We start from the raw sequence: 46,063 nt of genomic DNA on the forward strand, positions 1-46,063 counted from the left end.
AGTTTCCAGAGCGGACAATGACCAGCACCACCTTGCCAGCCGGCGATCTGACGGGCCCGGCGCCAGCGTCCGCGGCGACCTCGCCGGACTTCACTCCGCGCTACTGGCTGTTCTCGCTGCCGGCCGTGCTGATCATCGCCGGGGTGATCGTCTTCCCCTGGCTGTTCACGCTCTACATGTCCGTGCAGGACTGGAAGATCGGCGGCGGGCAGGAATTCGTCGGCCTGCGCAACTTCGCCGAGCTGATCGGCGATGCGCGCTTCCTCGAATCGATGTGGCACACGCTCTACTTCACCGTTCTCGCGGTGGTGCTGCCCATCGTCTTCGGCACCGCCGCGGCGCTGGTCTTCCATCGCGAATTCCCGCTGCGCGGCCTGCTGCGCACCATCTTCGTCATGCCGATGATGGCGACGCCCGTGGCGGTGGCGCTGGTCTGGACCATGATGTTCCACCCCCAGCTCGGCGTGCTGAACTACCTGCTCTCGCTCGTCGGCATCGCGCCGCAGGCCTGGGTCTATTCGCCCGGGACCGTGATCCCGACCCTGGTGCTGGTCGAGGTCTGGCACTGGACGCCGCTGGTCATGCTGATCGTGCTCGGCGGCCTCGCCGGCCTGCCGCGCGAGCCTTACGAATCCGCGCTGATCGACGGCGCCAACGACTGGCACATGTTCCGCCACATCACGCTGCCGCTGGTCTGGCCGTTCATCATGGTGGCGATCGTCATCCGCACCATCGACGCGCTGAAGGCCTTCGACACCATCTTCGTCATCACCCAGGGCGGGCCGGGCACGGCGTCCGAGACGCTGAACATCTTCCTCTATCTGCAGGCCTTCCAGTTCTACAAGATCGGCTACGCCTCCGCCGTCGTGATGATCTTCTTCGCGATCATCATCGCGCTCTCGCTGTTGCTGCTCTACGCGCGCCAGAAGTCGAAGTGGAACGCGTGATGAAGCGCCTCGCCAAGAAACTCGGCTTCTACGCCTCCGTCTTCGTGCTGGTCTCGCCGGCGGTGCTGGTCTTCCTCTGGATGATCTCGCTCTCCTTCAAGACCGAGCTCGACAACACCGCCTATCCGCCGGTTTTCATCCCGAACCCGCCGACGGTCGCCAACTATCTCGACGTCTTCGAGAAGAACGACTTCCTGCTCTATCTCTGGAACTCGATCCTGGTGACGGGCGGCGCGGTGCTGGTCGGGCTCGCGGTCGGCGTGCCGGCCGGCTACGGCATCGCCCGCGGCAAGGCGCATAAGTTCGCGATCCTGATCCTGGTCGCGCGGATGACGCCGGCACTGTCCTATCTGATCCCGCTCTTCCTGCTCTTCCAGATGACCGGGCTGGTCGGCACGGTCACGGGCCTGGTGATCATCCACCTGGTCATCACCATCCCGATCATCGTCTGGATCATGATCGGCTATTTCGAGAACGTGCCGATCGAGCTGGAGGACGCGGCGCGCATCGACGGTGCCACCACCTGGCAGGCCTTCCGCCATGTCGCGCTGCCACTGGCACGGCCGGGCATCGTGGTCGGCGGCATCCTCGCCTTCATCTTCTCCTGGAACAACTTCATCTTTTCGGTGGTGCTCGGCGGCAAGGCGAGCCGCACCCTGCCCTCGGCCGTCTACAACTCGCTGACCTTCGAGCAGATCTCCTGGGGGCCGCTGGCCGCCGCCGCCCTGCTCGTCACCCTGCCCGTGCTGCTGCTGACCGTGCTCGCCCAGCGCGAGATCGTCGCCGGCCTCTCCGCGGGAGGGCTGAAGGACGGCTGACCCGCCGCTGACGGCCACCGTCGTGGCCATCTCCGCCCTCACCTGACATGTCAGACTGACATCAATCGGAAAGACTCTCGCCCATGGCTCTCGATTCCCAGCGTTTCGGCCTCTCCTGCGCGATCACCACCCCGATGGGCCGCGACGGCGCCGTCGACCTGCGCCGCCTGGTCGACCATGCCCGCCACGTCCTGGCGAATGGCTGCGACAGCATCACCCTGTTCGGCACCACCGGCGAAGGCGCCTCGCTCGGCGCGACCGAGCGCAACGCCATGCTGGGCGCGGTCGCCGGCGCCGGCCTCGACCCGTCGCGGCAGCTGCATGTCGGCATCGCCGCTTCCTCGCTGGAGGAGGCGGTGGCGCAGGCGCGCGCCGCCGCCGAGATCGGCGCCAAGGGGCTGCTGCTCGCCCCGCCCTTCTACTTCAAGGGCCTGTCGGAGGAAGGGCTCTATGCCTGGTTCTCGCGCTTCTTCGAGACGCTCGGCACCGCGGCGCGCCACACCATCCTCTACCACATCCCCTCGGTGACGGCGGTCGAGCTCTCGGTCGCGCTGGTCGGCCGGCTGAAGCAGGCCTTCCCCGGCATCGTCGCCGGCGTGAAGGATTCCTCCTGCCACTACCCGACCACCGAGGCCTTCCTGAAGGCGCATGGCGAGCTCGCCATCCTGGTCGGCGACGAGCGCCTTCTGGCGCGCGCCGTCCGCGCCGGGGCGCAGGGCTCGATCTGCGGCGTGGCCAATCTGGTGCCGCAGCTGCTGCGCCCGCTGGTCTACCAGGGCAGCGAGGACGGGACCGTCACCGCCCTGGTCGACGAGATCTGCCGCTATCCGGTGGTGCCGGCGGTGAAGGCGCTCGCGGGGCACATCCATGGCGACGACGGCTTCGGCCCGATGCGCGCCCCGCTGGTTGCGCTCGACGCCGAGCAGCGTAAGACCCTCTTCGCCGCCTTCGACCGGATCGTCCGGGCGAAGGCCGCCTGAGGAGAGTGGCATGAGCCAGCCGGACCAGGAACGCGAGGGAGAGCCGCTGAAGCTCCGGGAGCGGGCCTATGCCAGCTTCACCGAGCGGCTGCTCGCCCGCGAGATCCGGCCCGGCCAGTTCGTCACCCAGCGCGAGCTGGTGGCGATGACCGGGCTGCCGCTCGGCGCCATCCGCGAGCTGATCCCGCGGCTGGAAGCCGAGGGGCTGATCAAGACCGTGCCGCAGCGCGGTATGCAGGTCGCCCATGTCGACCTCAACCTGATCCGCAACGCCTTCCAGTTCCGGCTCTTCCTCGAGACGCAGGCGACGGCGCTCTACGCCCGCAACGCCGGCGACGCCGAGATCGCCGGCCAGCGCGCCCGCCATGAGGCGATCGTGCGCCGTGCCGAGGCCGGCGAGGAGGGCGAGACGCTGATCGAGGACGCCGAGGAGGTCGACCGCCTGCTGCACGAGTCGATCATCGACCATCTCGACAACGAGATCGTCAGCCAGGCCTTCCGCGTCACCTGGCTGAAGATCCGCCTGATCCGGCAATACGAGACCCGCATCCACAACAGCATCGTCGTGCCGGTGATGCGCGACCACCTCAAGATCATCGCGGCGATAGAGACCCGCGACGGCGAGCGCGCCGCCGCCGCCATGGCCGAGCATATCGGCAACGCCCGCAACCGCGCCATGACCTATTGAGCGCGGGCCGGCATAACGGCCGGTTATAGCGAGGCCGAGATTTGGTATGCGGGCTTTGGTCCGGGGCGCGGCTAGCATGCCGGCATCCGTTCCAGCCAGACCGAATTTGGGCCCGATCATGAGCGATTTCGACCTCGTCCTCCGCGGCAACATCGTGCTCGCCGAGCGCATCATCGAGGACGGCCACATCGCCGTCGCCGGCGGCAAGGTCGCGCATGTCGGCTCCGGCACACCGCCCTCGGCGCGCGAGACCCAGGACCTGCGCGGCCACTGGATCATGCCCGGCGCCATCGACGGTCAGGTCCATTCCGGCAGCCAGCAGGGCCAGGAGGGCATCGGCATGTGCTCGCGCGCCGCGGCCGCCGGCGGCGTCACCGTGATGGTCGACATGCCCTATGACGAGCCGGTGCCGGTCACCGATGCACGGCTCTTCGCCGAGAAGGTCGCGGTCGTAGAACGCAACGCGCATGTCGACGTCGCCCTCTACGCCACCATCGCGGTCGAGGACGGGCTGCCGGCGATCCCCGGCCTGATCGCGGCCGGCGCCTGCGCCTTCAAGTTCTCGACCTTCGAAGCCAACCCGACCCGGTTTCCGCGCATCGGCGACGACACGCTCTACGACGCCTTCCGCCTGATCCGTCCGAGCGGCCTGCTCTGCGGCGTCCACAACCAGGACCAGGAGATGACCCGGCGCAACATCGCCCGGCTGATCGAGGCCGGCGACACCGGCCCGGACGCCTTCATGCGCGCCCATACCCCGCTGATCGAGAACCTCGCCACCGCCCGCATCTACGAGCTCGGCGCCGAGACGGGCGCGCGCGCCCATGCCGTCCACGTCTCGACGGCGCGCGGCTTCGAGATCTGCGAGATGTACAAGCGGGCCGGGCACAGCGTCACGCTGGAGAGCTGCGTGCAGTACTTCATGCTCAACGCCGAGGAGCACCTGCCCCGCTTCGGCGCCCGCATCAAGCACTACCCGCCGATCCGCCCCAAGGCCGAGACCGAGCTGCTCTGGGCCCATCTCGCCGCCGGCCATTGCGACTTCATCTCCTCCGACCACGTCTCCTGGGGGTTGGAGAAGAAAGGCGACCCGATGATCTTCAAGAACAGCTCCGGCGGCCCGGGCATCGAGACCCTGCTGCCCGCGCTGTGGACGGGCTGCGAGGAACATGGCATCTCGCCGACCATGGTGGTGAAGCAGCTCTGCGAGGGACCGGCGAAAGCCTTCCTGCTGGCCGACAAGGGCCGGCTGGCGCCGGGCAGCGACGCCGACATCGTCGTGCTGGAGCCGGGCCGTTTCGTCCACGATCCTTCGCGCAGCCTCTCGGCCGTGCGCTGGAGCGCCTTCGAGGGCCGCACCTTCAACGTCCGCGTCGCCGCCACCTATGTCCGCGGCCAGCTCGCCTGGGACGGCCGCCAGATCTGCAACAGCGCCGGCGACGGCCGTTTCCTGCGCCCATCCGCCTGAGGTTCCATGCCGATCGACCAGGACCGCCTCTGGGGCCGTCTCGAAGCCCTGTCCCGCATCACCGATCCCGACCGTCCCTGGACGCGCCGCTCCTTCACGCCGCGCTTCCTGGAAGGGCGCGACTGGCTGGCCGCGCAGTTCCGTGCGGTCGGGCTCGCGGTCTCGATCGATGCCGGCGGCAACCTGATCGGCCGGCGCGAGGGCAGCGAGCAGGGGCTGAAGCCGATCCTGGTCGGCTCCCATTCCGACACCGTGCCCTCCGGCGGGCGCTATGACGGCATGCTCGGCCTGCTCGCGGCGCTCGAGGTCGCGCAGGCGCTCGAGGAGGACGGGGTGCGCCTGCGCCATCCGCTCGAGATCGTCGACTTCCTCGCCGAGGAGCCGAGCGAGTTCGTCAACCTTTCCTGTATCGGCAGCCGGGCGATGAGCGGCGCGCTGACCGCCGAGCAGCTCGCCTTCCGCCGCGCCGACGGCACGAGCCTGCACGACGCCATCGCCTATGTCGGCGGCCGCCCCGACGCGATCGCCGCCGAGGCGCGGGCCCCCGGCAGCATCGCGGCTTATGTCGAGGTCCATATCGAGCAGGGCCGCGTGCTGGAAAAGAACGCGATCCCGCTCGGCATCGTCACCGACATCGTCGGCATCCGCCGCGAGCGCATCACGGTCTCCGGCCGCGCCGACCATTCGGGCGCGACGCCGATGCCGCTGCGCCGCGACGCGCTGGTCGGCGCCGCGCGCCTGATCGAGACCGCCTATCGCCAGGCGCTGGCCATGGCCGAGCTGCCGCGCCCGCTGGTCGCGACCTTCGGCAAGATCGAGGTCAGCCCCAATGCGGCGAATGCGGTGCCGGGCGAGGCGGTGCTGACGCTCGAGGTCCGCTCCGGCGACGAGGCGGCCGTGCGCGCCTTCGGCGAGACGCTGATGCGCAGCGTCGCGCCCGAGCTCGAAAGCCTCGGCGTCACCGCGACGGCCGAGCCGATCAGCCATGTCGCGCCGACCGCCTGCGCCGATGCGGTGCGCACAGCCATCGCCGACACGGCCCGCGCGCTCGGCCTCGCCACGCGCGACCTGCCGAGCGGCGCCGGCCATGACGGCGTCTTCGTCTCGCGCCTCGGCCCGGTCGGCATGATCTTCACGCCCTGCCGCGACGGCCGCAGCCATGCGCCCGAGGAGGATATGGAGCCCGGCCAGGCCCATGACGGCGCCCGGGCGCTCGGCGGCGCGGTGCGCATGCTCGACGAGCGGCTGGACTGACAGCCGCGGGCGGCGCAGGCGCCGCCCGCATGATCACTCGGGCCGGCCGGTCACGACGCCCGGCCACAAAGAGGCGACGGCGGGACAGCCAAAGCCCCGCCGTCCGTTCCCCGCTTTGCCCGGCGGAAATCGCGCGCCTAGGCCAGCGGCGCGCCGTAGCGCTCGACGCGATAGGGCTCGTGCGACAGGCCGATACAGAAGCTCGCCACCGCCTGCTGCAACCGCTCCGCCAGCTGCTTCATCGGCGCGTTGGCGGCTTCGAGGCGGGCGCGGGCGGCCTCCGCCTGGCTGGCGAGGCGCGCCATGTCGAGCGTCAGCAGCCGGCCGTCGCGCACGACGAAGCGCCCGCCGATCATCACGTCGCGCACGGCCGTGCCGTCCTCGACATGGACGATCTGGTTGACCGTGCGGTTGTGCGGCACCCAGTTGATATGGCCGAGATCGACGAAGACCAGGTCGGCCTTGTAGCCGGTGGCGATGCGCCCGATGCGGCCCTCGAAGCCGAGCGCCCGCGCCCCGCCCTCGGTCGCGGCGTGCAGCGCCTCGGGCGTGGTCAGCCAGCTGCCGACATCCGGCCCGCGCACCTTCGAGACGAAGGAGGCGAGCTTGGTCGCCTCGTACATGTTCTGGTTGTCGCCGCTGTTGGAGCCATCGGTGCCGATCGCGACGTTGACGCCCGCGTCCAGCATGGCGCGGACATCGGCCAGCCCGCTGCCGAGGCGCATATTGCTGGCGGGGTTGTGGGCGACGGAAGCGCCATGGCCGCCGAGGATGCGCATGTCCTCCCCGTCGAGCCAGACGCCGTGGGCGACGGTGAAGTCGGGACCGAGCAGGCCGAGTTCGTCGAGATGCGCCGTCAGGGTGCGGCCGTAGCGCTTGATTCCGGTCAGGGCCTGGACCTTCGATTCCGAGACATGGCTGTGCAGGCCGAGCCCGTGGCGGCGGGCGCAGTCGCGGCAGGCGCCGAGGAAGGCGTCGGAGCAATGATGCGGAATGGTCGGCGCCAGCGCGACCTTCAGCCGCTCGCCGTCGATGCGCGCGGTGCGGACGAAATCCTCGAAGCCCTGCAGCGTCTGCGCATAGGGCTGCAGGCGGAAGCGGTCGACCTCGGCGCGCAGCGGCTCAGGCAGCGAGTCGTAGAGGCCCGGGATCGCCTCGTAGAGCGTGCGGTCGGCGACCATCGGCGCGATGGTCGCGCGCATGCCGACATCCTGATAGGCGCGGGCGATCGCGCCCATGCCCTCCACCGTCGGCGCCGGCACCTCGAAGAACAGGTCGTAGCAGGCGGTAGTGCCCTTCAGCACCATCTCGGCGCCGTTCAGCGCCGCCGAGAGATACTTGTCCTCGAAGCTGCGGTTGCCGCTGATCCACGGCCCCGCCGCCAGCAGCAGCTCGAGCGACCAGCGGTCGCCCATCGCCTTGGCGAGCGCGCCATGGGCGTGGGTATGGGCGTTGACCAGCCCGGCATGCACCAGCTTGCCGGCGGCCGCGACGATCTCGGCCCCCTCCGGCGCGCTCATGCCGCGCGGGCCGATCTCGCGGATCGTGTCGCCTTCCAGCAGCAGGTCGACCGCCTCGGCCTGGGTGCGGCCGGGCAGCAGCACCAGCGCGTCGCGGATCAGGGTGTAGCTCGGGCTCGCCATCTCGTGCTCCTCGTGCGCGGTCAGCGCCGTTCCTCGGCCGCGGCCCAGGGGAAGAAGATCCGCTCCGCCACCACGATCAGCTGGAAGAGCACGATGCCGAGCAGGGCCAGGATCAGCATGGCGCCGAAGGCCACCGGCACCTTGAAGAAGGCGGTCGCGGAGGTGATCAGGTAGCCCAGCCCGCGCTCGGCCGCGACGAACTCGCCGACCACGGCGCCGACCACCGAGAGCGCGATCGCCGATTTCAGCCCCGAGAACACGAAGGGGATCGAGAAGGGCAGCCGCACCTTGAACAGCTCCTGCAGCTTGCTCGCCCGGCAGGAGCGCGCCAGCTCGACCAGCTCCGGCGGCACCGCCAGCAGGCCGGTCGTCATCGCGATCACCAGCGGGAAGAAGGCGACGAGGAAGGTGACGATCACCCGCGGCATCTCGTTGGGGCCGAGCATCACCACCAGGATCGGTGCGATCGCCACCTTCGGCACCGACTGCGTCAGCACCAGCAGCGGATAGATCGCATCCGCCGCCAGCCGTGAGGAGGAGATCAGCACCGCCAGCGGAAAGCTGACCGCGATCGAGAGCAGGAAGCCGAAGAGCACGGTGCGCAGCGTCGCCATCATGTGCTCGCCGAGCTGCGCGGCGCCCATCGCCGCCGTGTCCTCGACGATGCGCGAGGGCGAGGGCAGCAGGTATTCGGGGATCGCGAAGATCCGCACGCTTGCCTCCCACACCCCCATCAGCACCACGAGCGCCACCAGCGGGATCAGGAATTCGCGGCTCGCGCTGAGCCAGCCGGGAAGCCTAGTGCTCGACATCGAAACGCGCTCCCTGCTCGCCGAAGATCAGGTCGCGGATGCGGCCCGTGCAGCGGTGGAATTCCGGATGGCCCGAGAGGGAGAAGTCGCGCGGACGCGGCAGGTCGACATCGATGATCTCGGCGATCCGCCCGGGCCGCGGCGACATCACCACGACGCGGTCGGCCAGGATCACCGCCTCGGGAATCGAGTGGGTGACGAAGAGGATGGTCTTGGGCGTGCTCGACCAGATCTTCAGCAATTCGATCGTCATGATCTCGCGCGTCAGCGCGTCGAGCGCGCCGAAGGGCTCGTCCATCAGCAGGATGTCGGGATCGTGCACCAGCGCCCGGCAGATCGCGGCGCGCTGCTGCATGCCGCCGGAGAGCTGGCGCGGGCGATGCTCGGCGAAGTCGGCGATGCCGGCGACCGCGAGCAGCTCCTTCGCCCGGCGCCTCGCCGTCTCGTCGGCCCGGCCCATGATGGTGGAGGGGAACATCACGTTTTCCATGATGGTCGCCCAGGGCAGGAGCGTCGGCGCCTGGAAGACGATGCCGGTGTCCTGGCGCGGCGCGGTCACCCGCTCGCCGCGGATCGCGATGCTGCCCTCGGTCGGCGGCACCAGCCCCGAGACCAGCCGCAGCAGCGTGGACTTGCCGCAGCCGGAGGGGCCGACCAGCGTGACGATCTCGCGATCCTTCACCGTCAGGTCGACGCCCTGGAGCGCCCTCACCCCGCCCGTGCCGCCGACGGCGCCGAAGACCTGGCCGGCCTGTCTGATCTCGATCATGCGCAGGCCTCCGCTGCCGTCGCCATGGGCAGGGCCGTCACTGGCCGGCCGGGAGGAAGGACATGTCCACCGCGGTCTGCGGATCGACCTTGGGATCGAGCCCCTGCGCCTGCGCCACGACCTCATAGGTCTTGGCGAGGCGCTCGGCGGTGATCCCGCCCGTGCCGGCCTGCTTGGCGTGGTCGGTGAAGATGAAGCCGAGCGTCGCCTTGAGGCTGCCGAGGCAATCGTCGAGATCGACCTGCTGGTTGGCCTTCACATGCGCCTCGCACGTCGCCTGCGGATTGTCGCGTGCCGCCTCCCAGGCCTCGCGCGTCGCCTTCATGAAGCCGCGCAGCATCTCGGGCCGCTTGGCGATCGTGCCCTCGGTGGTGTGGAAGGCGAGCGAGTAGATCGCGAAGCCGGCCTCGACGAAGGGCAGATAGGCCAGTTCCTTGCCGGCCTTCTGCGCCTGCTTGTTCTGGTAGTAGAAATTCGTGGAGTAGGACGGGATCGCATCGACCTTGCCGGCGATCAGCAGCGGCCCCATGGCCGAGCCGTCGACCGTCACCCATTCGATCTTGTTCGGGTCGGTCTTGGCCGCGGCGGCGACGGCCGGAAAATAGAGCCTGTGGCTGTTGCCGGGCGTGATGCCGATCTTCTTGCCTTCGAGCCCGGAGAAGTTGGTGATGCCGGAATCCTTGCGCACGAACAGCGAATGCGGCGAGTGGGCATAGACCGCGCCGATCATCTTCAGCGGCACAGAGCTGCGCTGGCGGGCGGTGAACAGCGCGGAGATGTCGGCCATGCCGATATCGGCGGCGCCGCCCGCGACCTTGCTCAGCGTATCGCCCGAGCCGTTGCCGCGGCTGATGCGCAGCGTGATGCCGTTGCGCTGGTAGATGCCCGAGGCGATGCCGGCGTAATAGGGCGCGTAATCGCCGGTCGGGATCCAGTCCAGCATCAGGTGGACATTCTCGGCGGCCCGGGCCGCACCGGTCGCGGCGCCGAGCGCCATCGCGGCTCCGACCGCGGCCGTCATCACGGTCGACGTGAACTTCAACATGGCGATCATCCTTTTCCGGTTCCCCTTGCCCTTCAGAAGGAACGGTGGAGCCGATCAAATCAAATACCAATTTTTCGCGAAAGCATAAGGGCGTGTTATGCCTTCATGCCCGCGCGCTCCCGATCGACGGCTCACCCGGCCTCGCCATCCTCGGGAAAGGCCTTCAGCAGCGACTGCAGGTCGGCCACGAAGCGGCGGGCGATGCGCGACAGCGGCTCGACCCGCGACGAGAGCAGATGCGGGCGCGTCGCGGTCTTCGGCACCAGCGGGCGCGAGCGGATGTTCGGCCAGGCATCGTCCATCAGCACGAAATCGTCGACCACCGCCACGCCGCCCCCGGCCTGGACCAGGCAGCAGGCATTGGGCGTGAAGCGCACCTGCGCATTGAAGCGGATCGGCTGCGGCGCGCCGCCCAGCGCCCGCCCGACCACCACGCCATAGGGGGTCTGCGAGCCGTAGCCGATGATCGGATAGGGCACGAGGTCGACCGGCTTCACCACGCGCTTGGCCTCGAGCGGATGCCCGGCCGGGAAGATCACCCGCAGGCGCCCCTCGGCGATCTGCACCGCCTTGACCGTCGGATCGTCCACCGCCATCGACGTCACCGCGAGATCGGCGCGATGGCTGGCGATGCGGGCGATCAGCTCCGACAGGGTCAGGATCTCGAACTCGACCCGCACCTCGGGATGGGCATGGCGGAAGCGCGCCACCGCCTTGGGCACCAGCATGTGGCCAACACTCGGGCTCGCCACCAGCCGGATCGAGCCCGCCCCGCCGCGGCGCAATTCGTCGGCGAGTTCGTTCACCCGCGTCACGCCCTGATGCACCTGCTCGACCTCGGCGAAGAGCATGCGCGCCTCCGGCGTCGGCTGGACCCTGCCCTTTACCCGCTCGAACAGGGTCAGCCCGAGCCGGTCCTCGGTATAGGAGAGCAGCCGGCTGATCGCGGGCTGGGAGACCGAGAGCAGGCGCGCCGCGCCGCTGATCGAGCCTGTCGCCATCACGGCGCGAAACATCTCGATCTGCCGCAGATTCATCGCCATCGCTCATAACCCTCCCTTATGGCTGGCGCGGAAATTAGCATATGCTTGTTGTGGAAGCACTCGCTTAGATTGGCGCCGGGCCGCGAGGCCACGCTTTGCCAGGGAGTCTTCATCCATGCCGCGCCTTCTCACCGTCGCTGCAGCGCAGCTCGGCCCGATCCAGAAGGCCGAAGACCGTCCCGCCGTGGTGGCCCGGATGATCGCGCTGATGCGCGCCGCCAAGGCGCGCGGCGCGGATTTCATCGTCTATCCGGAGCTGGCGCTGACCACCTTCTTCCCGCGCTGGTATTACGAGGACCGCGCCGAGGCCGAGCGCTGGTTCGAGCGGCGCATGCCCGGCCCGCAGACGCAGCCGCTCTTCGATACGGCGCGCGAGCTCGGCATGGCCATGAGCTTCGGTTATGCCGAGCTGACCCCGGAAGGCCGGCGCTTCAACACCTCGATCCTGGTCGACCGCAGCGGCGCCATCGTCGGCAAGTACCGCAAGGTCCATCTGCCGGGCCATGCCGAGCATGACCCGACCCGGGCGCACCAGCATCTCGAGAAGCGCTATTTCGAGCCGGGCGATCTCGGCTTCCCGGTCTGGGAGTTCGAGGGCGGGCTCGTGGGCATGGCGATCTGCAACGACCGGCGCTGGCCCGAGACCTATCGCGTCATGGGCCTGCAGGGCGTCGAGATGGTCGTGCTCGGCTACAACACGCCGACCGCCAACGGCCATTCCCGCGCCGAGACGCTGGAGGACCGGATGTTCCACAACCGGCTCTCGGTGCAGGCCGGCGCCTATCAGAACTCGACCTGGGTCGTCGCCGTCGCCAAGGCGGGCATCGAGGACGGCCATCATCTCTTCGGCGGCACGCTGATCGCCGGGCCGGACGGCAAGATCGTCGGCGAGCTCGATCACGAGGAGGACGGCCTGCTCGTCCACGCCTGCGATCTCGACGCCACCCGCTTCGGCAAGGAGACGATGTTCAACTTCGCCGCCCATCGCCGTGTCGAGCATTACGGCCTGATCACGCAGCGCGCCGGGGTCGGCGCGCCACTCGGTCGCCGCTGAGCGGTCTCCTCCGCGACGGCGCTCCTGGGCCCGGCCTCCGCGCGAGGCCGGGCCTTTTTCGTCGGCGGCTCACTCCCAGCTGAGCGCGCCGCCGTTCTGGTATTCGATCACCCTGGTCTCGAAGAAGTTCTTCTCCTTCTTCAGGTCCATCGCTTCGCTCATCCACGGGAACGGGTTCTCGGTCTCGGCGAAAACGGGAGAAAGCCCGAGCTGGGCGCAGCGGCGGTTGGCGATGAAATGCATGTACTGCTCGCACAGCGCCGCGTTCAGGCCCAAAAAGCCCCTCGGCATGGTGTCGCGACCGTAAGCCGCCTCGAGTTCGGCCGCTTCCTTGAGCATGCCGCGCACTTCGTCCTGGAAGACCTTTGTCCAGAGATGCGGGTTCTCGATCTTGATCTGGTTGATCACGTCGATGCCGAAGTTCAGGTGGATCGACTCGTCGCGCAGGATGTACTGGTACTGCTCGGCGATGCCGACCATCTTGTTGCGCCGGCCGAGCGAGAGGATCTGCGCGAAGCCGGTGTAGAACCACATCCCCTCGAAGATGACGTAGAAGGTGATCAGGTCGCGCAGCAGCGCCTGGTCGTTTTCCGGCGTGCCCGTCCTGAAGTCCGGATCCTCGATGTTCTGGGTATGCTTCAGCGCCCAGGCCGCCTTGTCGGTGATCGAGGGCACCTCGCGATACATGTTGAACAGCTCGCCCTCGTCGAGGCCGAGGCTCTCGACGATGTACTGGAAGGTGTGCGTGTGGATCGCCTCCTCGAAGGCCTGGCGCAGCAGGTACTGCCGGCATTCCGGGTTGGTGAGGTGGCGATAGATCGCCAGCACGATGTTGTTGGCGACGAGGCTCTCAGAGGCCGCGAAGAAGCCGAGATTGCGCTTGAGCATGCGCCGCTCGTCCTCGGACAGCCCGTCTTTCGATTTCCACAGCGCGATGTCGGCCTGCATCGAGACCTCGGTCGGCATCCAGTGGTTGTTGCAGCCGGAGAGGTATTTCTCCCAGGCCCATTTGTACTTGAGCGGCAGGAGCTGGTTCACGTCGGCACGGCAATTGATCATCCGCTTCTCGTCGACGCTGACGCGGCCGCCGTGGCGGTCGATCTCGCCGAGCCCGGTGGGGGCGGTAGAGGCGTTGACGAGGACGGGATTGGCGGCGGGCGCCGGCTTGGTGTCGGACCAGTCGAGCATGGCGGTGTTCCGTTCTGAAGCTAAAAGCTTGAAGGTGAGGCGCGGGGAACCCCTCTCCTGGAAGGAGAGGGGCAGGGGTGAGGTGTTCGGACCGGAAACGTCAGCTTGAATCCGACCGCGCCGTCGGGGTCCGCGCCGCTGGTCCAGGGGCCTACCCCTCACCCTGCCCTCTCCCTCCGGGAGAGGGTTCCCCGCGGACGCGTTGTCGGACGTCGCAAGAAACGGCGACCAGTGAATTACTGACACGCCTCGCAGCTCGGATCGTCGAGCGAGCAGGCGCTGGGCGCGGCCATGCCGTTCTCCAGCGGGATATCGACGATGATCGGCGCCGCAACCCTGGCCGCCGCCGGCATCGTGGCCGCGACCGCGTTGAGCTTGCCGTCCGTGCCCTTCAGCGTCGATTTCTCGACATGCGTCGCCGAGAGCGCGCGCAGGTAATAGGTCGTCTTGAGGCCGAGCCGCCAGGCGAGCCGATAGGCCTCGTCGAGCTTCTTGCCCGAGGGCTGCGCCATGTAGAGGTTCAGCGACTGCCCCTGGTCGATCCATTTCTGGCGGCGCGCCGCGGCGCGGAGCAGCCATTCGGTCGGGATCTCGAAGGATGTCGCGTAGAGCGCCTTGAGGTCGGCCGGCACGCGATCGATCTGGCTGACTTTGCCGTCATAGTATTTCAGATCCGAGACCATGACCTCGTCCCACAGCCCGCGCGCCTTGAGGTCGTGGACCAGCCCGGCATTCACCACCGTGAAGTCGCCCGACATGTTCGCCTTGACGTAGAGCTGGCTGTAGCTCGGCTCGATCGACTGCGAGACGCCGACGATGTTGGAGATCGTCGCGGTCGGCGCGATCGCCATCGTGTTGGAGTTGCGCATGCCGATGGTCTTCACCCGCTCGCGCAGGGCCTCCCAGTCGAGCGTCGCCGAGCGATCCAGCTCGACATCGCCGTCGCGGGCCTCCGCCAGAATGTCGAGCGAGTCGATCGGCAGGATGCCCTTCGACCAGAGCGAGCCCTCGAACGAGGCGTAGCGCCCGCGTTCGGCGGCGAGATCGACCGAGGCCGAGATCGCGTGGAAGCTCACCGCCTCCATGGACGTGTCGGCGAAGGCCACTGCCTCTTCGGATGCCGTCGGCAAGCGCAGGGTCTGGAGTGCGTCCTGGAAGCCCATGATGCCGAGGCCGACCGGGCGATGGCGCAGGTTCGAGCGGCGCGCCTCGGGGATGGTGTAGAAGTTGATGTCGACGACATTGTCGAGCATCCGCATCGCGGTCGTCACGGTGCGCGCCAGCCGGGCCTGATCGAGCCCTTCCGCCGTCACATGCGCCGCGAGATTGACCGAGCCGAGATTGCAGACCGCGACCTCGTCGGCCGAGGTATTCAGCGTGATCTCGGTGCAGAGATTCGAGGAATGCACCACCCCGGCATGCTGCTGCGGCGAGCGCAGATTGCAGGCGTCCTTGAAGGTGATCCAGGGATGGCCGGTCTCGAACAGCATGGTCAGCATCTTGCGCCAGAGATCGACCGCCTTGATGCGCTTGAACACCTTGACCTGGCCGGCGGCGGCCTTCGCCTCATAGGTCTCGTAGGCCGCCTTGAACGGCTTGCCGTAGAGGTCGTGCAGCTCCGGCACCTCGTCGGGCGAGAACAGCGTCCAGTCGGCGCCGGCCTCCACCCGCTGCATGAACAGGTCGGGGATCCAGTTCGCCGTGTTCATGTCGTGGGTGCGGCGGCGCTCGTCGCCGGTGTTCTTCCTGAGGTCGAGGAACTCCTCGATGTCGACATGCCAGGTTTCGAGATAGGCGCAGACCGCGCCCTTCCTCTTGCCGCCCTGGTTGACCGCGATCGCCGTGTCGTTGGCGACCTTCAGGAACGGCACCACGCCCTGGCTCTCGCCATTGGTGCCCTTGATATGGGCGCCGAGGCCCCTGACCGGCGTCCAGTCATTGCCGAGCCCGCCGGAATACTTCGCCAGCAGCGCATTGTCCTTCACCGCCTTGAATATGCCGTCGAGATCGTCGGCGACGGTGGTCAGGAAGCAGGAGGAAAGCTGCGGGCGCAGCGTGCCGGAATTGAACAGCGTCGGCGTCGAGGCCATGAAATCGAAGGAGGACAGCAGATCGTAGAATTCGATCGCCCGCGCCTCGCGGTCGATCTCGCGCAGCGCCAGCCCCATGGCGACGCGCATGAAGAAGGCCTGCGGCAGCTCGAAGCGATTGCCCCGGACATGCAGGAAATAGCGGTCGTAGAGCGTCTGGAAGCCGAGATAGTCGAACTGGAGATCGCGCTCCGGCTTCAGCGCCGCCGCGATGCGGGCGAGGTCGAAGCGGCCGAGCTCGGGATCGATCAGCTCGTTGGCGATACCGACCTTGAGATAGCCGGCGAAGTAATCGCCATAGCGCCCGGCCATCTCGCCCTGCGTCGCCTGCTCGGGCCGGCCGTGCACGAAGCTCAGCGCCTCGCGCCGCAGCTTGTCGAGCAGCAGCCGCGCCGAGACCTTCGCATAGTTCGGCTCAGCTTCGATCAGCGTCCGCGCCGCGAGGATCGGCGCCAGCGCCAGTTCGTCGAGCGAGATGCCGTCATAGAGGTTGCGGCGCGCCTCGCTCAGCACCGGCTCGGCCGATACCCCGTCCAGCCCGGCGCAGGCCTCGCGCACCACCTTGTCGAGGCGCGCGACGTCGAGCGGCACCAGCGTGCCGTCCGCGAGCGTCATGCGCAGCGTCGGGGCGGCCTGCGCCGCCGGCTTCGCCTCGGCCTGTGCCCTGGCGCGCTCCTGCGCCCGCTCCTCGCGATAGAGCACATAGGCGCGGGCGACCTTGTGATGCCCGCCGCGCATCAGCGCCAGCTCGACCTGGTCCTGCACGTCCTCGATATGGAAGGTGCGGCCCTCGGCGGCCCGGCGGGTCAGGCCGGAGACCACCTGCTCGGTCAGCTCGGCGACGACGTCGTGGATGCGCCGCGAGGCGGCAGCGTTGGACCCCTCGACCGCGAGGAATGCCTTGGTCAGCGCCAGCGTGATCTTGGCCGGGTCGAAGGGCGTCACCCCGCCGCTGCGGCGGATGACCTGGTAGCCGGGCTCGCGCACACCCTGTGCGGCAAGCGGCACCGGGGCGGTGGCGGGCGGCGAAGCGGCGGGCCGCTCGGCGTCGAGAGAAAGAGACATCGGCAATCAACCCCAAGATTGAGGGTCGGAAAGGCCGAGCGGAGGCATGGAGAGGGCGCATGTCGGCCCATCGAGGCCCGCGACCTGCCAGCGCACCACCGGGACACCCCGCCCGAGGACGTAAACTCAGGTCGCTGGCAGGTCTCCTGGCTCGCGGGTCGTCGCGTCGGGCCCCGTCTTCCCAAGGCCTCGCGGCCTCAGTGACATGATAGTGGCTCGACACTCGCCGCTGACAGTTGCGGGGGCAGCGCCGGCTTCGCACCGGCTTCCCTCTTAGCTCCCGATCTTGCGATTCGAGAGACCATCGACACCTATATCTAGTATCTCCATCCCCTTCCCTGTCAATCGCTCGCTGCGCGGCGGCGGGAGGCTGTGGACGGTTCGCGAGCCGCTGCCGGGCAGGCGCCGCTCGCGCAATCGCAGCGTGGTCCATTTACCATCAGGCGACGATGGCCGGGCCCGTTAACATATGGGTTGCACCGCTCGGCTAGGGTGACGCAAGGTCTGGCGGGCTCGAAAGCAAACCCTGAGATGTGTGGATTTGGCGGCTATGTCGGCGCTGCCCGTGACGGGGCGGCGCTCCTCGAACGGATGGCGGCGGCGATCGCCCATCGCGGCCCGGACGAGCGCGGCGTCTTCACCGGCGAGGGCGTCGGCCTCGGCCATGTGCGCCTGTCGATCGTCGGGCTCGGCGACGGCCAGCAGCCCATGTCCGACGAGAGCGGCGCGCTGACCATCGCCTTCAACGGCGAGATCTTCAATTACGTCGAGCTGCGCGAGCAGCTGAAGGCCAAGGGGCGGCGCTTCCGCACGGCGAGCGACACCGAGGTCATCCTGCATCTCTACGACGAGATGGGCGACGCCTGCCTGTCGCAGCTCAATGGCGACTTCGCCTTCGCGCTCTGGGATGCGCGTCGCCGGCGCATGCTGATCGCCCGCGACCGCATGGGCGTGCGCCCGCTGTTCTACACGCGCCAGGGCGGGACGCTCTACTTCGCCTCCGAGGTCAAGGCGCTGCTGCAGGTGCCGGGCGTCGTCGCCCGCATCGACCCGGTCGCGCTCGACCAGATCTTCACCCTCTGGGCGCCGATCGCGCCGCGCACCGCCTTCGTGGACATCTTCGAGCTGGAGCCGGCCAGCCTGATGATCGTCGAGAATGGCGAGGTCTCGACCCGGCCCTATTGGAGCCTGGACTATCCGGACGCCGGCGCCCCCTCGCGCTGGACCAGCGAGGCCGAGGCGGCCGAGGCGCTGCGCGAACTCCTCACCGACGCCACGCGGCTGCGCATGCGCGCCGACGTGCCGGTCGGCGCCTATCTCTCCGGCGGGCTCGATTCCTCGATCACCTCGGCGCTGGCCGCCCGGATGGTGCCGGGCAATCTGCGCACCTTCTCGGTGACCTTCGACAGCGCCGAGCACGACGAGAGCGCCTTCCAGCTGGAGATGGCCCGCGCGCTCGGCACCCGCCACGCCACCGTCGCCTGCGGGCCGGGCACCATCGCCTCGGTCTTCCCCGAGGTGATCCGCCATACCGAGCGGCCGATTCTGCGCACCGCCCCCGCCCCGCTCTACGCGCTGGCCGGGCTGGTGCGCGAGCAGGGCCTCAAGGTCGTGCTCACCGGCGAGGGGGCAGACGAGGTATTCGCCGGCTACGACATCTTCAAGGAGTCGCGGGTGCGCCGCTTCTGCGCGCGCCAGCCGGGCTCGCGCATCCGCCCGCATCTCTTCCGCAAGCTCTACCCCTATCTGCCGGGGCTGCAGCAGCAATCGGCCGACTATCTCGCCTCCTTCTTCGGCGCGAGCGGCCATGCGCTCGACGATCCGCTCTATTCGCACCGGCCGCGGCTCGACGGCACGGCGGCGACCAAGCTGTTCTTCTCCGGCGACCTGCGCGCCACGCTCGGCGGCTACGATGCCGCCGCCGAGATGGCCTCGCGCCTGCCCGAGGCCTTCCCGCGCTGGCATCCGCTGCACCAGGCGCAATATCTCGAGGCGCGCTTCCTGCTGCCGGGCTACATCCTCTCCAGCCAGGGCGACCGCATGGCGATGGCCCATGGCATCGAGGGCCGCTTCCCCTTCCTCGACCATCGCCTGGTCGAGTTCGCCGCGAGCCTGCCGCCGGAGATGAAGCTCAAGGGGCTGGTCGAGAAGCACATCCTGCGCGAGGCCACCGCCGACCTCTTGCCGGAGACGATCGCCCGGCGCACCAAGCAGCCCTATCGCGCGCCCGACAGCGCCTCCTTCGTCGCGCCCGAGGCCGCCTATCTGCGCGCCGCCATGGGCGAGGCCGAGATTTCGGCCGGCGGCCTGTTCAACCCGAAGACGGTGGGCAAGCTCACCGAGAAATGCCTCCGCCAGCCGGCGACCGGGTTCCGCGACAACGCGGCCTTCGTCGGCATCCTGTCGACACAGCTCTGGCTGCGCGCCTTCGGCGGGTCAGCCCGCGGGCTCGCGCAGGCCGCCTGACCCTCACGAGGAGAGAACACCCCATGTCCGACGCCATCCGAGACGCCGTGAAGGCCTTCGTCGTCGAGAACTTCCTGTTCGGCGACGCCGACCACCCGCTCGCCGACACCGATTCCCTGATCGAGAACGGCATCATCGATTCCACCGGCGTGCTCGAGCTCGTCGCCTTCATCGAGGACCGCTACGGCATCACCGTCGCGGATGCGGACATCGTGCCGGCCAATCTGGATTCGCTGGCCCGCATCACCGCCTTCGTCGCCTCCAAATCTCCCTCGCCGACCGCGGCCTGAGCGGACAAGGCGGAGCGGCAGCCCATGCGCGTCGAGCAGTTCCTGATCCGTAGCGCCGCGGCGCATCCCGCCAAGACCGCGCTCGTGGCGGGCGAGAAGCGGCTGAGCTATGCCGAGCTGGACGCGCTGTCCTCGCGCCTGGCCGCCAGCCTCGCCGCCGGCGGCGTGCGCCGCGACGACCGTGTCCTGGTCTTCATGGACAATTGCTGGGAGGCGGCGGTCTCGATCTTCGCCGCGCTCAAGGCCGGCGCGACCTTCAGCCCGGTCAACGCCTCCACCAAGGCCGACAAGCTCGCCTATATGATCGAGGACTGCACGCCGGCGGCGATCCTGACGCAGGCGCGCCTGCTAGGCGTCGTCAACCAGGCGCGCGCCGTGCTGGGCGAGGGCCGGCCCCTCTTCGTCGCCTCGACCTCCGGCCCGAAGGGGCCGGGCCCGCAGGCCGTCGCCTTCGAGGACTGCCTCGCGGCCGAGCCGGCCCCGGTCGCCCATGGCGGCATCGACGTCGACCTGGCGATGCTGATCTACACCTCGGGCTCCACCGGCCGCCCCAAGGGCGTGATGATGACCCACCGCAACATCGACGCGGCGGCCGAATCGATCACCACCTATCTGCGCAACACGCCGGACGACATCATCCTCAACGTGCTGCCGCTGGCCTTCGACTACGGGCTCTACCAGTTCCTGATGGCGATGCGCCTCGGCGCCACGCTGGTGCTGGAGAAGTCCTTCGCCTTCCCGCAGGCGATCTTCGAGCGCATCCGCGCCGAGAAGGTCACCGGCTTCCCGCTGGTGCCGACCATGGCGGCGCTGATCCTGCAGATGCGCGAGCTGGAGCCGGGTTTCCTGCCGAGCGTGCGCTATCTCTCCAACACCGCCGCCGCCCTGCCGCCGCCGCATATCGCCCGGCTGCGCGAGCTCTTCCCCGGCGCCCTGCTCTTCTCGATGTACGGGCTGACCGAGTGCAAGCGCTGCACCTATCTGCCGCCGGAGGAGCTCGACCGCCGGCCCGGCTCGGTCGGCATCGCCATTCCCAACACCGAGGCGATGGTGGTCGACGACGAGGGCGAGCAGGTGCCGCCCGGCGTCGCCGGCGAGCTGGTGATCCGCGGCCCGCATGTCATGCAGGGCTATTGGCGCAACGAGGCCGCCACCACCCAGATGCTGCGCACCGGCAAGCATCCCTGGGAGAAGCGCCTGCACACCGGCGACCTGTTCCGCACCGACGAGGAGGGCTTCCTCTATTTCGTCGGCCGCAAGGACGACATCATCAAGACGCGCGGCGAAAAGGTCGCGCCCAAGGAGGTCGAGGCCGTGCTGCACGCCCATCCCGGCATCGCCGAGGCGGTCGTTACCGGCGTGCCCGATCCCGTTCTCGGCCACGCCATCGCCGCCGTGGTGGTGCTCGCCGACCAAAGCCTGAGCGAGCGCGACGTCATCCGCCACTGCGCCGCCCTTCTCGAGGATTTCATGGTGCCGAAGATCGTGGAGTTCCGCAGCGAACTGCCCAAGACCGACACCGGGAAGGTCAGCCGCCGGCTGGCCGGCGAAACGCTGGGAGCCAGACAGTGACCGATCAAGCCGCCTTCTCCGCCGCGACGCTGGCGATCGACCTCGCCGCCGAGACCGACCGCATCGTCGCCGGCCTGCGCGGGCAGCTGCGCGGCATGCGCAAGCGCGGGCTGGTGCTCGGTCTCTCCGGCGGCATCGATTCCAGCGTCTGCGTCGCGCTCGCGGTCAAGGCGGTCGGGCCCAAGAACGTCTTCTGCCTGTTCATGCCGGAGAACGATTCCGACCCGGAGAGCCTGCGCCTCGGCCGCCTGGTCGCCGAGACCTTCGGCGTCGACGCCGTGGTCGAGGATATCGGGCCGAGCCTGCAGGCCATGGGCTGCTATGAGCGGCGCGACGGCTTCATCCGCCAGCTCGTGCCGGAATACGGGCCGGGTTGGGCCTCGAAGATCGTGATTGCCAACTCGGTCGCGACCGAGGGCTACAACATCTCCTATCTCGTGGTGCAGGACCCGGCCGGGGTGCAGCAGAAGCTGCGCATGCCGCCGGCGGTCTATCTCGGCATCGTCGCCGCCACCAATATGAAGCAGCGCACCCGCAAGCAGCTCGAATACTACCATGCCGACCGGCTGAACTTCGCCGTGCTCGGCACGCCGAACCGGCTCGAATACGATCAGGGCTTCTTCGTCAAGAACGGCGACGGCGCCGCCGACGTCAAGCCGATCGCCCATCTCTACAAGACGCAGGTCTACGCGCTCGCCGCCCATCTCGGCGTGCCGGCGGAGATCTGCCGCCGCCCGCCGACCACCGACACCTACTCGCTGGCGCAGACGCAGGAGGAGTTCTACTTCTCCCTTCCCTATGACCGCATGGATCTGTGCCTCTACGGGCTGAACCACGGCCTCTCCGCCGCCGAGACCGGCGCGGCCGCCGGGCTCACCCCGGTCGAGGTCGAGCGCGTCTGGACCGACATCGCCGCCAAGCGCAGCGCCACGCGCTATCTGCATCTCGGCCCGCAGCTGGTCGCCGAGGTGCCGGAGCTGAAGGGCTGACGGCAACGCGCCGGGCGGATCGTCCGGCACCTTCCGCCTGTTTCAGTCGAAGCGGCCGCCGACCAGCCGGCTCCACTGCTCGCCGGCGAGCCCGTTGACGAAGGCCGCGCCCTCGCGGAAGGCGGCAAGGATCTCGGGGTCGCGGGCGTGCACCACGCTCGAGGCGACATGGGTGAAGGCGATGCGCCGGCCGAGCATCGCCGCCAGCAGCGCCGGCTGCGTGCGCCCGCGCAGGCCCGCCGCCCCGCGCTCCGTCGCGTCGCGGATCAGCGCGTCGAGCACCGCCTCCGCCTGCCCCGGCCGCGCCAGCACCTGCAGCACGCGCGCGATCGCGCCCGGCCGGTGATGGTAGAGAAAGGCGCCGACGGCCGCGCCGCGCGCGGTCTCCACCGCGGCGAAGATCGGTTCGCCGAATTCGGGCTTGTGCGCCGCCTCGGCCAGGACATGGTCGCGCTGCGCCGCGTCCCAGGCCGGCCTGATCGCGAAATGCTGCGTCAGCGGCGCGATCAGCGCGGCGAAACCGGCCGCATCGAGTGGCCGCACCACCAGCCCGCCCTTGAGCTCGCCGCCATCGGCGACGCCGGACCAGCGCAGTTCGCCGGGCTGCATGCGCCGGCGGGCGACACGATCGACGCCGCGCGCCAGCGGCGCCAGCAGCCGCGCCGCGCCGAGGCGGCTCGCCGCCACGTCGAGCAGGAAGGAGGCCGGGCGGATCAGCCGGCCCCAGTCGAGGCTGTAATCGGGCAGCGCGACGCCGCGCAGCTTGGTCCACATCTGCGCCGAGACCTCGCTCGCCGTCTCGCTGAACGAGAGATCCTGCGGGCCGGCGAGGAAGCTCTTGAGCAGGCGCGGCGCCGCCATCGCGTCCTCGGCGCGCGGGTCGACCATCAGCGAGCCGCAGATCGCCGCGACCAGCCGGCGCTCGCCGAAGACCATCGGCAGGGCATTGACGCCGATGAAGCCGGTGACGGTCCCGGCCGCCCCGACATGCACCAACGGCGCGACCCGCGGATCGCAGCCCGGCGCCGTCAGGTAGTGGCGGTCGAGATAGGCGGCGAGTTCGGCGGGCGGCGGCTTGGCGGGGTCGCGGAAGACGCGCTGGAACAGCGCCGCCACCGCCGGGATATCGGCCGCGGCAAGCGGGCGGACCTCGCTCATGCTGCGGATCCGGCGCCGGTCTCGTCGCTGCGGCGGCGCACGATGGCGACGCGCGGCGCGCCCTCGGCATCCTTGGCGAAGTCGGGCGCCTCATAGGCCTTGGTGCGCGCGATCAGCGCCGCCGCCTGGCGCTCCTGGCCGTGGCCGAACTCGAAAAGCAGCCAGCCGCCGGGCTTGAGGAAGCCGACCGCGTCGCGGATGACGCGCTGATGGATCGAGAGCCCGTAGGGGCCGCCGTCGAAGGCCTCGCGCGGCTCGCTCTCCAAGAGATGCGCGCTCTCGCTCTCCAGCCGGCCGGTCGAGATATAGGGCGGATTGCAGACGATCACGTCGACCTTGCCGGCGAGATCGTCGCCGGCCAGCGCCTCGAACAGGTCGCCCTGGCGGACGGTGACGCGCTGCGACAGGCCGAGCCGCTCGGCATTGCGCCGCGCCAGCGCCACCGTGCTGTCGGTCAGGTCGGCGGCGAAGAGGCGCGCATCGGCGATCGCGGCGGCAAGCCCGAGCGCGAGATTGCCCGAGCCGCAGCACATGTCGACCACCAGCGCCCCGCCCTCTCGCTCGCGCAGGATGGCGGCGGCGTTGCGGCCGAGCAGCTCGGTCTCCTCGCGCGGCACCAGCACGTCCGGCGCCAGTTCGAGCGTCACCCCCATGAAGCGGTGCAGGCGGGGCTCGCCGCCCGTTCCGGGCGCGGTCGTGGTCTGTGACACGGGTGCGGACCTTCCTCGCTGGTTGGCCGGCGGCCATGGGCGCATCTCTAGCCGATTTGGGTAAACGGACGCTGAAACCCTTACGTCACCTGCGTTAACCCCCCAATCACGTCTGTCTGATACCCAACGTCAGCCCGGTGTCCGGGCACGGCCGGCTCATTCGGGAGCCGGCTTCAGGTCGAGGAAGGACCGGATGGGTTCGCAGCACGCGACAGGATCGGGCGGCCGCAGGGCGCTCCTGCCGATGCTGCTATCCTATGCCGCGTCGGGCGGCAGCCTGATCGTCTCCTCCGCCGCGCAGCTCATCACCTTCGCCATCCTCGCCCGCTTCCTCGGCGTCCATGAATTCGCGCTCTTCGTCGCGATCACCGCCGTCGCCAATATCGCGGTGCATCTGTGCGGGCTCGGCGCCATGGAGTGCCTGGTGCGCCGCGTCGCGCGCGAACCGGCGCTCTACCCGGCGATGCTCGGCCACAACCTGATCCTGACCGCGATCAGCGGCGTGCTGCTGGTGCTGGCCGGCGCCGCGATCCTGCCGCTCTTCTTCAGCCTCTCGCCCGACCCGGCGACCAATGTCGCGCTGATCACGCTGATGCTGGTGACCAATGTCGTGCTGGTCCGGCTGATCGTGCTCGCCGAGCAGATCCAGATCGCCCATACCGACTTCGCCTCGGCGAACGCCGTCGTCGTCGGTTTCGCGCTGGCGCGCACCGCCGCAGCGGCGCTGGCCTGCCTGGTCTTCGGCGTCGGCACGCTCGCCGCCTGGGCGGTCTGGCAGTTCGCCTGCCATGTGCTGGTGGCGCTGGCCTGCTGGCGCCTCGTCGCGAGGCGCGGCCCGCCCGCCTGGCGCATCCTGCGCGAGGAGCTGCCGCTCGGCCTTTACTTCAGCGTGCCCTTCATCCTGCGCGCCGTCCGCCAGAACGCCGACCTGCTGGTGCTGAGCCTGATCGCGACGGCCGAGACGGTGTCGAGCTACAGCGTCGCCCGCCGCATCCTGGAAAGCAGCTATCTCTCGGTCGAGGCGATGAACCGCCTCGTCTACCCCGTCTCGGCCCGCGCCACCGCCGCCGGCCTGCAGGACGCCCTGCCGCGCATCCGCAAGCTGCTCATGGCCGCGGTCGGGATCAGCACGGCCGCCGCCATCGCGGTCTATGTGCTGGCGCCGGTGCTGCCGCATCTCTTCGGCCAGGCCTATGTCTCGCTGGTCTCCTACACCCGCATTCTGTGCTGGGTGGTGATCCCGCTCGCCAGCTGGGCGGTGGCCGTCGAGGCGCTCGGCGCCTCCGGCCACCAGGCCTCGCGCGCGATGGTCATGGGGCTCGGCAGCCTGATCGGAGCCGGCGTCGCCGCGCTCGCCACCTGGTACGCTCCGCCCACGGGCACCTTCGTGTCCTTCTACCTGATCGAGATCGCCATGGTCGTGGCGGCCTGGAGCGTCCTGCTGCGCATCGTCGAGCGCGACCGGGCGCGCGCGGCCGCGCTGGCGGAAGGACAGCCCCATGGCGGCTAGCGCGCAGAGGACTCCCCCTCAGGCACCCGTCTCAGCCCGCGCCCGCGGTAGCGCCCGCCCGATGACGCGCGCCGACATTCCGGCCGTCTCCGGCCTGTTCGCACGGATCTTCCGCGGCCGCAGCGACGGTGCCACGGCCGAGCTCGAGGACTATCTCGACAAGGTCTTCTTCGGCAGTCCGCTCTATACGCCCGAGACCGGCAGCGTCGTCTACGAATCCGCCGAGGGCGAGGTCGCCAGCACCATCCTGGTCGTGCCCATGGCCTTCCGCGCCGGCGAGCGCGAGCTGGTCGCCCGGCTGCTCTGCGCCTTCATGGCCGACGGCAAGGACAGCGCCGCCGGCGCCGCCCGGCTCGCCCGCCAGATGCGCGCCGCGCGGCAGGACATGTGCTTCTCCGACAATTCCTCGCCGGTCAGCGCCTCGCACTGGGTCGCCGGCGGCGGCGCGATCCTGCCGATCCAGAGCCTGCAATGGCGCCGCAGCTTCCGCCCCGCGGCGGCGGCCGCGATCGGCTGCGGCCGCGTGCTGCGCTGCCTGCGCTCGCGCCCCGTGCTGGCGCTCGCCCGGCCGGTCGACGCGCTGCTGCGCCGCTGGCGCCGCTCCCTGACCCCGGTCGCGCCCCAGGGCTGCCGGGTCGAGCCGGCGACGCCGGACGCCTTCCTCGCCTGTGCCGGGCCGATGACCGAGCGCTTCCATGTCCGGCCGGTCTGGTCGAAGCCGGAATTCGACTGGCTGCTCTCGGTGGCGCGGCTCAACCGCCGTCTCGGCGAGCTGCATATCCGCACCGTGCACGGGCCGGACGCGCGCGTCATCGGCGCCTATCTCTATTTCGGCCGACGCGGCCGCGAGGCCACCGTGCTCAACCTGGTCTGCGAGGCCGGGCGCGAGCAGGAGGTCAGCGGCGCGATGTTCTCCGCCCTCGACGCGGAAGGCTATGCCGCCGCCGTCGGCATGGCCCAGCCCTTCCTGATGACCGCCCTGTTCCGGCAGCGCTGGATGACCTATCGTCACGAGGGCCATTTCTGCATGGTGACGCGCCATGCCGAGATCGGCGCGGCGGTGGCGCGCGACGACATCTATATCGGCGGGCTGGCCTCGGAGAGCTGGAGCCGCCTGCTCAACGATTTCTGAGCCGCGACCGCCCGCCCGGAGAGCCGGATTGACTGTTTCGATCATCATCAAGACCCTGAACGAGGAAAAGCGCATCGCGGCGACGATCGAGAGCGCGCTGGCGGCGGCGCGCCCGCTCGGCGGCGAGGTGGTGATCGCCGACAGCGGCTCCTCGGACGCCACAGTCGAGATCGCCCGGCGCTATCCGGTGGTGATCGCCCAGATCGTGGCGCCGGCGAAGCCGAGCTGCGGCATCGGCCCCCAGCTCGGCTACCAGCATTCGCGCTTCGACTATCTCTGCCTGCTCGACGGCGACATGCTGCTCGACGAGGGCTTCCTGCCGGACGCCATCGCGTGCCTCGCGGCCGATCCGCGCCTCGGCGGCGTCACCGGCCATGTCCAGGAGATGCAGACCGCCAATCTCGAATATGCCCGCCGGGTCCAGCGCAACGCGCCGGAGAACCGCGTCGGGGCGATCGACCGGATGAATGGCGGCGGGCTCTACCGGCGCGCGGCCGTCGAGGCCGTCGGCTACCTGACCGACCGCAACCTGCATGGCTATGAGGAGTTCGACCTCGGCGCCCGGCTGCGCGCCGCCGGCTGGGGGCTGCACCGACTCGACCGCCGCTTCGTCCAGCATTTCGGCCATACGCTGAACTCCTACCGGCTGCTGGTCCGGCGCTGGCGCAACAAGTACCTGCACGGCATCGGCGAATTGCTGCGCGCCTCGCTCGGCAAGCCGCATTTTGGCATGCTGCTGCGCGAATTGCCGGAGCTCAGGCTCTGGGGCGTGATCTATCTCTGGTGGGCGCTCTGCCTCGTCCTGCTCATCGCCATGCCGAACAAGCTCGCGGCGCTGGCGCTGGTACTCGGCTCCGTCGTCGCCGCGGTCGCGCTGATGAGCTGGCGCAAGGGCGGGCTCGGCATGGGGCTCTACACCGTCGTCGCCTGGTTCTTCCACGCCGCCGCTTTGCCGGCCGGCTTCGTCCGCGGCCGGCTGAAGCCCGAGGCGCCGATCGAGAGCCGCGTGATCCGGGGCAGCGAATGAGGCCGGCCGCGCGGCTCCTGCTCGCCGCCGCGGCCCTGCTCGCCACGACGGGGATGGCCCGGGCCCAGGCCGAGACCTGGCTCCCCGTGCGCGAAACCGCGCTGGAGCTGCGCCCCGGCAGCCCGCTCGACGTCTCCGGCATCCTGCCCAATCTGCGCATCACCCCGGAGCGGCGCCTCGTCGCCAATGCCGAGGGCCGGCTGGCGCGGGCCGACCGGCCGGCCGAGCCTCTGCGCCTCGCCTGCGCCTCGCTGGCCTGGAGCCCGGCTTCCGGCGGCTTCCCGGCGCGGGCCGAGGCCGAGCGCTATGCCCGCCAGCTCGCCATGCACGGCTACAACCTGGCGCGGCTTCACTTCGTCGACGCCAGCCTGATGTTCGGCCGGCAGACGGATTTCGACTTCGATCCCGAGACGCTCGACCGCATCCACTATCTGCTAGCGGCGCTGAAGCGCCACGGCATCTACTGGATGATCGACGGGCTCTCCTCCTGGCGCGGCGCCTCTGGCGGCCATGACGACCGCTGGGACCCGAGCAGCAATTTCAAGCTCGCCCTGCATCTCGACGAACAGGTCTTCGCGCATTGGCGCCGCTTCGTCGAAGCCTTCTTCAAGACGGTCAACCCGCATACCGGCATCGCCCCGATCGACGACGAGGCGCTGGCGCTGGTCATCCTGGTCAACGAGAACGGCATCGAGTTCGACGGCGTGGTGCGCGACCGGCGCGGCCGCCCGCCCTACGACCCGATGCTGGCCGCCCCGTTCAACGCCTGGCTGGCCAAGCGCTACGAGAGCAGCGCCGCGCTGGCCAGGGCCTGGGGCCGGCTCGGCTGGAGCGAGAGCCTGGAGCGCGGCAGCATCGCCCTGCCGAGCGACCGCTATGCCGACAGCCCGCGCATGCGCGATCTCCAGGCCTTCTTCACCGAGGTCGAGACCGCCTCGGCCGCGCGCATGAGCGCCGCCCTGCGCCAGCTCGGCTACAAGGGCCTGATCTCGACCTACAACAACTGGCCGACGATCCAGACCGGCCTCAGCCGCCGCGGCCTTCAGGCGGTGACGATGAACACCTATCACGACTGGGCCAGCGGCTACGCGCCCGGCAGCCGGCTGGAGCAGACCAGCGCCGTCGCCGACGCCGCGAACGCCATGCGCCTCGCCGCCGCCTCCCGCTGGCTCGGGCGGCCCTTCCTCGTCAGCGAATACGACCATCTGTTCTGGAACCGCTATCGCTACGAGGCCGGCGCGGTCTTCCCCGCCTATGCCGCGCTGCAGGGCTGGGACGCGCTCTGCCGCCACGCCCACGGGCCGATCGTGCTGCGCTATGGCGAGCCCTTCGCCCACAAGCGCGCCATGCTGCCCTATGCCATCGCGCTCGATCCCGTCGCGCGCGCCGGCGAGACGCTCTCGACCTTCCTGTTCCGCCGCGGCGACGTCGCGACCGCCGGGCTGACCCTGCCCTTCGCCGTGCGCGGCGAGGCCGATCTCGGCCCCGACATGCAGGCGCGCGAGCCCGAGGCGCTGACACGCTTCGCCCTGCTCGGCCGCATCGGCCTCGCCGAGGCGGAGACGGTCGACAAGGGGGAACCTGCGACGATCGCCGTGACGCAGCCGCGCGAGGCGGTGAAGCCGCTCGCCTTGCTCGAACGCCTGCGCGCCAGCGGCGCATTGCCGAAGGACAATGCCACCGACCCCGCCGCCGGGATCTACCAGAGCTCAACCGGCGAGATCACCCTGGACGAGCGCCGCCGCAGCCTCGCCGTGGTGACGAAGGCCAGCGAGGCGCTGGCCTTCGCCGCGCGCGACCTGCCGGCCCGGCTCGGCCGGCTGGAGATCACCAAGGCCGAGGGCGACGGACTGCTGGCGCTGGTCTCGCTCGACCAGGCGCCCTCCATCGCCGAGGGGCGGCGCTTCCTGCTGATCTACGCCACCGACGCCCGCAACACCGGCATGGTCTTTCGCGACCGCGAGCAGAAGGTCATCGAGGATTTCGGCCGCCTGCCCGTGCTGATCCGCAAGGGCGAGGTCGCGCTCAGGCTGGACCGCAGCGCCCCGCGCTGGACGCTCTCGCCGGTCGGGCTCGACGGCGTGGTCAGGCCGGCCGTCGCCTCGGGCGCCGGCGAGGTCGCCTTCCGCCTCTCCAACGACACGCCCGGCGGGCCGACCACCTATTTCCTGCTGGAGCTGGAGGCCGCCGCGCGGCGCTGAGCCGCGGCATGGCCTGCCGCCATTGTCTCAGCCGTCCTGCGGGGCGATAAGGCGGCTCACCTTCGCCATCGCCCGACCGGACGGATCCTTGCACCTCGACACCACGACCCTGCGCCGCATCGCCGTGTTTCTCGGCTGGAGCGCGCTCGCCGTGATCCTGTTCGCGACGCTGTCGCCGCTGGGTCTGCGCCCGCGCGTCCCGTCGGTCGGCGTCGGGGTCGAGCGCTTCGGCGCCTTCGCGCTGCTCACCGCGACGCTCGGCTTCGCCTATCCGCGCTGGCGCTGGCGGCTGCTCGCCTGCGTCGTGGTGCTCGCCATCGGGCTGGAATGGCTGCAGACGCTGGAAGCGACCCGCCATGGCCGGCCGCTCGATGCGCTGGAGAAGATCGCCGGAGCGGTCGCCGGCACGCTCGCGGCGCTGTTCGTCGATCGCCTGCTCGCACGCAGGCAGGACCCGCCGGCCTAGCGTCCGAGCAGCGCGCCGTAGAGCTCGTGGGTCTTCTGGGCGATGCCGGACCAGCTGTAGGTCGCGGCGATGCGGGCCGCCAGCGCCTTCGACTCCGCCTCGGGCAGCGGCGCCGCCAGCCTTTCGCCCATCTTGCGCGCCAGCGTCTCGATGTCGCCGAGCGGGACATAATCCTCCTCCGCCAGGTGCAGCTCGCGATTGGGCACGATGTCGCTCGCCAGCACCGGCAGGCCGAAGCCCATCGCCTCGAGCAGCGCGATCGGCATGCCCTCATGGCTGGAGGGCAGCACGAACAGCGCCGCATTGGCGAAGAGCGAGGCGAGGCGCGCATCGCGCTGGAAGCCGGTCAGCACCACGCCCGGAACCGAGGTCGCCAGCTCGACCACCTCGCGCGAATAGGCCGTCTCGAACTCGGCCCCGCCGGCGAGCACCAGCTGGTAGCCCGGCGCCGTCTTCGCGAAGGCGCGGATCAGGTCGAGCTGGCGCTTCTCCGGCACGAAGCGGGCGGCGAGCAGAGCGTAGCGCTTCGGCTGGATGCCGAATTCGGCCAGGATGGCGTCGCCCGAGCCGTCATGGCTCACCGCGACGCCGTTGGGGATGAAGGCGACCGGGCGGCCATAGCGGCCGGCCATGGTGCGCGCCACCTCGTTCGAGATCGCGATGCGGCCATGGGAGAGGCGCATCCCCAGGCGCTCGCCGAGCTTCAGCATGCGCCGTGCCAGACCGCCCCATTTCTCGCGGTCGTAATCATAGCCGTGATGGGTGACGACGACGCGCAGGCCGAGCAGCCTGGCCAGCGGCACCATCAGCGCCGGGCCGACCGCGTGGATGTGCACGATGTCGGGCCGCGTCACCCCGGCGCGCAGCACGCCGAGGCAGGTGTGGACGAGCGCTTCCAGAGCCATGCGGCGCGGCGCCCAGAGCGGGCTGACCTTGACGCCCTTCCAGGTGATCGGCCCCGCATGCGGCAGATAGCGGCTGCGGCCGACGACCTCGACCTCCCAGCCGCGCTGGGCCAGCTCGACGCCGAGCAGCTCGACATGCTTCTCGACGCCGCCCTGGACGCCGGGAATACCGCGCAGGCCGAGGAACATGACGCGCCGGCGCCGCGCGGTGCCGTCCACGACGGCCCCCGCCAGCCCTGCTCCGGCCTCGGTCGATGATCCGGTCACCTGCGCGCAGCCCCCGTTCGGTCCCGCGCCCTGTCGCGGTCACCGTGGGAGCGGCCGAGGCGCTCCGGCGCGGCGATCGCCGGCGGCATGCCGGGACGCATTATGACGCTAGGGCATCCAGGCCGCGCGGGGAAGCGCCCCGGGCGGGCCGGCACAGCCTTCCCGCGGTTAACCTTGACCGGACCCGCCGGCCTCATGCGCCCACCGCGGCGTAGAGCGCCAGGGTGCGCGCGCGATAGGCGGCCGAGGAGAATTCGCGCGCCACCCAGTCGCGCCCGGCCCGGCCCATGCGCAGCCGCTCGCCCGGCGTCAGCGCGGCCAGCGTCGCGAGGCTGTCGGCCAGGCCGCGCACGTCGCCCGGCGGCGCCAGCAGGCCGGTCTCGCCCGGCAGCACCATCTCGGGGATGCCGCCGATCTCCGCGCCGATCACCGGCCGGCCGAGCGCATAGGCCTCCAGCACGCTGATCGGCGCGTTCTCGTACCATTCGGACGGCAGCACCAACGCCTGCGCCCCGCCGATCAGCGCGTGCAGCGCCTCGCCGGAGAGATGGCCGGCGAAGGTGACGTCGGCGCCGCTGCCGGCCGCCTGCGCGCGCAATTCCGCCTCCTCCGGCCCGGTCCCGGCGATCACGAGGCGCGTGCCGGCCAGCGCGCAGGCGGCGATCAGGGTGGAGAGCCCCTTCTCCGGCGCCAGCCGCCCGGCGAAGGCGACATAGTCGCCCTCCTCGCGCCCGGGCCGGTAATGCTCCACGTCGACGAAGTTCGGGATGTAGGTGGCGCGCTCACGCGGCCAGCCCCAGTCGACCAGCTTGTCGAGATAGAACCGGCTCGGCACCACCAGCATGGCGAGAGTGTCGCGATAGAGCCCGAGCAGGCGGTGGACGATGGTTTCGACCAGCACGACGCCGCTCAGCGTCACCGAATCCTTGATGCAGCGATGGCGCAGCACATTGTAGACACGGCCGCCGCGGCAATCCTCGCAGGGGCGCCCGTCGCGCAGCATCTTGTAGGCCGGGCAGGCGAGCTTGAGGTCGTGCGCGGTCATCACCACCGGGATGCCGGCCTGCTTCAGCGTCGGGAAGATCGCCGGCGAGAGATGGTGGTAGACATTGTGGGCATGGGCGACCGAGGGCTTCGCCCGCTCGATCAGCCGGCCGATATTGCGCTGCGCCTCGCGCGAATAGATCACGCTCGCCGCCTGCTCGACCCGGCGCAGCAGCCCGGCCTTGCGGCCGTATTCGATCTCCGAGACGAAATACTCCGACCAGGGCGAGGGCAGGTTGCTCTCGTGCTGCATGGCGAAGGGCACCACGTCCCAGCCGATGCCGGCGAACATCGCCATATGGTCGAGGAACACCGCCTCGGCCCCGCCGCGACGGTAATAGTAGTTGTTGATCGCCAGCAGCCGCTTGCCGGCCCCCTCCCCACTCTGCGTCATCACCAGCCGAGCCTGTCGATCGCCGCATCGACCGTCAGCACCGTGCAGCCGCGCGCCAGCGCATGCCCGACCAGGAGATCGAGCGTCTCCGGCGTGCAGCCATAGGGCGTCGGGCTGGACGAGACGTCGTGACTGAAGAAGACCAGCCAGCCCGGCTCCTCGGCCACCGCGTCGATCTGCCGGGTCAGCAGCCGCGCCTCGGCCTCCGGCTGGCGGATCTCGTAGCCCTTGAGCATCAGCGGATCGACCGCGCCGCGGTTGATGCCCTCGCCGCCGGCCCGGCAGCTGCGGTAGCGCCGCCGGAACTCGGCCCGCGCCGGCGGCCAGCCGGAGTTGTAGGGGAAGGCGAAATTGCGCGGCGGCCTCGCGACGCCGGCCTCGGCCAGGAAGGCGGCGTTGCGGTCGAGATCGGCGGCGAGCTCGCGGCCGGGAATGTCGCGCAGCCGGCGATGCGAGAAGGTGTGGCAGCCGACCTCGTGGCCGCGCGCGTCGAGCGCCCGGCAGCCCTCGGCCGAGATCAGCCGGCGCGCCGGCTCGACCGTGCCGGCGATCCCGCCGGCGATGTAGAAGGTGCCGCGCACGCCATGGCGCTCCAGCACCGCCGCGCCCTGGTCGAGGGCGCTGTCGGGCACGTCGTCGAAGGTGAAGGAGACCAGCGGGGTGTCGGTCGCAACGACCCGGCGCGGTCCGCCGAAGCGCACGATGGCCCGGTTGAGCGCACGGTCGATCAGGCCGCCCGGCCGGGCGAGCGCGTCAGGCAGGCTGGGCATGGGCGAAACTCCCGGTCGCTGCGGGGCGTGACGTCTCCGCCAGCGCCGCCGATCCCTGCAGCCTGAAGCCGTAGAGCGACACCACCAGCAGGAACCAGAGCACGTTCCCGCCCTCGAAGAACAGGCTCTCCAGCCCGGCATTGAAGATCGCGTAGAGCCAGATGCGGGTGTAGAGCCGCGTCAGCGGCGAATGCTCCACCGCAGGAGCCATGCGCGAAATGTCGCGCAGCGGCAGCACCAGCACCCACAGCACCGTCATCGCCAGCCCCGGCAGCCCGGTCATCAGCGCGATGTCGAGATAGGAGTTGTGGCCGTTGGCCGCCGCCACCGCCCAGGTCTCGACGCTGCCGCCGCTATGGACCAGCTCGGAGGTCTGCCAGAACGCCTTGACGCCATAGCCGGTGAGCGGCCGCTCGGCGAACTGGCCGAAGGCGAAGCGCCAGATGTCGGCGCGGTTGGTGAAGGTCGCGTCGATGCCCAGCCCGGCGATGAACTCGCCGAGAGGCCGGAACGCGGCGGAGCCCACCGCCAGCAGATTGAACGCACCGACCCCGCCGATCACGATCGGGATGCGCAGGAAGCGGATGCGTTCGAAAACGAAGGCCAGCAGGATGATCGCGGGCAGCATCGCCGTCGAGGTCTTGCCGCCGGTGTGCATCAGGAAGAAGAAGGCGCCGGCGACGATCACCGCCCCAGCGAGCCGCGACCAGACGCTCCAGACGAACAGGCCGAAGAAGGCCGCGATCACCATCGCGGCCGCGGCGCTGTTCTTGTGCGGGAAATGCCCGCGCCACAGCCCGGCATTCATCGGCTCGCGCAGTTCGGAGGCCTGGTGGATCGCCAGCGTCGGCTTGAACACCACGCCGTAATAGCTGAGCCCGAGCACGATCAGCGTGCCGATGCCGAGCATGCGGGCGAACTGGCGCTCGGATGAGGGCAGCAGCAGGTAGATGCTGGCATTGATGGTGACGATCACCGCCAGCACCGTCGCCTTGATGCCGAGCATCGGATGCGCGCCGAGCAGCGAGACCAGGATGAACCAGGTGAAGAGCGGCGCCAGCAGCAGCCGCGGCTGCAGGATGACGTGCCGCAGCGGGTGCATCAGCCCATAGGCCAGCGTGCCGGCGAACAGCATCAGCGAGACGATCTGGTTGAGGCGGTTGGAGTTTCCGGCGCTCGGATCGAGGATCGCCTCGCCGGTCAGGTCGACGAAGGGGGTGAGCGATACCCAGAAGAACAGGAAGGTCGCCATGAAGAGGACCGCGCCGAAGCGCGCCCTCAGCGCCTCGCCCGGATCGCCTCTCGTCGCGCCGCCCCTGTCCATGGCGCGCCCGGCCTCAGGCCGACGCCGGACGCGGATCGCGCAGATGGCGCCAGGCGCCGCGCATCAGCGCCAGCCCGATGCCGAGGCACAGGCCGAGCACGGCGGCGATGCCGAGCAGGATCACGGTGCGCGGTGGCCAGCTCTTGGCCTTGGGCGGCAGCGGCCGCGAGATCACCCGCACATTGGTGGTGTCGATCTGCTGGCGCTCGCCGATCTGCTGGGTGCGGGCGAGATGGGTCTCGTAGAGCGTCGCCTTGGCGCGGGCGTCGCGCTGCAGGTCGCGCAGCTGCACCTGCTCCTCATTATCGGTGAAGACCTTGCTGCGCTCGGCCGCGGCCTTCGCCCGCAGCATGGAGAGCGAGGAGCGGTCGCGCTCGAGGTCGCCCTTGGCGATGTCGAGGATGCGGCGCGCCTCGCGCTGCAAGGAGGATTCGACCACCTGCTGCTCGGAGAGCGCGGTCAGCAATTGCGGATGCCGGCTGCCGAAGGTGGCGCGGATCGAGCCGATCTGCTGCTGCAGCGTGTTGTACTGGGCCCGCAGCGTGTTCATCGTCGGCGAGTCGAAGACGGTGGCGCTGGCGGCGCGGCGCTGCGCGATCGCCGCGCTCATCTGGGCATGGCGCGCCTCGCTCTCGATCAGGCGCTGCTGCGCGGCCAGGACCTGCGTGTCGATCTCGCCCGAGAGCCGGGCGCTGACCGGCTCGCCATTGGCGATCTGCAATCCCTTGGAACGCCGATAATCCTCGACCTTCTGCTCGGCCTCGGTGACGTTGCGGCGCAACTCGTCGAGGCGGTTGTTGAGGTTGCGTACCACGCGCCCGGCGCTTTCCGCCGCCGACTGGAACAGCTCCTCCTCGAAGGCGTCGACGATGGCGTTGGAGATGGTCACGGCCTTTTCGGGGTCCTGCGCCCAGAAGCGCATCACCACGACGAAGGAGCGCTCCTCGCGCCGCGCCTCGACGCGCTCCGACAATTCGCGCATCACCGCGAGCTTGGTGTCGCCGCCGCCGCTGCGCGCGCCCGAGAACAGCGCGGTGAGGGGCGCGAACAGGCCGGGCTTCACGAACTCGCTGTCATGGGTCAGGTCGAGCTTGTCGATGACGCGCGACAGCACGTTGCGCGAGGTCAGCACGCGCAGCTTGCTCTCGACCTCGAGCAACTGGGCGTCGCGCTGCGGATTGGTGGTGAAGACGTCGTCGCGCACGACGTTGAGGTTGGACGGGTCGATCAGGATGTCGGTGAACACGGTGTAGCGCGGCGGCGTCACCATCGCGTAGAGCAGCGCCGCGATCAGGCAGGCCGCGACCGCGGCGATGATCCAGCCCAGCCCGGCGCGCAGCCAGCCCAGGATCTCGGCGAGGCCGACATCGGCGAGCTGGCCGATCCGCGAGAGCGGGCCGCCGTCGCCGCGCGGGACCGCGCCGCGCGCATCGGCCGTCGCAGCCCCGCCCAGCGCCCCTGCGGCGGGCCGCGGCGTCTGGCGTGGCTCCGACTCCTTCGGCGCGTACATGCCCGTCTTGCCCTTACACAACACTTCAAAACGGCAGGGATCCAAGCGGTCCCTTATAGCCGCAAAGGGATAGGTCCGTCGCTTCAACATTGCGTTAATCGGCTGAAACGCCTCGCTAATCAGGCTTAACCGAGCGTTGCGCCGCCGGGCCTGCGAGGCTGCGATCCGCTGCAAACCGCGCTTTTACCTGCCCTTTGGTCATGGCGGGGTCGCCAGTGCCGAGTCTGGCCTGCGCCGCGACGAGCCGGCATAAAGACCGCAGGAGGAGACCATCCATGCGCATCGTCGACGTCCGCGAGATCACCCAGCCGATCGCCTCGCCGATCCGCAACGCCTATATCGACTTCTCCAAGATGACGACGAGCCTGGTCGCCGTGGTCACCGACCTGGTCCGCGACGGCCGCCGGGTCGTCGGCTACGGCTTCAACTCCAACGGCCGCTACGGCCAGGGCGGGCTGATCCGCGAGCGCTTCGCCCCGCGCCTTCTGGACGCGGACTGGCGCGAGCTGCTCGACGAGGCCGGCGACAATCTCGACCCCGACTGCTGCTGGGCGGCGATGATGCGCAACGAGAAGCCCGGCGGCCACGGCGAGCGCTCCGTCGCCGTCGGCACGCTCGACATGGCGATCTGGGACGCCACCGCCAAGATCGCCGGCAAGCCGCTGTTCCGCCTGCTGGCCGAGCGCCATGGCCGCGAGGCGAACCCGCGCGTTTTCGTCTACGCCGCCGGCGGCTACTACTATCCCGGCAAGGACGACGCCCAGCTGCGCGCCGAGATGCGCAGCTATCTCGACCGCGGCTATCGCGTGGTGAAGATGAAGATCGGCGGCGCCTCCCTCGCCGAGGACCGCCGCCGCATCGAGGCCGTGCTCGCCGAGATCGGCGGCGAGGCCAGGCTGGCGGTCGATGCCAATGGCCGCTTCGACCTCGAGACCGCGATCGCCTACGCCAAGGCGCTGCGCGACTATCCGCTGTTCTGGTACGAGGAGGCGGGCGATCCGCTCGACTATGCGCTGCAGGCGGCGCTCGCCGAATTCTATCCCGGCCCGATGGCCACCGGCGAGAACCTGTTCGGCCACCAGGACGCCCGCAACCTGCTGCGCTATGGCGGCATGCGGCCGGACCGCGACTGGCTGCAATTCGACTGCGCCCTTTCCTACGGGCTGTGCGAGTACCAGCGCACGCTGGCGGCGCTGACGGTGGCCGGCTGGGGCTGGGACCGCTGCATCCCGCATGGCGGCCACCAGATGTCGCTCAACATCGCCGCCGGCCTGGGCCTGGGCGGGAACGAGAGCTATCCCGACCTGTTCCAGCCCTATGGCGGCTTCCCCGACGGCATCCGCGTCGAGGACAGCCACATCGTCATGCCCGAGCTGCCGGGCATCGGCTTCGAGGGCAAGGGCGACCTGATCCGGGTGATGCGCGAACTGGCCGACTAGGCCGGCGGCGGCCGCGGCCTCATCCCAAGGTCGCGCAAGGGCGGCGCTGGCGTTCCTTTCGCGGCGGTGCAACATTGGTTTTGCACCGGCTCGAAACTGGCCTCAGGGGAACGCCATGACCGCGATCGGCCCGATGGGGGAGACGCCCGCCCAGCGCGACAAGCCCTGGATCTTCCGCACCTATGCCGGCCATTCCGACGCGGCCGAATCCAACCGCCTGTACCGGACCAACCTCGCCAAGGGCCAGACCGGCCTCTCGGTCGCCTTCGACCTGCCGACGCAGACCGGCTACGACCCCGACCATGTGCTGTCGCGCGGCGAGGTCGGCAAGGTCGGCGTGCCGGTGACCCATCTCGGCGACATGCGCACCCTGTTCGACGGCATCCCGCTCGCGCAGATGAACACCTCGATGACGATCAACGCGACCGCCGCCTGGCTCTTGTCGCTCTACATCGCCGCAGCCGAGGAACAGGGCGCCGACCGCGCCGTGCTGCAGGGCACCACCCAGAACGACCTGGTGAAGGAATATCTCTCGCGCGGCACCTATGTCTTCCCGCCGCGCCCCTCGATGCGGCTGACCACCGACATCGTGGTCTTCGCGGCCAGCGCGCTGCCGAAATGGAACCCGACCAACGTCTGCTCCTACCATCTCCAGGAGGCCGGCGCCTCGCCGGTGCAGGAACTCTCCTTCGCACTCGCCACCGCGATCGCCCTGCTCGACTCGATCAGGGCGAGGCCCGAGGTCGCGCCCGAGGCCTTCGGCGCCGTGGTCGGGCGCATCTCCTTCTTCGTCAACGCCGGCATGCGCTTCGTCACCGAGCTGTGCAAGATGCGCGCCTTCGTCGAGCTCTGGGACGAGATCACCCGCGACCGCTACGGCGTCACCGACGAGCAGCACCGCCGCTTCCGCTACGGCGTGCAGGTCAACTCGCTCGGGCTGACCGAGCCGCAGGCCGAGAACAACGTCTACCGCATCCTCATCGAGATGCTGGCGGTGACGCTCTCCAAGAAGGCCCGCGCGCGTGCCGTGCAGTTGCCGGCCTGGAACGAGGCGCTCGGCCTGCCGCGGCCCTTCGACCAGCAATGGTCGCTGCGCATGCAGCAGGTCCTGGCCTATGAGACCGACCTGCTCGAGTTCGGCGACATCTTCGATGGCTCGCGCGAGATCGACGCCCGCGTCGGCGCGCTGAAGGCCGCGGCGCTGGAGGAGCTCGCCCGCATCGACGCGATGGGCGGCGCGCTCGCCGCCGTCGAGAGCGGCTACATGAAGCAGGCGCTGGTCGAGAACGGCGCCCGCCGCATCGAGGCGATCGAGCGTGGCGAGCAGGTGGTGGTCGGCGTCAACCGCTTCACCACCAGCGAGCCCTCCCCGCTGTCGGCCGGCGACGGCGCCGTGGTCACCGTGCCGGATTCCGTCGAGATCGAGGCGATCGGCCGGCTGAAAGCCTGGCGGGCCGCGCGCGACGGCAAGGTGGTCGAGGCCGCCCTGGCCGAGCTGGCCAGCGCCGCGAAAGAGGACCGCAACGTCATGCCGGCCTCGATCGCCTGCGCCAAGGCCGGCGTCACTACCGGCGAATGGGCGCAGACCTTGCGCGAAATCTTCGGCGAGTACCGCGCCCCGACCGGCGTCGACACCACCAGACTCGGCGACGATAGCGGGCTCGCCACCGTCAAGGCGGCCGTGGCGAAGGCGACCCAGCGCCTCGGCCGGCCGCCGCGCTTCCTGGTCGGCAAGCCGGGGCTCGACGGCCATTCCAACGGCGCCGAGCAGATCGCGGTGCGCGCCCGCGACGCCGGCATGCAGGTCAGCTATGGCGGCATCCGCCAGACGCCGGAGGAGATCGTGGCGCAGGCCCGCGAGAGCGAGGCCGACATCGTCGGGCTCTCGATCCTCTCCGGCTCGCATCTGCCCCTGGTGCGCGACGTCACGGCCAGGCTGCGCGTCGCCGGCATGGACGTGCCCGTGGTGGTCGGCGGCATCATCCCGCCCGAGGACGAGAACGCCCTGCGCAATATGGGGGTGGCGGCGGTCTACACGCCGAAGGACTTCGCGCTGGACGGCATCATCGCCGACGTCGCCGGCCTCGCCGCCCGCAAGGGCTGAGACCGGCGGGAGCCCTGAGGCTGAGAGCGGCAGGCGCCGCTAGACCAGCCCCTGCGACTTCAGCGTCTGGTACGCCTTGAGGATTTCCTGCAGCGCGCCCTCGCGCGAGCGGTCGCCGCCATTCGCGTCGGGATGGAGCCGCTTCACCAGCTCCTTGTAGCGCGCCTTGATCGCGTCGCGCTCGGCGGTCTCGTCGAGGTCGAGGGTCTCCAGCGCCTTGCGCGCCAGCACGCCCAGCCGCGGCTCCGGCGTCGGCGCCTTGCCGCCGCGCCGGTCGAAGAAGCCGAACCCGTCCTCGACCTCCGCGCCGGCCTCGCCGCCGGCGACGCGGCCGCGCTGGCCCATGCGCGCCGCCTTCGAGTTGACGCCGAGCTTCCAGGTCGGCCGGTGGCCGGTCTCCTCCTGCTTCTGATAGGCGGCCAGCGCCTCGTCGGTCATCCCGGCGAAGTAGTTGTAGGTCGCGTTGTAGGCCTTCACATGCTCCAGGCAGAACATGAAGAAGCGGCCCTCCTTGCCGCGGCCCATGGGCGCGCGAAATTCGCCGGCGCGGGTGCAGCCGGGATGGTCGCAGCGGCGTGCATCGGGCTCCGGCGCCTCGGGGGCATCCCCGGCGCCGATCCTGATGCGGTCGAAGAGAGGCGAATTGAAGTTCATGCTGGACGGGTTATGAGACCGGAACGGGGAACCGACAAGTGCGCCGCAGCATCACAGCGGCGCGTGAAAAGGGCATCAACATGGCGACGATGGCGGAACGGATCACCACCAAGCTGGAAGCGGCGCTGGCGCCGGCCCGGCTCGCGGTCGTCGACGACTCCCACAAGCATCACGGCCATGGCGGCTGGCGCGAGGGCGGCGAGACCCATTTCAGCGTCGATATCGTGTCCGAGGCCTTCGCCGGCAAGAGCCGGCTGGCGCGTCACCGCCTGGTGAACGACGCCCTCGCCGAGGAACTGGCCGAGCGCGTGCACGCCTTGGCGATCAGGGCGCGCGCCCCGGGCGAGCCCGGCTGAGGCGTCACGGCCCCCGGCGCTCCGGCGCGAAGCGATAGATCGCCGTCGCCGCCAGCAGCAGCACGGCGAACACCCAGTGCAGGGTGACGAAGGCGCTGGCCGCATCCTGGCCCGACGCCCGCGCTGCCGCGATCAGCCAGCCGGAGCCCGACTGCACCAGCGCCGCACCGGCGATGAACAGGAAGTTGACGAAGGTCACCCCGCGCCCGACCAGATGCTCGGGGAAGAAGCCGCGGGCATGCGCCATCAGGATGGCGTAGGTGAAGCCGGCCGCGCCGATCAGCGCGAACAGCGTCACCGCGGCGGCGAGCGAGCCGCTGCCGAACAGCGCCAGCAGCACGAAGCAGGCCGCCGTCGCCAGCGAGCCCCAGAACACCAGCGGCTGGCTGCGGCCGAGCCGCTTCTGCAGGCCGCCATAGATGAAGGCCGCGATCGTCATGGCCAGCGCCATCGCCAGCGTGGCGTGGCCGGCGGCGACGGGGTCGAGCCCGTGCACCTCGCGCATGAAGGGCGCGATCCACAGGCCGCGCACCGTCGCCACGATGGCGTAGCCGACCAGGGTCAGCGGCGCGAGCAGCCAGATCGCCCGGATGCGGGCGATGCTGCGCAGGCCCTCGATCAGCCCCTCCTGCCGGCCCGACGCGTCGACCGCCGGCGGCGGGTCGCGCGCCAGCAGCACCGCGAGCATGGTCGAGAGCAGGAAGAGCACGGCGAAGCCCATCATGGTCGGGCGCCAGCCATAGGTCTCCGCCGCCAGCGCCAGCGGCGTCGCGCCGGCGAGGTTGCCGAGCGAGCCGATGCCGATGAACAGCGAGGTCAGCAGGCCGAAGCGGCCGCGCTCCTGGGTGCGGGCGAAGAGATAGAGCGCCGACATGAACACCGGCGCGCAGCCGACGCCGATCAGCGCCATGGCGAGGATGGCGAGCCCCGCATGGGTGGTGGCGGCGAACAGGAAGGCGCCGATGCAGCCGACCGCCATGGACACCGCCACGGTGCGGCGCGGGCCGACGCGGTCGAGCGCCCAGCCGACCGGGAACTGCGCCAGCGCGAAGGCGATGAACCAGGAGGCGCCGAGCAGGCCGAAGGTGGCCGGCCCGATCGCCAGGTCCCGCATCACCGGCGCGGCGATCACGCTCAGGAAGGAGCGGTAGAAGATCGACAGGATGTAGGCCGGCAGCAGCGCGAGGAAGATGGTCACGCCTTGTCTCCGGCGGCAGTCGGGGCGGCGGGCGCGGGGCCCGCCGCGATCCGGTCGGTCACTTCACGCGCTCGAGCACCGAGACGTAGTTCGCCACGGCCGCGCCGCCCATGTTGAAGATGCCGCCGAGGCGCGCATCCTTGACCTGCATGCCCTCCGGCGCCTCGCCGGCGAGCTGCATGGCGCTGAGCACGTGCATGGAGACGCCCGTCGCGCCGATCGGATGGCCCTTGGCCTTGAGCCCGCCCGAGACGTTGACCGGCAGTTTGCCGTCCTTCTGGGTCCAGCCTTCCTTGATGGCGCGGGCGCCGTCGCCCTCCTTGGTCAGCCCCATCGCCTCGTATTCGAGCAGTTCGGCGATGGTGAAGCAGTCATGGGTCTCGACGAAGGAGAGGTCGTCCAGCGCGATGCCGGCATCCGACAGAGCCTTCTGCCAGGCCAGCGCGCCACCTTCGAACTTCAGGATGTCGCGGCGCGACATCGGCAGGAAGTCCTGGACATGGGCGGTGCTGCGGAAGCCGATGGCCCGGCGCATGCCCTTGGCGGTCTCGGCATCGGCCAGCACCAGCGCCGCGGCGCCGTCGGAGACCAGAGAGCAGTCGGTGCGCTTCAGCGGGCCGGCGACATAGGGGTTCTTCTCGCTCTCTTCGCGGCAGAAGGCGAAGCCGAGATCCTTGCGCATCTGGGCATAGGGGTTCTCGACGCCGTTCTTGTGGTTCTTGGCCGCGATCATCGCCAGCGCGTCCGACTGGTCGCCATGGCGCTGGAAATAGGCGTTGGCGATCTTGCCGAACACGCCGGCGAAGCCGCCCTGGGTGTCGCCTTCCTGCGCCAGATAGGAGGCCTTGAGCAGGTTGCGGCCGATCTCCGGCCCGGGCGTCGTGGTCATCTGCTCGACGCCGACGACCAGCACGACCTTCGCGCCGGTCTGGATGGCGCGGATGCCCTGGTGCACCGCGGCCGAGCCGGTGGCGCAGGCGTTCTCGACGCGCGTCGCCGGCTTGAAGCGCAGCGCCGGATCGGCCTGCAGCACCAGCGAGGCGGTGAAGTCCTGCGCGGAGAAGCCGCCGTTGAAATGGCCGAGCACGATCTCGTCGACCTGGTCGGCGGTGATGCCGGCATCGACCAGCGCGTCGGTGGTGACGCGGACGATCAGGCTCTCGACGGTTTCGGCGTCCTGCTTGCCGAACGGCGTATGGGCCCAGCCGACGATTGCAGCGCTCATGGTGCGGTCCTCCTTGTCGTGCAGATACACATCTGTGCCCGCCGCACCGGCCGCCGGCAAGCCGGCATCCGCGCATGGCGCCCGTGCGAGGAAAGGCCTGCGGGCCGCGCTGTCAAGCGCGGCTCAGACCGAGAGGATCAGCAGCACGCCGACGCCGATCACGATCAGCGCCATGCCCGCGAGCTCGCGCCGCGTCGTGCCCTCGGCGAAGATCCGGCGCGAGGCGAGCTGCGCCAGCGGCACCTCGACCAGCGCCAGCGTGCGGACATTAGCCGCCGTGGTCAGCGAGAAGCCGATGAACCAGAACTGCGATGCGGCCGCGCCGAGGAAGCCGGCCGTCAGCGAGGGCCGCCAGTTCTGCAGGCTGAGCACCAGCGCCCGGCGGTTGGCCGCCAGCATGTAGACGGTCAGGATCAGCGTCTGCAGGAACAGGCCGAGCGCCAGCGTCGTGGTGGCGCGCAGCATGAAATTTCCCTCGGGCAGCGCCTGGATCGCGCCGCGATAGCCGATCGCCGACAGCGCGAAGGCGGCGCCCGCCGCGATGCCGAGCGCCGCCGGGCGCAGGCCCGCCGCCGTCAGCTTCTCGCCCTTCTTCCACGAGACCAGCACCACGCCGGCCGTGGCGACGACGATCGCCGCCAGCTTCGGCCAGCCCAGCGTGTCGCCGAGCAGGAAGGCGCCGAACAGCGCGACCTGCACCGGCTCGGTCTTGGTGTAGGCGGTGGTGACGGCGAAGGAGCGCTCGCGCATCGCCGCCAGCATCAGCGCCGTCGCCAGGATCTGGGCGATGGCGCCGAACAGGGTGATGCCGAGCTGGCGGCCATCCGGCACCGGCGGCAGCCGCCCGCTGGCGAGGCAGACGATCGCCAGGAAGACCAGTGCGAAGGGCAGCCCGTAGAGGAAGCGCACCTGCGTCGCGCCGACCACGCCGATGATCTCGGTGAGCGAGCGCTGGGTCAGGTTGCGCGCGGTCTGCAGCGCGGCGGCGGCGAGCGTCGCCGGGATCCACAACAGGGCGAGGCTCACGCGATTCTCCACGGGGCGGCGATGGGTCGCGCCTGCTTTGAACCTCCGGCCGCGGCTATGCAAATCACCCCGGGAAGGGTAGGTATGCGTGGCCTGCGAGGCCGGATTTCGCCCGCGGTCTCGAAATCGCCGCATGCGTCGCGTTGAAGCCCTTCGCCCCGACAAGCCAGGTCAAAGAATTCAGCCGATGACAGCCTTTCGCCTCGCCGCCGGCCTCGCGCTGGCCTCGTTGCTCGCTTCGACCCCGGCCGCGCTGGCCGGGACGAGCCTGGTGATCGACGCCGGCACCGGCAACATCCTCTCGGCCGAGAATCCGACCCAGGCCTGGCACCCGGCCTCGACCACCAAGATGATGACGCTCTACGTCGCGCTGAAGGCGGTGCGCGAGGGACGCATCGGGCTGGACACCGCGATCCCGGCCTCGGCGCTTGCCGCCAAGCAGCCGCGCGTCAAGGTCTACATCAAGGCCGGCCAGGAGGTAACGCTCGACAACGCACTGCGCATCATGATGGTGAAGTCGGCCAACGACATCGCCTATGTGATCGCCGAGGGCGTCGGCGGCGATGTCGAGAGCTTCGTCGCCAGCATGAACGCCGAGGCCCAGCGCCTCGGCATGGGCGACAGCCATTTCGTCAACCCGAACGGCTGGCACCATCCCGACCAGCAGACCAGTGCGCGCGACCTCGCCATCCTCGCCATGGCCCTGATGCGCGAATTCGGCCAGTACTCCGACTACTGGAACACCGGCGCGGTGCAGCTCGGCAAGCAGCTGCTGCAGAACACCAACGGGCTGGTCGGCCGCTATCACGGCATCAACGGCTTCAAGACCGGCTTCGTCTGCGCCTCCGGCTTCAACGTCGTCGCCACCGCCACCCGCGGCGGCCGCACCCTGATCGCCGTTGTCATGGGTGCGCTCTCCGGCTCAGAGCGCACGGTCAAGGCCGCGCAGCTGCTCGACGACGGCTTCGGCAAATGGAGCGGCATGGGCGGCAACGTCGCCGGCTTGCCCTCCGGCTCCGGCGGCCGGGCCCAGAACATCTGCGCCGATGTGCGCCGCGGCGGCAGCCCGCTCGGCGACGATGTCGACACCGCCGGCCCGATCACCTTCGCGCCCAGCCCGCATGGCGGCAATGCCGAGGGCACCTCGGACCGCTTCCCCGTCGCGGGCCAGGCGCCGGCCGGCGTCGGCTCCTCGCTGCTGACCCGCTCGCCCTCGGGCCGCGTCACGCTCGGCCCGCGCGCGCCGCTGCAGACCGTGCAGGTCTCCTTCGGCCGCACGCCGGCTTCCGACCGTGCGCCGCTCGCCGCCAATGTCGCCGCCCGCGGCGGCAGCCGCGTCGCCGGCGAGGCGATCACGCCCGGCGCCCCGGTCGCCGCCGGCCTCGTGCCCGGCGGACGCACCGGCTCGGGCAACGGCGCGATCCCGTCGACCTCCTCGGCCTTCGCGCCTGTGACCCAGCAG

General features: G+C 70.0%; 38 protein-coding genes and 1 riboswitch. Of the genes, 20 read left to right on the top strand and 18 right to left on the bottom strand.

Annotation, left to right across the window (positions count from 1 at the left end):
- Window positions 1-17: 17 nt before the first annotated feature.
- From ABE438_RS10575 to ABE438_RS10600, 6 genes are all read left to right on the top strand, one after another.
- Window positions 18-947, top strand: a complete 930-nt coding sequence (locus tag ABE438_RS10575; protein ID WP_346502572.1) for a carbohydrate ABC transporter permease — start codon at window positions 18-20, stop codon at window positions 945-947.
- A complete protein-coding gene (locus tag ABE438_RS10580; RefSeq protein WP_346502573.1) occupies window positions 947-1,765 on the top strand; it encodes a carbohydrate ABC transporter permease in 819 nt (272 codons plus the stop codon). The genes ABE438_RS10575 and ABE438_RS10580 overlap by 1 nt, the downstream gene beginning before the upstream one ends.
- A gap of 83 nt (window positions 1,766-1,848) precedes the next feature.
- A complete protein-coding gene (locus ABE438_RS10585; protein ID WP_346502574.1) occupies window positions 1,849-2,745 on the top strand; it encodes a dihydrodipicolinate synthase family protein in 897 nt (298 codons plus the stop codon).
- 10 nt (window positions 2,746-2,755) lie between these two features.
- Window positions 2,756-3,433 (top strand): GntR family transcriptional regulator, encoded by a 678-nt coding sequence (locus tag ABE438_RS10590; protein ID WP_346502575.1) that lies wholly within the window; start codon window positions 2,756-2,758, stop codon window positions 3,431-3,433.
- A gap of 118 nt (window positions 3,434-3,551) precedes the next feature.
- Window positions 3,552-4,901, top strand: a complete 1,350-nt coding sequence (locus tag ABE438_RS10595; RefSeq protein WP_346502576.1) for a dihydroorotase — start codon at window positions 3,552-3,554, stop codon at window positions 4,899-4,901.
- Between the two features lie 6 nt (window positions 4,902-4,907).
- Window positions 4,908-6,155: a Zn-dependent hydrolase gene (locus ABE438_RS10600; protein ID WP_346502577.1), complete on the top strand. Its 1,248-nt coding sequence runs from the start codon at window positions 4,908-4,910 to the stop codon at window positions 6,153-6,155.
- 137 nt (window positions 6,156-6,292) lie between these two features.
- On the opposite strand, the gene ABE438_RS10605 is transcribed toward ABE438_RS10600, so the two are convergent.
- The 5 genes from ABE438_RS10605 to ABE438_RS10625 all read right to left on the bottom strand — a co-directional run bounded on the left by ABE438_RS10605 (window position 6,293) and on the right by ABE438_RS10625 (window position 11,467).
- Window positions 6,293-7,798, bottom strand: coding sequence for an amidohydrolase family protein (locus tag ABE438_RS10605; protein WP_346502578.1), 1,506 nt, complete (start codon window positions 7,796-7,798; stop codon window positions 6,293-6,295).
- A gap of 20 nt (window positions 7,799-7,818) precedes the next feature.
- Window positions 7,819-8,610, bottom strand: a complete 792-nt coding sequence (locus tag ABE438_RS10610; RefSeq protein WP_346502579.1) for an ABC transporter permease — start codon at window positions 8,608-8,610, stop codon at window positions 7,819-7,821.
- Entirely contained in the window at window positions 8,597-9,379 is a 783-nt protein-coding gene (locus tag ABE438_RS10615) for an ABC transporter ATP-binding protein (protein ID WP_346502580.1), read from the bottom strand. The genes ABE438_RS10610 and ABE438_RS10615 overlap by 14 nt, the downstream gene beginning before the upstream one ends.
- A 37-nt stretch (window positions 9,380-9,416) precedes the next feature.
- A complete protein-coding gene (locus ABE438_RS10620; RefSeq protein ID WP_346502581.1) occupies window positions 9,417-10,424 on the bottom strand; it encodes an ABC transporter substrate-binding protein in 1,008 nt (335 codons plus the stop codon).
- Between the two features lie 131 nt (window positions 10,425-10,555).
- Window positions 10,556-11,467, bottom strand: a complete 912-nt coding sequence (locus tag ABE438_RS10625) for a LysR family transcriptional regulator (RefSeq protein WP_346502582.1) — start codon at window positions 11,465-11,467, stop codon at window positions 10,556-10,558.
- 115 nt (window positions 11,468-11,582) lie between these two features.
- On the opposite strand from ABE438_RS10625, the gene ABE438_RS10630 reads away from it, so the two are divergent.
- Window positions 11,583-12,521, top strand: coding sequence for an N-carbamoyl-D-amino-acid hydrolase (locus tag ABE438_RS10630; protein WP_346502583.1), 939 nt, complete (start codon window positions 11,583-11,585; stop codon window positions 12,519-12,521).
- Between the two features lie 69 nt (window positions 12,522-12,590).
- Here the strand turns inward: ABE438_RS10630 and ABE438_RS10635 are convergent, their stop codons facing one another.
- Window positions 12,591-13,709: a ribonucleotide-diphosphate reductase subunit beta gene (locus ABE438_RS10635; protein WP_346502584.1), complete on the bottom strand. Its 1,119-nt coding sequence runs from the start codon at window positions 13,707-13,709 to the stop codon at window positions 12,591-12,593.
- Between the two features lie 236 nt (window positions 13,710-13,945).
- Window positions 13,946-16,864 (bottom strand): ribonucleoside-diphosphate reductase subunit alpha, encoded by a 2,919-nt coding sequence (locus ABE438_RS10640; RefSeq protein ID WP_346502585.1) that lies wholly within the window; start codon window positions 16,862-16,864, stop codon window positions 13,946-13,948.
- Between the two features lie 119 nt (window positions 16,865-16,983).
- Window positions 16,984-17,185, bottom strand: a riboswitch (cobalamin riboswitch).
- A 210-nt stretch (window positions 17,186-17,395) separates the two neighbouring features.
- Between ABE438_RS10640 and asnB the strand changes: the two genes are divergently transcribed.
- From asnB to nadE, 4 genes are read left to right on the top strand one after another with little or no spacing between them, the layout of a single operon-like run.
- Window positions 17,396-19,330 (top strand): asparagine synthase (glutamine-hydrolyzing), encoded by a 1,935-nt coding sequence (gene asnB, locus ABE438_RS10645; protein WP_346502586.1) that lies wholly within the window; start codon window positions 17,396-17,398, stop codon window positions 19,328-19,330.
- Window positions 19,331-19,353: 23 nt separating this feature from the next.
- Entirely contained in the window at window positions 19,354-19,620 is a 267-nt protein-coding gene (locus ABE438_RS10650; RefSeq protein WP_346502587.1) for an acyl carrier protein, read from the top strand.
- Window positions 19,621-19,644: 24 nt separating this feature from the next.
- Window positions 19,645-21,192, top strand: coding sequence for a class I adenylate-forming enzyme family protein (locus ABE438_RS10655; RefSeq protein WP_346502588.1), 1,548 nt, complete (start codon window positions 19,645-19,647; stop codon window positions 21,190-21,192).
- Window positions 21,189-22,181 (top strand): NAD(+) synthase, encoded by a 993-nt coding sequence (gene nadE / locus ABE438_RS10660; protein ID WP_346502589.1) that lies wholly within the window; start codon window positions 21,189-21,191, stop codon window positions 22,179-22,181. Before ABE438_RS10655 ends, nadE begins: the two co-directional genes overlap by 4 nt.
- Before the next feature lie 42 nt (window positions 22,182-22,223).
- Here nadE and ABE438_RS10665 read toward each other — a convergent pair whose 3' ends face one another.
- Entirely contained in the window at window positions 22,224-23,339 is a 1,116-nt protein-coding gene (locus ABE438_RS10665; RefSeq protein WP_346502590.1) for a hypothetical protein, read from the bottom strand.
- Window positions 23,336-23,992, bottom strand: a complete 657-nt coding sequence (locus tag ABE438_RS10670; protein WP_346502610.1) for a N5-glutamine methyltransferase family protein — start codon at window positions 23,990-23,992, stop codon at window positions 23,336-23,338. The genes ABE438_RS10665 and ABE438_RS10670 overlap by 4 nt, the downstream gene beginning before the upstream one ends.
- A gap of 250 nt (window positions 23,993-24,242) precedes the next feature.
- Here ABE438_RS10670 and ABE438_RS10675 point away from each other — a divergent pair, with 250 nt between their 5' ends.
- The 5 genes from ABE438_RS10675 to ABE438_RS10695 all read left to right on the top strand — a co-directional run bounded on the left by ABE438_RS10675 (window position 24,243) and on the right by ABE438_RS10695 (window position 30,385).
- Complete coding sequence (locus ABE438_RS10675; protein WP_346502591.1) at window positions 24,243-25,559, top strand: lipopolysaccharide biosynthesis protein; 1,317 nt, start codon at window positions 24,243-24,245, stop codon at window positions 25,557-25,559.
- 61 nt (window positions 25,560-25,620) lie between these two features.
- On the top strand, window positions 25,621-26,691 hold the full coding sequence (locus ABE438_RS10680; protein ID WP_346502592.1) for a GNAT family N-acetyltransferase: 1,071 nt from the start codon (window positions 25,621-25,623) through the stop codon (window positions 26,689-26,691).
- Window positions 26,692-26,719: 28 nt separating this feature from the next.
- Window positions 26,720-27,718: a glycosyltransferase family 2 protein gene (locus tag ABE438_RS10685; RefSeq protein ID WP_346502593.1), complete on the top strand. Its 999-nt coding sequence runs from the start codon at window positions 26,720-26,722 to the stop codon at window positions 27,716-27,718.
- A complete protein-coding gene (locus ABE438_RS10690; protein WP_465248596.1) occupies window positions 27,715-29,919 on the top strand; it encodes a glycoside hydrolase in 2,205 nt (734 codons plus the stop codon). The genes ABE438_RS10685 and ABE438_RS10690 overlap by 4 nt, the downstream gene beginning before the upstream one ends.
- Window positions 29,920-30,007: 88 nt before the next feature.
- Window positions 30,008-30,385, top strand: a complete 378-nt coding sequence (locus ABE438_RS10695; protein ID WP_346502594.1) for a VanZ family protein — start codon at window positions 30,008-30,010, stop codon at window positions 30,383-30,385.
- On the opposite strand, the gene ABE438_RS10700 is transcribed toward ABE438_RS10695, so the two are convergent.
- The 5 genes from ABE438_RS10700 to ABE438_RS10720 form a co-directional block, all read right to left on the bottom strand.
- Window positions 30,382-31,479, bottom strand: a complete 1,098-nt coding sequence (locus tag ABE438_RS10700; RefSeq protein ID WP_346502612.1) for a glycosyltransferase family 4 protein — start codon at window positions 31,477-31,479, stop codon at window positions 30,382-30,384. The two genes, ABE438_RS10695 and ABE438_RS10700, sit on opposite strands and share 4 nt — an antisense overlap.
- A 271-nt stretch (window positions 31,480-31,750) precedes the next feature.
- A complete protein-coding gene (locus ABE438_RS10705; protein WP_346502613.1) occupies window positions 31,751-32,995 on the bottom strand; it encodes a glycosyltransferase family 4 protein in 1,245 nt (414 codons plus the stop codon).
- Window positions 32,995-33,756 (bottom strand): polysaccharide deacetylase family protein, encoded by a 762-nt coding sequence (locus tag ABE438_RS10710; RefSeq protein ID WP_346502614.1) that lies wholly within the window; start codon window positions 33,754-33,756, stop codon window positions 32,995-32,997. Before ABE438_RS10710 ends, ABE438_RS10705 begins: the two co-directional genes overlap by 1 nt.
- Window positions 33,749-35,089: an O-antigen ligase family protein gene (locus tag ABE438_RS10715; RefSeq protein WP_346502595.1), complete on the bottom strand. Its 1,341-nt coding sequence runs from the start codon at window positions 35,087-35,089 to the stop codon at window positions 33,749-33,751. Before ABE438_RS10715 ends, ABE438_RS10710 begins: the two co-directional genes overlap by 8 nt.
- Window positions 35,090-35,102: 13 nt before the next feature.
- On the bottom strand, window positions 35,103-36,599 hold the full coding sequence (locus tag ABE438_RS10720) for a GumC family protein (protein ID WP_346502596.1): 1,497 nt from the start codon (window positions 36,597-36,599) through the stop codon (window positions 35,103-35,105).
- 275 nt (window positions 36,600-36,874) lie between these two features.
- Between ABE438_RS10720 and ABE438_RS10725 the strand changes: the two genes are divergently transcribed.
- Both ABE438_RS10725 and ABE438_RS10730 read left to right on the top strand, forming a co-directional pair.
- Window positions 36,875-38,038, top strand: a complete 1,164-nt coding sequence (locus ABE438_RS10725; protein WP_346502597.1) for a mandelate racemase/muconate lactonizing enzyme family protein — start codon at window positions 36,875-36,877, stop codon at window positions 38,036-38,038.
- Between the two features lie 115 nt (window positions 38,039-38,153).
- Entirely contained in the window at window positions 38,154-40,142 is a 1,989-nt protein-coding gene (locus ABE438_RS10730) for a protein meaA (protein WP_346502598.1), read from the top strand.
- 39 nt (window positions 40,143-40,181) lie between these two features.
- Here ABE438_RS10730 and ABE438_RS10735 read toward each other — a convergent pair whose 3' ends face one another.
- A complete protein-coding gene (locus ABE438_RS10735; RefSeq protein WP_346502599.1) occupies window positions 40,182-40,796 on the bottom strand; it encodes a J domain-containing protein in 615 nt (204 codons plus the stop codon).
- 80 nt (window positions 40,797-40,876) lie between these two features.
- On the opposite strand from ABE438_RS10735, the gene ABE438_RS10740 reads away from it, so the two are divergent.
- Window positions 40,877-41,152 carry a BolA family protein gene (locus tag ABE438_RS10740; RefSeq protein WP_346502615.1) on the top strand — a complete coding sequence of 92 codons (276 nt, stop codon included), beginning with the start codon at window positions 40,877-40,879 and terminating at the stop codon, window positions 41,150-41,152.
- Between the two features lie 4 nt (window positions 41,153-41,156).
- Here the strand turns inward: ABE438_RS10740 and ABE438_RS10745 are convergent, their stop codons facing one another.
- From ABE438_RS10745 to ABE438_RS10755, 3 genes are all read right to left on the bottom strand, one after another.
- Window positions 41,157-42,350, bottom strand: coding sequence for an MFS transporter (locus tag ABE438_RS10745; RefSeq protein WP_346502600.1), 1,194 nt, complete (start codon window positions 42,348-42,350; stop codon window positions 41,157-41,159).
- A gap of 58 nt (window positions 42,351-42,408) precedes the next feature.
- The gene (locus ABE438_RS10750; protein ID WP_346502601.1) at window positions 42,409-43,575 is read right to left on the bottom strand and encodes an acetyl-CoA acetyltransferase; all 1,167 of its coding nucleotides are present in this window, start codon (window positions 43,573-43,575) and stop codon (window positions 42,409-42,411) included.
- Window positions 43,576-43,698: 123 nt separating this feature from the next.
- Window positions 43,699-44,601: an EamA family transporter gene (locus tag ABE438_RS10755; protein ID WP_346502602.1), complete on the bottom strand. Its 903-nt coding sequence runs from the start codon at window positions 44,599-44,601 to the stop codon at window positions 43,699-43,701.
- Between the two features lie 187 nt (window positions 44,602-44,788).
- Here ABE438_RS10755 and ABE438_RS10760 point away from each other — a divergent pair.
- Window positions 44,789-46,063 (top strand): D-alanyl-D-alanine carboxypeptidase family protein (locus tag ABE438_RS10760; RefSeq protein ID WP_346502603.1); only part of this gene is annotated, 1,275 nt, incomplete at its 3' end.

Source organism: Allobosea sp. TWI1241, from assembly GCF_039673065.1.
Taxonomy (GTDB): domain Bacteria; phylum Pseudomonadota; class Alphaproteobacteria; order Rhizobiales; family Beijerinckiaceae; genus Allobosea.

What these genes read in the sequence shown, in the direction of transcription:
- ABE438_RS10730 (WP_346502598.1), top strand. Translation starts at nt 38,154, where the DNA reads ATGACCGCGATCGGCCCGATGGGGGAGACGCCCGCCCAGCGCGACAAG.
- ABE438_RS10600 (WP_346502577.1), top strand. Translation starts at nt 4,908, where the DNA reads ATGCCGATCGACCAGGACCGCCTCTGGGGCCGTCTCGAAGCCCTGTCC.
- ABE438_RS10640 (WP_346502585.1), bottom strand. Translation starts at nt 16,864, where the DNA reads ATGTCTCTTTCTCTCGACGCCGAGCGGCCCGCCGCTTCGCCGCCCGCC.
- ABE438_RS10585 (WP_346502574.1), top strand. Translation starts at nt 1,849, where the DNA reads ATGGCTCTCGATTCCCAGCGTTTCGGCCTCTCCTGCGCGATCACCACC.
- ABE438_RS10725 (WP_346502597.1), top strand. Translation starts at nt 36,875, where the DNA reads ATGCGCATCGTCGACGTCCGCGAGATCACCCAGCCGATCGCCTCGCCG.
- ABE438_RS10670 (WP_346502610.1), bottom strand. Translation starts at nt 23,992, where the DNA reads ATGGGGGTGACGCTCGAACTGGCGCCGGACGTGCTGGTGCCGCGCGAG.
- ABE438_RS10715 (WP_346502595.1), bottom strand. Translation starts at nt 35,089, where the DNA reads ATGGACAGGGGCGGCGCGACGAGAGGCGATCCGGGCGAGGCGCTGAGG.
- ABE438_RS10575 (WP_346502572.1), top strand. Translation starts at nt 18, where the DNA reads ATGACCAGCACCACCTTGCCAGCCGGCGATCTGACGGGCCCGGCGCCA.
- ABE438_RS10665 (WP_346502590.1), bottom strand. Translation starts at nt 23,339, where the DNA reads ATGAGCGAGGTCCGCCCGCTTGCCGCGGCCGATATCCCGGCGGTGGCG.
- ABE438_RS10615 (WP_346502580.1), bottom strand. Translation starts at nt 9,379, where the DNA reads ATGATCGAGATCAGACAGGCCGGCCAGGTCTTCGGCGCCGTCGGCGGC.
- ABE438_RS10590 (WP_346502575.1), top strand. Translation starts at nt 2,756, where the DNA reads ATGAGCCAGCCGGACCAGGAACGCGAGGGAGAGCCGCTGAAGCTCCGG.
- ABE438_RS10580 (WP_346502573.1), top strand. Translation starts at nt 947, where the DNA reads ATGAAGCGCCTCGCCAAGAAACTCGGCTTCTACGCCTCCGTCTTCGTG.
- ABE438_RS10605 (WP_346502578.1), bottom strand. Translation starts at nt 7,798, where the DNA reads ATGGCGAGCCCGAGCTACACCCTGATCCGCGACGCGCTGGTGCTGCTG.
- ABE438_RS10595 (WP_346502576.1), top strand. Translation starts at nt 3,552, where the DNA reads ATGAGCGATTTCGACCTCGTCCTCCGCGGCAACATCGTGCTCGCCGAG.
- ABE438_RS10635 (WP_346502584.1), bottom strand. Translation starts at nt 13,709, where the DNA reads ATGCTCGACTGGTCCGACACCAAGCCGGCGCCCGCCGCCAATCCCGTC.
- ABE438_RS10740 (WP_346502615.1), top strand. Translation starts at nt 40,877, where the DNA reads ATGGCGACGATGGCGGAACGGATCACCACCAAGCTGGAAGCGGCGCTG.
- ABE438_RS10680 (WP_346502592.1), top strand. Translation starts at nt 25,621, where the DNA reads ATGACGCGCGCCGACATTCCGGCCGTCTCCGGCCTGTTCGCACGGATC.
- ABE438_RS10750 (WP_346502601.1), bottom strand. Translation starts at nt 43,575, where the DNA reads ATGAGCGCTGCAATCGTCGGCTGGGCCCATACGCCGTTCGGCAAGCAG.
- ABE438_RS10675 (WP_346502591.1), top strand. Translation starts at nt 24,243, where the DNA reads ATGGGTTCGCAGCACGCGACAGGATCGGGCGGCCGCAGGGCGCTCCTG.
- ABE438_RS10700 (WP_346502612.1), bottom strand. Translation starts at nt 31,479, where the DNA reads ATGTTCCTCGGCCTGCGCGGTATTCCCGGCGTCCAGGGCGGCGTCGAG.
- ABE438_RS10735 (WP_346502599.1), bottom strand. Translation starts at nt 40,796, where the DNA reads ATGAACTTCAATTCGCCTCTCTTCGACCGCATCAGGATCGGCGCCGGG.
- ABE438_RS10650 (WP_346502587.1), top strand. Translation starts at nt 19,354, where the DNA reads ATGTCCGACGCCATCCGAGACGCCGTGAAGGCCTTCGTCGTCGAGAAC.
- ABE438_RS10705 (WP_346502613.1), bottom strand. Translation starts at nt 32,995, where the DNA reads ATGACGCAGAGTGGGGAGGGGGCCGGCAAGCGGCTGCTGGCGATCAAC.
- asnB (WP_346502586.1), top strand. Translation starts at nt 17,396, where the DNA reads ATGTGTGGATTTGGCGGCTATGTCGGCGCTGCCCGTGACGGGGCGGCG.
- ABE438_RS10690 (WP_465248596.1), top strand. Translation starts at nt 27,715, where the DNA reads ATGAGGCCGGCCGCGCGGCTCCTGCTCGCCGCCGCGGCCCTGCTCGCC.
- ABE438_RS10720 (WP_346502596.1), bottom strand. Translation starts at nt 36,599, where the DNA reads ATGTACGCGCCGAAGGAGTCGGAGCCACGCCAGACGCCGCGGCCCGCC.
- ABE438_RS10620 (WP_346502581.1), bottom strand. Translation starts at nt 10,424, where the DNA reads ATGTTGAAGTTCACGTCGACCGTGATGACGGCCGCGGTCGGAGCCGCG.
- ABE438_RS10625 (WP_346502582.1), bottom strand. Translation starts at nt 11,467, where the DNA reads ATGGCGATGAATCTGCGGCAGATCGAGATGTTTCGCGCCGTGATGGCG.
- ABE438_RS10655 (WP_346502588.1), top strand. Translation starts at nt 19,645, where the DNA reads ATGCGCGTCGAGCAGTTCCTGATCCGTAGCGCCGCGGCGCATCCCGCC.
- ABE438_RS10610 (WP_346502579.1), bottom strand. Translation starts at nt 8,610, where the DNA reads ATGTCGAGCACTAGGCTTCCCGGCTGGCTCAGCGCGAGCCGCGAATTC.
- ABE438_RS10630 (WP_346502583.1), top strand. Translation starts at nt 11,583, where the DNA reads ATGCCGCGCCTTCTCACCGTCGCTGCAGCGCAGCTCGGCCCGATCCAG.